The organism is Mycolicibacter kumamotonensis (assembly GCF_002086285.1).
GTDB lineage: Bacteria > Actinomycetota > Actinomycetes > Mycobacteriales > Mycobacteriaceae > Mycobacterium > Mycobacterium kumamotonense.
In genome coordinates this window covers 115,344-171,885 of the sequence record NZ_MVHU01000006.1, presented here as the reverse complement: position 1 = coordinate 171,885, position 56,542 = coordinate 115,344, and the positions used below count along the sequence as shown (strand labels likewise).

At 67.3% G+C, this 56,542-nt stretch carries 52 protein-coding genes and 2 pseudogenes (2 of these 54 only partly in view); 25 read left to right on the top strand and 29 right to left on the bottom strand.

Annotated features, from left to right (window positions below):
* Positions 1-713, top strand: the 3' portion of a protein-coding gene (locus BST28_RS06570) for a TIGR03619 family F420-dependent LLM class oxidoreductase (protein WP_083080373.1). It extends 220 nt beyond the left edge of the window; only the last 713 of its 933 coding nucleotides appear in the window; its start codon lies off the left edge, out of view; it ends in the stop codon at positions 711-713.
* Between the two features lie 10 nt (positions 714-723).
* A complete protein-coding gene (locus BST28_RS06565; protein ID WP_083080371.1) occupies positions 724-1,443 on the top strand; it encodes a hypothetical protein in 720 nt (239 codons plus the stop codon).
* Here the strand turns inward: BST28_RS06565 and BST28_RS06560 are convergent.
* The 6 genes and pseudogenes from BST28_RS06560 to BST28_RS06535 form a co-directional block, all read right to left on the bottom strand.
* Positions 1,418-1,684 (bottom strand): heme-binding protein, encoded by a 267-nt coding sequence (locus BST28_RS06560; protein WP_019736154.1) that lies wholly within the window; start codon positions 1,682-1,684, stop codon positions 1,418-1,420. The two genes, BST28_RS06565 and BST28_RS06560, sit on opposite strands and share 26 nt — an antisense overlap.
* Before the next feature lie 21 nt (positions 1,685-1,705).
* Positions 1,706-3,720 (bottom strand): annotated as a pseudogene (locus tag BST28_RS06555) (RecQ family ATP-dependent DNA helicase).
* A gap of 7 nt (positions 3,721-3,727) precedes the next feature.
* The gene (gene dmpG, locus BST28_RS06550; RefSeq protein ID WP_083080370.1) at positions 3,728-4,756 is read right to left on the bottom strand and encodes a 4-hydroxy-2-oxovalerate aldolase; all 1,029 of its coding nucleotides are present in this window, start codon (positions 4,754-4,756) and stop codon (positions 3,728-3,730) included.
* A complete protein-coding gene (locus BST28_RS06545; RefSeq protein WP_083080368.1) occupies positions 4,753-5,685 on the bottom strand; it encodes an acetaldehyde dehydrogenase (acetylating) in 933 nt (310 codons plus the stop codon). The genes dmpG and BST28_RS06545 overlap by 4 nt, the downstream gene beginning before the upstream one ends.
* An 11-nt stretch (positions 5,686-5,696) precedes the next feature.
* Complete coding sequence (locus tag BST28_RS06540; protein WP_065287632.1) at positions 5,697-6,482, bottom strand: 2-keto-4-pentenoate hydratase; 786 nt, start codon at positions 6,480-6,482, stop codon at positions 5,697-5,699.
* 161 nt (positions 6,483-6,643) lie between these two features.
* Positions 6,644-7,900: a cytochrome P450 gene (locus BST28_RS06535; RefSeq protein ID WP_234808208.1), complete on the bottom strand. Its 1,257-nt coding sequence runs from the start codon at positions 7,898-7,900 to the stop codon at positions 6,644-6,646.
* Positions 7,901-8,163: 263 nt separating this feature from the next.
* Between BST28_RS06535 and kstD the strand changes: the two genes are divergently transcribed.
* Positions 8,164-9,846, top strand: coding sequence for a 3-oxosteroid 1-dehydrogenase (gene kstD, locus BST28_RS06530; protein WP_065289646.1), 1,683 nt, complete (start codon positions 8,164-8,166; stop codon positions 9,844-9,846).
* 2 nt (positions 9,847-9,848) lie between these two features.
* The gene (gene chsH3, locus BST28_RS06525; RefSeq protein ID WP_065289639.1) at positions 9,849-10,709 is read left to right on the top strand and encodes an enoyl-CoA hydratase ChsH3; all 861 of its coding nucleotides are present in this window, start codon (positions 9,849-9,851) and stop codon (positions 10,707-10,709) included.
* Between the two features lie 58 nt (positions 10,710-10,767).
* On the opposite strand, the gene BST28_RS06520 is transcribed toward chsH3, so the two are convergent.
* Complete coding sequence (locus tag BST28_RS06520) at positions 10,768-12,387, bottom strand: PE-PPE domain-containing protein (RefSeq protein ID WP_065289640.1); 1,620 nt, start codon at positions 12,385-12,387, stop codon at positions 10,768-10,770.
* Between the two features lie 107 nt (positions 12,388-12,494).
* Between BST28_RS06520 and BST28_RS06515 the strand changes: the two genes are divergently transcribed.
* Positions 12,495-13,175, top strand: coding sequence for a TetR/AcrR family transcriptional regulator (locus tag BST28_RS06515; protein ID WP_065289641.1), 681 nt, complete (start codon positions 12,495-12,497; stop codon positions 13,173-13,175).
* Here BST28_RS06515 and ltp2 read toward each other — a convergent pair.
* From ltp2 to BST28_RS06485, 7 genes and pseudogenes are all read right to left on the bottom strand, one after another.
* Positions 13,129-14,286 (bottom strand): 17-hydroxy-3-oxo-4-pregnene-20-carboxyl-CoA lyase, encoded by a 1,158-nt coding sequence (gene ltp2 / locus BST28_RS06510; protein ID WP_083080387.1) that lies wholly within the window; start codon positions 14,284-14,286, stop codon positions 13,129-13,131. The two genes, BST28_RS06515 and ltp2, sit on opposite strands and share 47 nt — an antisense overlap.
* Positions 14,286-14,687 (bottom strand): MaoC family dehydratase, encoded by a 402-nt coding sequence (locus tag BST28_RS06505; RefSeq protein ID WP_083080364.1) that lies wholly within the window; start codon positions 14,685-14,687, stop codon positions 14,286-14,288. Before BST28_RS06505 ends, ltp2 begins: the two co-directional genes overlap by 1 nt.
* Positions 14,684-15,658: a bifunctional MaoC family dehydratase N-terminal/OB-fold nucleic acid binding domain-containing protein gene (locus tag BST28_RS06500; protein WP_065289643.1), complete on the bottom strand. Its 975-nt coding sequence runs from the start codon at positions 15,656-15,658 to the stop codon at positions 14,684-14,686. The genes BST28_RS06505 and BST28_RS06500 overlap by 4 nt, the downstream gene beginning before the upstream one ends.
* Before the next feature lie 13 nt (positions 15,659-15,671).
* A complete protein-coding gene (fadE29, locus tag BST28_RS24645) occupies positions 15,672-16,835 on the bottom strand; it encodes an acyl-CoA dehydrogenase FadE29 (RefSeq protein ID WP_029248856.1) in 1,164 nt (387 codons plus the stop codon).
* 93 nt (positions 16,836-16,928) lie between these two features.
* Positions 16,929-17,882: pseudogene (locus BST28_RS24640) on the bottom strand (acyl-CoA dehydrogenase family protein); the annotation flags it as partial.
* A 16-nt stretch (positions 17,883-17,898) separates the two neighbouring features.
* Positions 17,899-19,146: a cytochrome P450 gene (locus BST28_RS06490; protein ID WP_065289645.1), complete on the bottom strand. Its 1,248-nt coding sequence runs from the start codon at positions 19,144-19,146 to the stop codon at positions 17,899-17,901.
* Between the two features lie 33 nt (positions 19,147-19,179).
* Positions 19,180-20,424 (bottom strand): cytochrome P450, encoded by a 1,245-nt coding sequence (locus tag BST28_RS06485; protein WP_083080362.1) that lies wholly within the window; start codon positions 20,422-20,424, stop codon positions 19,180-19,182.
* Between the two features lie 118 nt (positions 20,425-20,542).
* Between BST28_RS06485 and BST28_RS06480 the strand changes: the two genes are divergently transcribed.
* From BST28_RS06480 to BST28_RS06470, 3 genes are all read left to right on the top strand, one after another.
* Positions 20,543-21,694, top strand: a complete 1,152-nt coding sequence (locus tag BST28_RS06480) for a steroid 3-ketoacyl-CoA thiolase (RefSeq protein WP_065287630.1) — start codon at positions 20,543-20,545, stop codon at positions 21,692-21,694.
* A complete protein-coding gene (locus BST28_RS06475) occupies positions 21,694-22,107 on the top strand; it encodes a DUF8021 domain-containing protein (RefSeq protein ID WP_065287629.1) in 414 nt (137 codons plus the stop codon). Before BST28_RS06480 ends, BST28_RS06475 begins: the two co-directional genes overlap by 1 nt.
* 72 nt (positions 22,108-22,179) lie before the next feature.
* Complete coding sequence (locus tag BST28_RS06470) at positions 22,180-22,596, top strand: nitroreductase family deazaflavin-dependent oxidoreductase (RefSeq protein ID WP_165607029.1); 417 nt, start codon at positions 22,180-22,182, stop codon at positions 22,594-22,596.
* Between the two features lie 90 nt (positions 22,597-22,686).
* Here BST28_RS06470 and BST28_RS06465 read toward each other — a convergent pair whose 3' ends face one another.
* Positions 22,687-23,592 carry an SDR family oxidoreductase gene (locus BST28_RS06465; protein WP_065287605.1) on the bottom strand — a complete coding sequence of 302 codons (906 nt, stop codon included), beginning with the start codon at positions 23,590-23,592 and terminating at the stop codon, positions 22,687-22,689.
* Positions 23,593-23,607: 15 nt separating this feature from the next.
* Entirely contained in the window at positions 23,608-24,384 is a 777-nt protein-coding gene (locus BST28_RS06460) for an SDR family oxidoreductase (RefSeq protein WP_029248849.1), read from the bottom strand.
* 76 nt (positions 24,385-24,460) lie between these two features.
* Between BST28_RS06460 and echA20 the strand changes: the two genes are divergently transcribed.
* Genes echA20 through ipdC form a run of 4 tightly spaced genes read left to right on the top strand, consistent with a single transcriptional unit; the run spans position 24,461 to position 27,925 of the window.
* On the top strand, positions 24,461-25,216 hold the full coding sequence (echA20, locus tag BST28_RS06455; protein WP_083080360.1) for a (7aS)-7a-methyl-1,5-dioxo-2,3,5,6,7,7a-hexahydro-1H-indene-carboxyl-CoA hydrolase: 756 nt from the start codon (positions 24,461-24,463) through the stop codon (positions 25,214-25,216).
* Positions 25,213-26,106: a cholesterol ring-cleaving hydrolase subunit IpdA gene (gene ipdA / locus BST28_RS06450; protein WP_083080358.1), complete on the top strand. Its 894-nt coding sequence runs from the start codon at positions 25,213-25,215 to the stop codon at positions 26,104-26,106. The genes echA20 and ipdA overlap by 4 nt, the downstream gene beginning before the upstream one ends.
* Positions 26,103-26,855, top strand: coding sequence for a cholesterol ring-cleaving hydrolase subunit IpdB (ipdB, locus tag BST28_RS06445; protein WP_083080357.1), 753 nt, complete (start codon positions 26,103-26,105; stop codon positions 26,853-26,855). Before ipdA ends, ipdB begins: the two co-directional genes overlap by 4 nt.
* The gene (gene ipdC / locus BST28_RS06440) at positions 26,852-27,925 is read left to right on the top strand and encodes a (3aS,4S,5R,7aS)-5-hydroxy-7a-methyl-1-oxo-octahydro-1H-indene-4-carboxyl-CoA dehydrogenase (RefSeq protein WP_019735385.1); all 1,074 of its coding nucleotides are present in this window, start codon (positions 26,852-26,854) and stop codon (positions 27,923-27,925) included. The genes ipdB and ipdC overlap by 4 nt, the downstream gene beginning before the upstream one ends.
* A 26-nt stretch (positions 27,926-27,951) precedes the next feature.
* On the opposite strand, the gene BST28_RS06435 is transcribed toward ipdC, so the two are convergent.
* Complete coding sequence (locus BST28_RS06435) at positions 27,952-29,226, bottom strand: PucR family transcriptional regulator (protein WP_019735384.1); 1,275 nt, start codon at positions 29,224-29,226, stop codon at positions 27,952-27,954.
* 164 nt (positions 29,227-29,390) lie between these two features.
* Here BST28_RS06435 and BST28_RS06430 point away from each other — a divergent pair, with 164 nt between their 5' ends.
* Together BST28_RS06430 and BST28_RS06425 are read left to right on the top strand one after the other, a co-directional pair.
* Complete coding sequence (locus tag BST28_RS06430; protein ID WP_019735383.1) at positions 29,391-30,854, top strand: class I adenylate-forming enzyme family protein; 1,464 nt, start codon at positions 29,391-29,393, stop codon at positions 30,852-30,854.
* Positions 30,855-30,879: 25 nt separating this feature from the next.
* On the top strand, positions 30,880-32,691 hold the full coding sequence (locus BST28_RS06425; RefSeq protein ID WP_019735382.1) for a DUF3556 domain-containing protein: 1,812 nt from the start codon (positions 30,880-30,882) through the stop codon (positions 32,689-32,691).
* A gap of 72 nt (positions 32,692-32,763) precedes the next feature.
* On the opposite strand, the gene BST28_RS06420 is transcribed toward BST28_RS06425, so the two are convergent.
* Complete coding sequence (locus BST28_RS06420; protein ID WP_019735381.1) at positions 32,764-33,153, bottom strand: VOC family protein; 390 nt, start codon at positions 33,151-33,153, stop codon at positions 32,764-32,766.
* A 19-nt stretch (positions 33,154-33,172) separates the two neighbouring features.
* Positions 33,173-33,859, bottom strand: coding sequence for a DUF899 domain-containing protein (locus tag BST28_RS06415; RefSeq protein WP_029248848.1), 687 nt, complete (start codon positions 33,857-33,859; stop codon positions 33,173-33,175).
* Positions 33,860-33,941: 82 nt separating this feature from the next.
* Here BST28_RS06415 and BST28_RS06410 point away from each other — a divergent pair, with 82 nt between their 5' ends.
* Positions 33,942-34,607 (top strand): TetR/AcrR family transcriptional regulator, encoded by a 666-nt coding sequence (locus BST28_RS06410; RefSeq protein WP_109560655.1) that lies wholly within the window; start codon positions 33,942-33,944, stop codon positions 34,605-34,607.
* 2 nt (positions 34,608-34,609) lie between these two features.
* On the opposite strand, the gene BST28_RS06405 is transcribed toward BST28_RS06410, so the two are convergent.
* The 5 genes from BST28_RS06405 to ipdE1 are packed head-to-tail and all read right to left on the bottom strand — an operon-like array spanning position 34,610 to position 39,004.
* The gene (locus tag BST28_RS06405; protein ID WP_019737376.1) at positions 34,610-35,269 is read right to left on the bottom strand and encodes a TetR/AcrR family transcriptional regulator; all 660 of its coding nucleotides are present in this window, start codon (positions 35,267-35,269) and stop codon (positions 34,610-34,612) included.
* 11 nt (positions 35,270-35,280) lie between these two features.
* Complete coding sequence (gene fadA6 / locus BST28_RS06400; protein ID WP_019737375.1) at positions 35,281-36,465, bottom strand: steroid 3-ketoacyl-CoA thiolase FadA6; 1,185 nt, start codon at positions 36,463-36,465, stop codon at positions 35,281-35,283.
* Position 36,466: 1 nt separating this feature from the next.
* Positions 36,467-37,045, bottom strand: a complete 579-nt coding sequence (gene kstR2, locus BST28_RS06395) for a TetR family transcriptional regulator KstR2 (RefSeq protein ID WP_019737374.1) — start codon at positions 37,043-37,045, stop codon at positions 36,467-36,469.
* Between the two features lie 4 nt (positions 37,046-37,049).
* Positions 37,050-37,844 (bottom strand): (5R,7aS)-5-hydroxy-7a-methyl-1-oxo-2,3,5,6,7,7a-hexahydro-1H-indene-carboxyl-CoA reductase, encoded by a 795-nt coding sequence (ipdF, locus tag BST28_RS06390; RefSeq protein ID WP_019737373.1) that lies wholly within the window; start codon positions 37,842-37,844, stop codon positions 37,050-37,052.
* A gap of 11 nt (positions 37,845-37,855) precedes the next feature.
* Positions 37,856-39,004 (bottom strand): acyl-CoA dehydrogenase IpdE1, encoded by a 1,149-nt coding sequence (gene ipdE1 / locus BST28_RS06385; RefSeq protein WP_019737372.1) that lies wholly within the window; start codon positions 39,002-39,004, stop codon positions 37,856-37,858.
* Positions 39,005-39,168: 164 nt separating this feature from the next.
* Here ipdE1 and fadD3 point away from each other — a divergent pair, with 164 nt between their 5' ends.
* The 8 genes from fadD3 (at position 39,169) to BST28_RS06345 (ending at position 47,722) form a co-directional block, all read left to right on the top strand.
* Complete coding sequence (gene fadD3 / locus BST28_RS06380; RefSeq protein ID WP_083080354.1) at positions 39,169-40,713, top strand: 3-((3aS,4S,7aS)-7a-methyl-1,5-dioxo-octahydro-1H-inden-4-yl)propanoate--CoA ligase FadD3; 1,545 nt, start codon at positions 39,169-39,171, stop codon at positions 40,711-40,713.
* Positions 40,714-41,847, top strand: a complete 1,134-nt coding sequence (locus BST28_RS06375; protein ID WP_019737596.1) for an acyl-CoA dehydrogenase family protein — start codon at positions 40,714-40,716, stop codon at positions 41,845-41,847.
* Entirely contained in the window at positions 41,844-42,824 is a 981-nt protein-coding gene (locus tag BST28_RS06370; RefSeq protein WP_019737597.1) for an acyl-CoA dehydrogenase family protein, read from the top strand. Before BST28_RS06375 ends, BST28_RS06370 begins: the two co-directional genes overlap by 4 nt.
* The gene (ipdE2, locus tag BST28_RS06365) at positions 42,825-43,775 is read left to right on the top strand and encodes an acyl-CoA dehydrogenase IpdE2 (protein ID WP_019737598.1); all 951 of its coding nucleotides are present in this window, start codon (positions 42,825-42,827) and stop codon (positions 43,773-43,775) included.
* A gap of 20 nt (positions 43,776-43,795) precedes the next feature.
* Complete coding sequence (bsh, locus tag BST28_RS06360) at positions 43,796-44,782, top strand: bile salt hydrolase (protein ID WP_019737599.1); 987 nt, start codon at positions 43,796-43,798, stop codon at positions 44,780-44,782.
* Positions 44,783-44,854: 72 nt separating this feature from the next.
* Positions 44,855-46,021, top strand: coding sequence for a pyridoxal phosphate-dependent aminotransferase (locus tag BST28_RS06355; RefSeq protein ID WP_019737600.1), 1,167 nt, complete (start codon positions 44,855-44,857; stop codon positions 46,019-46,021).
* Between the two features lie 44 nt (positions 46,022-46,065).
* Positions 46,066-46,470 (top strand): heme-binding protein, encoded by a 405-nt coding sequence (locus BST28_RS06350; protein ID WP_019737601.1) that lies wholly within the window; start codon positions 46,066-46,068, stop codon positions 46,468-46,470.
* Between the two features lie 7 nt (positions 46,471-46,477).
* A complete protein-coding gene (locus BST28_RS06345) occupies positions 46,478-47,722 on the top strand; it encodes a hypothetical protein (protein ID WP_065287590.1) in 1,245 nt (414 codons plus the stop codon).
* Positions 47,723-47,755: 33 nt separating this feature from the next.
* Here BST28_RS06345 and hsaB read toward each other — a convergent pair whose 3' ends face one another.
* Genes hsaB through hsaA form a run of 3 tightly spaced genes read right to left on the bottom strand, consistent with a single transcriptional unit; the run spans position 47,756 to position 50,486 of the window.
* Positions 47,756-48,313: a 3-hydroxy-9,10-secoandrosta-1,3,5(10)-triene-9,17-dione monooxygenase reductase subunit gene (gene hsaB, locus BST28_RS06340; RefSeq protein ID WP_170306458.1), complete on the bottom strand. Its 558-nt coding sequence runs from the start codon at positions 48,311-48,313 to the stop codon at positions 47,756-47,758.
* 34 nt (positions 48,314-48,347) lie between these two features.
* Entirely contained in the window at positions 48,348-49,250 is a 903-nt protein-coding gene (gene hsaC, locus BST28_RS06335; RefSeq protein WP_019735037.1) for an iron-dependent extradiol dioxygenase HsaC, read from the bottom strand.
* Positions 49,251-49,295: 45 nt separating this feature from the next.
* Positions 49,296-50,486 carry a 3-hydroxy-9,10-secoandrosta-1,3,5(10)-triene-9,17-dione monooxygenase oxygenase subunit gene (hsaA, locus tag BST28_RS06330; RefSeq protein ID WP_083080352.1) on the bottom strand — a complete coding sequence of 397 codons (1,191 nt, stop codon included), beginning with the start codon at positions 50,484-50,486 and terminating at the stop codon, positions 49,296-49,298.
* 148 nt (positions 50,487-50,634) lie between these two features.
* Between hsaA and BST28_RS06325 the strand changes: the two genes are divergently transcribed.
* Both BST28_RS06325 and BST28_RS06320 read left to right on the top strand, forming a co-directional pair.
* Positions 50,635-51,747: a 2Fe-2S iron-sulfur cluster-binding protein gene (locus BST28_RS06325; protein ID WP_083080351.1), complete on the top strand. Its 1,113-nt coding sequence runs from the start codon at positions 50,635-50,637 to the stop codon at positions 51,745-51,747.
* Positions 51,748-51,770: 23 nt separating this feature from the next.
* A complete protein-coding gene (locus BST28_RS06320; protein WP_083080349.1) occupies positions 51,771-52,328 on the top strand; it encodes a hypothetical protein in 558 nt (185 codons plus the stop codon).
* Between the two features lie 333 nt (positions 52,329-52,661).
* Here BST28_RS06320 and treZ read toward each other — a convergent pair whose 3' ends face one another.
* Both treZ and treY read right to left on the bottom strand, forming a co-directional pair.
* On the bottom strand, positions 52,662-54,383 hold the full coding sequence (treZ, locus tag BST28_RS06315; RefSeq protein WP_083080348.1) for a malto-oligosyltrehalose trehalohydrolase: 1,722 nt from the start codon (positions 54,381-54,383) through the stop codon (positions 52,662-52,664).
* A protein-coding gene (gene treY / locus BST28_RS06310) for a malto-oligosyltrehalose synthase (RefSeq protein WP_083080346.1) crosses the window boundary here: on the bottom strand, positions 54,376-56,542 show its 3' portion. The gene runs 131 nt beyond the window's last position; only the last 2,167 of its 2,298 coding nucleotides appear in the window; its start codon lies off the right edge, out of view — the gene reads right to left on this strand; it ends in the stop codon at positions 54,376-54,378. Before treY ends, treZ begins: the two co-directional genes overlap by 8 nt.

Below are 56,542 nucleotides of genomic sequence, written 5' to 3'. Positions count from 1 at the left end.
GCCAGTGGCTGGACCCGCTGATCGTGCTGACCGCGCTGGCCGCAACCACCACTCGCATCCGGCTGGGCACTGCGGTGTTGCTGGCGGCACTGCGCCGGCCGGCGGTGCTGGCCAAGGAGCTGGCCACCCTGGATGTGCTGTCGGGTGGGCGGCTGGATCTCGGCGTGGGCGTCGGCTGGCAGCGCGAGGAGTACGAGGCCGCCGGATTGTCGTTCGAGCGCCGCGGCCGACTCCTGGACCACACCCTGGAGGTGTGTCAGACGCTGTGGACTCAACAGCGCAGCAGCTACACGTCCCCGGAGTTGACCTTCGCCAATATTCACCAGATGCCCAAACCCGTTGCGCCCACTGGGGTTCCGATCTGGGTGAGCGGCACCGTCAACGACGCCGTGGCACGCCGGCTGGCCCGGTTCGGATCGGGCTGGATTCCGTGGGGCCCGGCGATGCGCGACCCGGCCGGCGCCATCGCAGCGATGAAGGACCGCATCGCCGCACTGGGCGGCGATCCGACTGACCTGCAGGTCCTGGGCCACGCCACGACCGCCAAGAACCCGGACGGCTCCCTGAACGTCGACGCCACCGCGGCTTCGGCGCCGGCGCTGATAGCGGCCGGGGTCACCGATGTGCGGGTCACCTGCTCGCTGCCCAAGGACATCGGCCGGGCCACTGATCTGCTTCGCGAACTCGTCGGCGCGTTCCGCACCGCCACCTAAGGAGACATCGATGGAAAAGGTAATGATCGTCGCGCGCACAGCCGATTTCAACGACCAGTGGTGCCAGAATCTGCGCGGTCCGGTCGCGGCGAAGCTTCTCGATCTGGGACTGCCGGGCGTCGTGGTCAACGTGCGCGACGAACCGGTGCGCGACTCCATGATGACCCTGACGACGCTGGATCCGCCGGCCGCGGCCGTCATCAGTCTGTGGACCCAGCAGTACTACGGCGAAGCGACCCGAGCCGCCATCGCCCTGATCGAAGCCGAATCCGATTCGGCGCCGGCATATCTGGTGACCGAATCGACGCCCATGGCACCGCCGGACCTCGGGGACGGCCGTCGTACCCGGGGGCTGGCCAACGTGGCGCTACTGCGCCGGCCGGCTGAGTTGGACGAGGCGACCTGGCTGCACCGCTGGCACATCGACCACACTCAGGTCGCGATCGATACCCAGGCGACCTTCGGCTACACCCAGAACGTGGTGGTCCGTGCGCTCAGCGCCGATGCGCCGCACATCGACGCGATCGTCGAGGAGAACTTCCCCGACGAAGCCGTGTCGGATCCCTACGCCTTCTACGGCGCGGCCGACGAAGCCGATCTGCATGATCGGGTGGGCCGGATGGTCGCCAGTGTCAGCGCATTCGGCGCGCACCTCAATATCGACACGGTGCCCACCAGTCGCTATGTGTTCCGGTCGCCGTTCGTCACACACACTGTTGGGACAGCGTGATCAACGCCTCCCGTACATGCGGGTGCCGTTCGAGGTAGGACAGCGTCGGATTCGGGGCGCCGGGATCCTCCTGCCTGCCCCGTTCGTCCAGCTCCGCCCGGACGTCCGGATGCCGGTTCAGGTACGCGTCGATGGATTCGCCGACGGTCTGGTCGCATTGCGGTGCGGCGTTGGCCACCGGTGTCAGGACGGCGGCCACGCTGAGCAGGCCGACCGCGATCGCTCGAGTGATTCCGCTCATCTTTCGACGGTACGCGCGCTTTCAGTTCACGCTGGCCAGGGCGAACGGCAGCACCTGCGGTGCACCCGCGGCGCGCAACAGCCGGGCGGCCATCGTCAACGTCCACCCCGTGTCGGTCACGTCGTCGACCAGCAACACCGGGCCGATTTCCGCCGGCAGGTCCGCCGGCTCGGTGCATACCGCAAGGTGTCCAGCCGGGTCAGTCGCCCGAGTTCGGCCAGCCGGTCGGCCAGCGAGGCGATCAACACCGGGTGCGTGGACGAGTCCAGGCCCAGCACCGCGGTCGGCCGGGTCTGCCACTGCCAGCCTGCCAGCACACTCACCGCGGCGCGGACCACCTCGTCGGGCACTGGCTGATCCGGCTCGTCGAGTAGCCGCCGCAGCCGGGCGCCCCAGCCCAGATCGGTGAGCCGGCCGATGACGCGGCCCGGCTCCGGCCCGTCGGTGATCCGGCCGGAGACTTCGACGCCGAGCCGCGCCAGGCCCGACGGCCACTGCCGGCGCGGCGTGATCTCGACTCCGGGACGCATCAGCCGCTCACGGGTGGCCGCGGCAGCGGCGGGATCCACTGCCGCATCGAAGCGCGGCCCGGCGCAGTTGTCGCACCGCCCGCAGCGCTCCCCCTCCTGAAGCTCGGGGTCATTGAGCTGGGCACGCAGGAAACTCATCCGGCAGCCGTCGGTGGCCTGGTAGTCCAGCATCGCCTGCTGCTCAGCCCGCCGCAGCTCTTCGAGCTTGCGGTAGCGCTGCTCGTCGTAGGTCCACGGGGCTCCGGTGCCCAGCCATCCGCCCTTGACTCGGCGCACCGCGCCGTCGACGTCGAGGACCTTGAGCACCATCTCCAGTCGCGACCGATTCAGGTCGACGCGCGCTTCGAGCGCCGGTGTGGACAGCGGCTGATCCGGCGACAGTTCGCCGATGACTTTGCGCACCAAAGGTTCCGGGGGGAAGGCCAGCGACGCGAAGTAGCGCCAGATGTCGGCGTCCTCAATACCGGGCAACAGGATCACCTCGGCGCTGGTGGTGGCGCGCCCGGCACGGCCGACCTGCTGGTAGTAGGCGATCGGCGAGGACGGCGCACCCAGGTGGACGACGAACCCCAGGTCGGGCTTGTCGAATCCCATGCCCAGCGCCGAGGTGGCGATCAGCGCTTTGACTCGATTGGCCAGCAGATCGGCCTCGAGCTGCTCACGATCGGCCGAGTCGGTCGAACCGGTGTAGGCGGCCACTGCGAACCCCTGCGCGCGCAGGTCGGCGGCCACATCGTGGGCCTGGGCCACGGTGAGCGTGTAGACGATCCCGGATCCGGGCAGCTGTTCCAGGTGAGTGCCGATCCAGGCGGCCCGAGCAGCGGGGCCACCGGGTTGAACCACCGACATCCGCAACGATTCGCGGTCCAGGCCACCACGCAGCACGAGCGTGTCAGAACCGCCGACTCCGAGCTGGCCGGCGACATCGGCGACCACCCGGTCGTTGGCGGTTGCCGTGGTGGCCAGGACCGGGATGTCGGCGCCGAGCTCAGCGATCAGGGTGCGGATGCGGCGGTAGTCCGGCCGGAAATCGTGGCCCCAGTCGGATACGCAGTGGGCCTCGTCGACCACGACCAGCCCGGCCTTGGCGGCCAGCGCCGGCAACACCTCGTCGCGGAAGTCGGGGTTGTTGAGCCGCTCCGGACTGACCAGCAACACGTCGAGTTCGCCGGCGGTCACCCGGCGTTGCACCTCAGCCCACTCGGTGACGTTCGACGAGTTGATGGTGGCGGCGTGCACCCCGGCGCGTTCGGCGGCGGCGACCTGGTTACGCATCAACGCCAGCAGCGGCGAGACGATCACCGTCGGGCCGTGTCCGCCGGCGCGCAGCAGCTTGGCCGCGATGAAATACACCGCAGACTTGCCCCAGCCGGTCCGCTGCACCACCAGCGCGCGGCGACGCCCGACGACCAGCGCCTCGATCGCGGCCCACTGGTCGTCGCGCAACCGCGCCTGCGGTCCGGCCAGCTGCTCCAGAATCGCCTGGGCCTGCAGCCGCACCGTCATGTGGGGGTTATTTCGCGGCTCGCTCCCGCTGGATCTCCAGGGCGATGTCGATGAGCTGGTCTTCTTGGCCGCCGATCAGTTTGCGCTGACCGGCCCGGTGCAACAACTCGTGGGCCGGCACCCCGTAGCGCTCACCCTGACGCACCGCGTGCTTGAGGAAGCTGGAATACACCCCGGAATAGCCCATGATCAGCGCGTTGCGGTCCAGCACGCACTCGGCCGGCATCACCGGGCGCACCACGTCCTCCGCGGCATCAGCGATGTCGAAGAAATCGATACCGGTCTTGATCCCCACCTTGTCGAACACCCCGATCAACGCCTCAACCGGAGCATTGCCCGCACCGGCACCGAACCGGCGCACCGAACCGTCGATCTGCTTGGCCCCGGCACGCACCGCCTCCAACGAGTTGGCCACACCCAACCCCAAGTTCTCGTGACCGTGAAAACCCACCTGAGCGTCGTCACCGAGTTCGGCGACCAACGCCGCCACCCGATCACGCACACCCTCGAGCACCAGCGCACCAGCCGAATCCACCACATACACGCACTGGCACCCCGCATCAGCCATGATCCGGGCCTGGCCGGCCAGCTTCTCCGGAGACACCGTGTGGGCCATCATCAAAAACCCCACCGTCTCCAACCCCAACTCGCGGGCCAGACCGAAGTGCTGAATGGAGACATCGGCCTCGGTGCAGTGCGTGGCGATCCGGCAGATCTGCCCACCGTTGCCCTGCGCCTCCTTCATGTCCTCCTTGGTGGCCACCCCGGGCAGCATCAAAAACGCGATCCGGGCATCACGCGCGGTCTGCGCCGCCAGCTTGATCAACTCCTGATCGGGAGTCTTGGAGAACCCGTAGTTGAAACTCGACCCGCCCAGCCCGTCACCGTGAGTCACCTCGATCACCGGCACACCGGCGGCATCGATCGCCGCGACGATCGCCGAAACCTCCTCAGGGGTGAACTGGTGACGCTTGTGGTGGCTACCGTCACGCAGCGAGGTGTCGGTGATCCGCACATCGAAGATGTGGTCGCTCATTTCGCTCCTCCAGCACTCACACCGGCCATCTCGCGGGCGATCTCCTCGCCGACCTTGGTAGCCGCAGCGGTCATGATGTCCAAGTTGCCCGCATACGGCGGCAGGTAATCACCGGCGCCCTCGACCTCGACGAACGTGGTCACCACCGCACGCCCCCCGGAGTTCAGCGACGGCTCGTCGAACTGCGGCTCATTGAGCAGCCGATACCCCGGCACATACTCCTGGACCTGAGCAACCACATCGGTGATCGACGCGGTGATCGCCTCCCGATCGGCGTCCTCGGGGATCTGGCAGAAAATGGTGTCCCGCATGATCATCGGCGGATCAGCCGGGTTCAAGATAATGATCGCCTTGCCCTTCTGCGCACCACCGATGGTCTCCACCCCACGCGAGGTGGTCTTGGTGAACTCATCGATATTGGCCCGCGTCCCCGGCCCCGCCGAAACACTGGCCACACTGGCCACGATCTCCGCATACGGAACGCTGCCGCCCTGCTCGGCCACCGCCCGGGTCACCGCATACACGATCGGAATGGTGGCCTGCCCACCACAGGTGATCATGTTGACGTTGGGGGCATCGACGTGCTCATGCAGGTTCGCCGGCGGAATCACCGCCGGCCCCACCGCCGCCGGAGTCAAATCGATCGCCCGGATCCCAGCCGCCTCATACTTGGGCGCATACGCCTTGTGCACATAAGCGCTGGTGGCCTCGAACACGAAATCCGGCAACTCATCCTGAGCCAGCAACCAATCCGCCCCCTCGGCAGAGGTCTCCAAACCCAGCTTGCGCGCCCGCGCCAACCCCTCCGACTCCGGATCAATACCGATCATCCAGCGCGGCTCCAACCACTCCGAACGCAACAGCTTGTACAGCAAATCCGTACTGATATTGCCCGACCCTACAATCGCGACTGAGGCCTTAGCAGCCATGAACGCTCCTCTTACTCGAAAACCAGCCGGACCGAACCCAGCCCGGAGAAATCTGCGACGCAATCGTCGCCCGCGCGTACGTCGATGGCCCGGGTAGCGGTGCCCGGCAGCACGATGTCCCCGGCCTTCAACCGCACCCCGAAACTTTCGACCTTGCGAGCCAACCAGGCCACCGCGGTGACCGGGTTGCCCAGCACCGCGTCACTGCGACCTTGCGCGACCACCTCGCCGTTCTTGGTCAATGAGGCGTCGATGTTCTTGATATCGATGTCATCCGGCTTGACCCGCTGCTTGCCCAGCACGAATCCGGCCGAGGAGGCGTTGTCGGCGATGGTGTCGCAGAGTTTGATCTTCCAGTCGGTGATCCGGCTGTCGATCAATTCGATCGCCGGGGCGAAGGCCTCGGTAGCGGCCAGCACGTGCTCCTCGGTGCAGTCCGCGCCCGGCAGATCCTCGGCCAGAATGAAGGCCACCTCCACCTCGACCCGCGGGTACAGGTACCTCGACGCCTTGACCGGGGTCTCCTCGAACACCTGCATCTCGTTGAGCAGATGCCCGTAGTCGGGCTCGTCGACGCCCATCATCTGCTGCATCGCCTCGCTGGACAGGCCGACCTTGTGCCCGACCACGCGGGCGCCCTCGGCGATCCGCTGGCGGATGTTGATCAGCTGGATCTCGTAGGCGTCGACCACGTCGATGTCGGGATGTGCCGCCGTCAACGGTGCGATCGGGACCCGGCTGCGCTCAGCTTGCGCCAACTCGGCGGCGAGTTCGTCGCGGATCTGGGCGCTAAGCATCTTCGAAAGGTCCCCTCGGGTGTTGTGATGCGGGTGAAACCGAGCCGCTGATCAAAATTCTATAACGTGTTCTAACTTTTGGCTCGGACGGTCCCGGGCGGGCCCGGTAGCGACGGAGGGCCGGCGGCGTGCTCGCCGTCGGCCCCCGCCCACACCGCGCGTTAGGACTTGCCGGTGTAGTCGACCTGCCAGTGCTTGATGCCGTTGAGCCAGCCCGAGCGTAGCCGCTGGGGGCTTTCCAGGGGCTTGAGGTCGGGGATGTGGTCGGCGATGGCGTTGAACATCAGACCGATCGTCATCCGGGCCAGGTGGGTGCCGATGCAGTAGTGCGCACCGGTGCCGCCGAAGCCGACGTGCGGGTTGGGGTCGCGCAGGATGTTGAACTGCTGCGGGTTGTCGAACACCTCGGGGTCGAAGTTGGCGGCGCGGTAGAACATCACCACCCGCTGGCCTTCCTTGATCTTCACCCCGGACAGCTCATAGTCGCGAGTTGCGGTGCGCTGGAACGACGTCACCGGGGTGGCCCAGCGCACGACCTCATCGGCGGTGGTCTCCGGGCGTTGCGACTTGAACAGCTCCCACTGCTCGGGGAATTCGGTGAACGCCATCATGCCCTGGGTGATCGAGTTACGCGTCGTCTCGCTGCCGGCCACCGCCAACAAGATGATGAAGTAGCCCAGCTCGTCGTCGTTGAGCTTCTCGCCGTCGATGTCGGCCTCGATCAGCGTGGTGACGATGTCGTTGCCGGGGTTCTGCCGCTTCTGCTCGGCCAGCTGCAGGCCGTAGGTGATGATCTCCATCGCCGAGGCCGCGGGGTCGTAGTGGGCGTACTCCGGGTCGTCGTAGGACGTCATCTGGTTGGTCCAGTTGAACAACTTGCCGCGGTCTTCCTGCGGCACCCCCATCAGGCCGGCGATCGCCTGCAGCGGCAGCTCGGAGGCCACTTCGACCACGAAGTCGCCGGTGCCCCGGGCCAGCGCCTCCTTGGCGATGGCCTGGGCACGCTGCTCGAGCTGGTCACGCAGCGGCAGGATGTGGCGCGGGGTGAACCCGCGCGAGATGATCCGGCGCTGTCTGGTGTGCCGGGGGGCGTCCTGGTTGAGCATCAGGATGCGCTGCGCGTCGATCGCGTCGCGCGGGATGTCGTCGTTGAACCGCGGAATGGCGGTGTTGACCTCGCTGGAGAAGATGTTGTCCAGCCTCGAGACCTCTTTGACGTCCTCGTGCCGGGTGATCGCCCAGTAGCCGCCGTCGTTGAAACCGCCGACCCCGTCGGGCTGTTCGATCCACTTGATCGGCTCACTCGTGCGCAGCTCGGCCAGCTCCTGGTCCGGAAGCCGTTGGGCGTAGATCTCCGGATCGGTCGGGTCGAACCCGACCGGAAGGTTGAGGGCTGACGAGGTAGTGGGGCTGGCCACGCTGATGACTCCTAACTCAGGGCATGTGAACAGACGATGCATGCTCGTGCCAGTAAAACACGCCTCCGCCGCAGACGAAAGGCGGGAAAGCGTCCTCGCCGGTCGCCAAACTGAAACGCGTTCTACCGTGCCTGTTACTCTATCTGACCTGGCCGGTCCCGGCGAGTTACCCGCAGGGTAGAAAGAAGTCGTCCGGATGAGCGCGGCGCCTGTACGGCCGGCCAACTGGCGCCCGGGTGGGGCAATTCTATAACGTGTTCTACATGCCCGAGCAGGAGTACGACGTCGTCGTGGTCGGAAGCGGCGGCGCCGGGATGGTCGCCGCCCTCACCGCAGCCCACCACGGACTGTCCACCATTGTCATCGAGAAGGCCGCCCATTACGGCGGTTCGACCGCCCGCTCCGGAGGCGGCGTGTGGATCCCCAACAACGAAGTGCTCCAGCGCGCGGGCGTCAAGGACACCGCCGAAGCCGCCCGCACCTACCTGCGCACGATCATCGGTGACGTGGTTCCGGCCGAGAAGATCGACACCTACCTGCAGCGCGGCCCGGAGATGCTGTCATTCGTGCTGAAGCACTCACCACTGAAGATGTGCTGGGTTCCCGGCTACGCCGACTACTACCCCGAGCAGCCGGGCGGTAAGCCCACCGGACGCTCGATCGAGCCGAAGCCGTTCAACGCCCGCAAGCTCGGCGCCGACCTGGCCGGCCTGGAGCCGCCGTACGGCAAGGTGCCGCTGAATGTCGTCGTCATGCAGCAGGACTACGTCCGGCTCAACCAGCTCAAGCGCCACCCCCGCGGTGTGCTGCGCAGCCTCAAGGTCGGCGCCCGCACGATGTGGGCCCAGGCCACCGGCAAGAACCTGGTCGGTATGGGCCGCGCCTTGATCGCACCGCTGCGGATCGGCCTGCGCGATGCCGGCGTTCCGGTCGAGCTGAACACCGCGCTGACCGATCTCTACGTCTCCGACGGCGTGGTCCGCGGCGTCTACGTCCGCGACACCAACGCGCCAGAGGAGAGCGAGCCGCGGCTGATCCGGGCACGCCGCGGGGTCATCCTGGCCAGCGGCGGGTTCGAGCACAACGAGCAGATGCGGGTGAAGTACCAGCGGGCTCCGATCACCACCGAGTGGACCGTCGGAGCGAAGGCCAACACGGGTGAGGGGATCTTGGCCGGAGAGAAACTCGGTGCCGCGCTGGACATCATGGAGGACTCCTGGTGGGGCCCGACGGTCCCGCTGCCGGGTGCACCGTGGTTCGCGCTGTCCGAGCGCAACTCGCCCGGCTCGATCATCGTGAACATGGCCGGCAAGCGGTTCATGAACGAGTCGATGCCCTACGTCGAGGCCTGCCACCACATGTACGGCGGCGAATACGGACAGGGACCCGGCCCCGGCGAGAACATCCCGGCCTGGCTGGTGTTCGACCAGCGCTACCGCAACAACTACATCTTTGCGGGATTGCAGCCGGGACAACGGATTCCGAAGAAGTGGCTGGAGTCCGGCGTGATCGTCTCCGCCGACACCCTGGAGGAGTTGGCGGCCAAGATGGGTGTGCCGGCCGAGGCGTTGGCCGCCACCGTCGAACGGTTCAACGAGTTCGCCCGCACCGGCGTCGACGAGGACTTTCACCGCGGGCAGAGCGCCTACGACCGCTACTACGGCGACCCGACCAACAAGCCCAACCCGAACCTGGGGCCGATCGCCCAGGGCCCGTTCTATGCGGCCAAGATGGTGCCCGGCGACCTGGGCACCAAGGGCGGGATCCGCACCGACGTGCACGGGCGCGCGCTGCGCGACGACAACAGCGTCATCGAGGGTCTCTACGCCGCGGGCAACGTGAGTGCCCCGGTGATGGGCCACACCTACCCCGGGCCCGGCGGCACCATCGGGCCGGCGATGACGTTCGGCTACCTGGCCGCTCTCGATATCGCTGGAAGGACCTAGACATGCCGATCGATCTCGATGTCGCACGGGGCGCGGAGTTCGGCCGGGTCGAATTCTCCTGGACCGCAACCAATGTGCAGCTCTACAACCTGGCGCTGGGCGCCGGGGCGGACCCGATGGACCCGCGCGAGCTGAGCTACGTCGCCGATGGCACCCCGCAGGTGCTGCCGACCTTCGGGTGCGTCGCGGCGTCGTTCAACGATGTCGACCCGCCCAAGGTCAGCTGGCCGGGCGTCGAAATCGACCTGGCCAAGATCCTGCATGCCTCCGAGAAGGTGATCGTGCCGGCGCCGCTGCCGCCGTCCGGCAGCGCGCAGGCCGTCAGCCGGATCGTTGACGTCTGGGACAAGGGCAAGGCCGCCGTCGTCGTGCTCGAGACCACCGTCACCAGCACCGACGGCACGCCGCTGTGGACGCAACAGCGGTCCATCTTCGCCCGCGGCGAGGGCGGCTTCGGCGGTGAGCGCGGGCCGGCCTCGACTACCGAACGTCCCGACCGCGCACCGGATTTCGAGATCGACATCCCGGTTGCACCGCAACAGGCCCTGCTCTACCGGCTCTGCGGCGACCGCAATCCGCTGCATTCGGACCCTGGATTTGCGGCGGCTGCCGGATTCCCGCGGCCGATCCTGCACGGGCTGTGCACCTACGGCATGACCTGCAAGGCGGCGGTGGACACCGCGCTGGGCGGGGACGCGGGCGCGGTGCGTTCCTTCGGCGCGCGGTTCGCCGGGGTGGTGTTCCCGGGCGAGACCCTGCGGGCGCAGCTGTGGAAAGAGGACGACCGGCTGCTGGGCAACGTGGTGGCGCCCTCGCGCGACGATGCCGCTGTGCTGAGCGACGTGGAGCTGGTCTCGGCGTAGCCGGATCTCCGGCTTTCCATCCCGCCCGCGCGGGGCCCCCGACGCTGGCCGAGGCCGGTCAGGGGATATCGGGCAACAGGTTGGCCAGGTCTTCCAGCGCTCCCGGGAACAGGTTCACCAGATTGATCACGTTGAGGCCCACCGCCTCCACGACGGGGGCGACGATGCCGAAACCGATTCCGAGCGGCAGCAATGCCGTCGCAGCGGCCAGCGCCTCGCCGATCCCGCCGAGGAGATTGCCGTCGGCGGCCTGCTGTGCGATGAAGCTGATGGCGACCGAGGGCAGCGTGATGAGCAGTGCGTTGAACGTGTCCGCGATCGGGAGCAGGGTTGCGTAGTCGTTCGACACGTTGGCGATCAGGGCGTTGAAGATGTCAATGGGTGGGGAATCGATCGTCACCCCCGAAATCGATCCCGGCACAGCGTTGTTGAGCAGATTCAACCCCACCTGCACCATCTCGCCCCAGGTCGGCGTGGGGTTACCGACGGTGCCCCCGACAATCCGGTACGCCGTCTCCAGCAGCCCCTGCAGCGCCGGGGTGTCGAGGACCGACGTGGGCTGGTAGGTCGCGGGGTCTTGCAGATCCCTGATGGCATCGGCAATCCCCTGCTGCACGCCGTTGCCCAGTGCGGTGGCGACTTCAGCCCAGTCCAGATTGGTGGGGAACAGGCCGAAAGTGGTTGGCGCACTGGCATCGGTGACCTCGCACCAGGCATCGGTGATACACCCGTAGCCCAGGTTCACCAGTATCGAGGTTGCCGGTTCCAGAAGGTCGTAGAGGGGCATTCCTATCACCGGCAGAAACTGCAGCGGGGCCAGCAGGGGCAGGCTGTCGGCGGGAATCATGTAGTAGTCGGTCAGACTGTCGGCCGCCGCCGGCAGTTGAATCGCATCCTGGATCTGCTCGGCCGTCAGGCCCAGGTACGCGCCATGCGAGAAGCCCATGCCGAGAAAGGCGTTCAGATCGGCGAGGAAGTTGATCGGGTAGCGCGGAAAGTTGGCGAAGCCGTCGTATTCGATCGTGTAGATGTTCGTCGGGTAGAGGTCGGCCGGCGTCGCGCCGCTGAACGTAAGTCCGAAGCTGGGAATGGTGGGGCTGACGCCGTCGATCGGCACATTGAACCGCTCCAGGATGCCCCCGTCGGGATTGGCGGGGTTACCGAGCATGACGAAGTGCACGTAGTCGCTGGGCACCCCTTGTTCGGCGAGCAGCTTCATCGCTTCGGTTTCGACAACGGCGCCCTGGGAGTAGCCGAACACCACGACGGGGTTTGCCGCATCGACCTGTCCGCCGGCGATCTGCTGCGTAATCGCGTTCGCCAGGATCTGCCCGCCCTGGGCGAAGGACTCGTCGGTGGTCAGGTTTTTGACGCCGGTCAGCGGCCACAGCGACTCGGGGGTGACGACGGCCTGCGTGGTCCCGCCGAATCCGCGCGGAGCCAGGTAGTAGGTGTCGGCGGCGTCCACGTAGCCGGCGGGCGGAACGGGCAGGCCGCTGGCGCCCACGATCAACGCGGTTCCGTTGCCGAGCGGAGAGTCCGCGGTGTTACCGCTGGTGAGCAGAACCGCGTGCATCCGCAGGTCCAGCGCCGACGAACCCGCCGGCGGAGCCCCGATCAGACCGGCTCCCGCGATCATGAGACCGGTGGCCAGGTAGCCACCCAACAACCGGATCATCGCGACCTCCTCGCGGGAGCACTTCGGCTACGGATCAGCGCCGAATAGAACGGCACCGTAGCATTGCGGGCCCCGCGAATGCAACGGTGGCGTAAACTTCGGATCCTATGGACTCGACTCGGCAGCGGCGTAAATACGCGCCACGCCTGACGCGGGAGGAGCGCCGCGCGCAGGCGCTCGACGCGGCATTGGAGGTCCTGGGCGGTTGCGCGCTGCACGAGCTGAGCATGGAGGCGGTCGCCGTCGCGGCCGGCGTCGCAAAGCCGGTGCTGTACACGGCATTCAGTACCCGAGCCGAGCTCGTCGAGGCGCTACTCGAACGCGAACGCGAACGCGGCATCGCCGAGGTTCGTGCGGCGATGCCCGACGACCTCAGCACGCTGGGACCGACCGGCGCCTACACCGCGACGATCGGGGCATTCCTGAAGGCCGTGCTGAACAATCCGACCGGCTGGCGGCTGATCCTCACCGTTCCCGACAGCGCGCCCCGCGACTACCGCGACTCACTGCGCAGCGCCCGCTCCGCCGTCCTGCGCCAGTCCGAGGAACTCGCCCGCGCCGCGGCCGCCTTCATGCCGCAGTTGGCCCGCCTGGATCCGGTCCTGCTGGGCCACACCATGCTGTCGTTCGCCGAGATGCTGGGACGGCTGACCGCACGCGACCCGCAGACCTACCCGCGCGAACGCCTCGAAGACTTCGTCGCCACCATGCTGTCGATGGTGGCCGACGAGGCACCGCAACCTAGCCCAGGATCAGACCCGACGTCGGCACCCCGGTCCCAGCGGTGACCAGCACGTGCTCGACGCCATCTACCTGGTTGACCGAGGTGCCGCGCAGCTGGCGCACCCCCTCGGCGATACCGTTCATGCCGTGCACATAGGCCTCGCCGAGCTGACCGCCATGGGTGTTGATCGGCAACCGGCCACCCAGCTCGATGGCACCACCGGCGATGAAGTCCTTGGCCTCGCCCTTACCGCAGAACCCCAACTCCTCCAACTGGATCAGCGTGTAGGGGGTGAAGTGGTCGTAGAGCACCGCCGTCTGGATGTCGGCCGGCGTCAAACCGGACTGCGCCCAGAGTTGCCTGCCCACCAAGCCCATCTCGGGCAGCCCGAGCTCCTCGCGGTAGTAGGAGTACATGGTGAACTGGTCGGCCCCGGAGCCCTGTGCCGCCGCTTCGATGATCGCCGGACGATGCTTGAGGTCGCGGGCCCGCTCGGGTGTGGTGACCACGATTGCCACCCCGCCGTCGGTCTCCTGGCAGCAGTCCAGCAGCCGCAGCGGCTCGGCGATCCACCGTGAGTTCTGGTGATCCTCGATGGTGATCGGCTTGCCGTAGAAGTGCGCCTTCGGGTTGGTCGCTGCGTGCTTGCGGTCGGCTACCGACACCACACCGAAATCTGCACTAGTGGCACCGTATTCGTGCATGTAACGCTGGGCGATCATCGCCACCGACGCCGCCGGGGTGCTCAGACCATGGGGATAGGACCAGCTGTACTCCACGCCGCGGGAATCGGCGTTGACCGTCAGCGCGGTCATCACCTGGCCGAACCGGAACTCCGAGCGCTCGTTGAAGGCCCGGTACGCCACCACCACTTCAGCGACCCCGGTCGCCACCGCCATGGCCGCCTGCTGCACCGTCGCCGCGGCGGCCCCACCGCCGTAACCGATCTGGGAGAAGAACTTCAGCTCACCGATGCCGGTGGCACGCGCGACGGCGGTCTCCAGGTTGGAGTCCATGGTGAAGGTGACCAGACCGTCGACGTCGGCCGGGGCCAGGCCCGCATCGTCGAGGGCGTCGAGCACCGCCTCGGCGGCCAGGCGCAGTTCGCTGCGCCCGGATTCCTTGGAGAAGTCGGTCGCGCCGATTCCGGCGATAGCCGCCTTACCGGACAGCATCATTCCTCCCCGAGGGTGAGAGTAGCGGTGGCGATGACATGGTCGCCAAGACTGTTGTTGCCCAAGACTTTCACGGTGACCAGGCCATCGTCCACGGCGGTCACTTCACCGGAGAAGGTGACGGTGTCGTAGGCGTACCACGGCACGCCCAGTCGCAGTGCGATCGAGCGGATCACCGCGCTGGATCCGGCCCAGTCGGTCAGGTAGCGCTGCACCAGACCGGTGTCGGTGAGGATGTTGACGAAGATGTCCTTGGACCCCTTGGCCTGAGCCTTGTCCCGGTCGTGGTGCACATCCTGGTAATCGCGGGTGGCGATCGCCGTGGAGACGATGAATGTCGGGTCGCCGTAGATCTTCAGCTCGGGCAGTTTGGTGCCCACGTGCACGGTCGGAGCGCTCATGCCCCGCCTCCTTCCACCGGCTCCCACGCGTACAGGCTCCACGCCGGACCGGCGTCGCTGGCGGGAAAGTCGAGATATGTTGCGCAGACCGGCATTCCGATCTTCACCGCGGCGGCGTCGATGCCGCGCAGTTCACCGAGCATCCGCACGCCCTCGTCGAGCTCGACCAACGCGATGACGAACGGGCATGCGCGGCCGGGAACTTTGGGGGCATGGTGCACCACGTAGCTGAACACCGTTCCCCTACCGCTGGAGACGACGTAGTCGGTGGTCTCGGTCTTGTCCTTCCAGATCGCCGGCACCGGCGGATGCTGCAGGCTGCCGTCCGGACGGCGTTGGATACGCAGTTCGTGTGCGGCCACCCCGTCCCAGAAGTACGCCGAATCCCGCGACCACGACGGGCGCATCATCTTGTCGGGGTCGAGATCCTCGGGCACCGCAGCCGGCGCGGAGCCTTGCGCATCCTTGTCCTTCGGCAGGAACTTCAGGATGCGCCAGATCATGTCGGCGACGTTCTCTTCGCCGACCCACCAGCGGATCTTCTGGGTGACGAAGTACCCCTCACCCAGGCCGGTCTGCTTGGGACCCACGATGTCGGTCACTTCGGCGGTGACACTGACCTCTTCGCCGGGCCGCAGGTAGCGGTGGTAGGTCTGCTCACAGTTCGTCGCCACCACCCCGACATAGCCTGCGCCGTCGAACAATTCCATGACCTTGCCGAGCGGGTCGTCGGCGGGGCGCTCCCCACCCAGCCCCATCATCGTCCACACCTGAATCATCGCCGGCGGAGCGACGATCCCCGGATGCCCGGCCGCACGCGCGGCCGCCTCGTCTACATAGATCGGGTTGGCGTCGCCGATCGCGTCGACCCAGTGCCGAATCATCGGCTGGTTCACCGGATCCCGGCCGGTCCGCGGCTTGCTGCGGCCCGACGCCAGTATCTGCTCGATACCGGAGGAAATGTCGCTCATCTGTCTCCTCGACTCATCGTGGCACCCGCGGAACCTTCAGGCCGGAGGCGGCGATCATCTCGCGCATCACCTCGTTGACCCCACCGCCGAACGTGATGACCAGGTTGCGCTTGGTCTGAACATCCAGCCAGCGCAGCAGTTCGGCGGTGGCCGGGTCGGCCGGATTGCCGTAGCAGCCGACGATCTCCTCGGCCAACCGCCCGGCGTACTGAATCCGCTCGGTACCGAAGACCTTGGTGGCCGCGGCATCTGCCACGTCGATGATCTCGCCGGCCGCGGCGACCTGCCAGTTGAGCAGCTCGTTGATCCGGAACATCGCGTGTATCTCGCCGAGGCCCCGCTTGACCGCGTCATGGCTGATGGGGGTCACCCCGTCGCTGCCGGGCTTGGTGGCCCAGGCGTACACCTTGTCGTAGATGGCGCCGAACCGCCCGGCCGGGCCCAGCATCACCCGCTCGTTGTTGAGCTGGGTGGTGATCAGCTTCCAGCCGCCGTTCTCCTCGCCCACCAACATGTCGACGGGCACCCGAACGTCGTTGTAGTAGGTCGCGTTGGTGTGATGCGCGCCGTCGGACAAGATCATCGGAGTCCAGGAGTACCCGGGGTCCTTGGTGTCGACGATCAGAATCGAAATCCCCTTGTGCTTCACCGCAGTCGGGTCGGTGCGCACCGCCAGCCAGATGTAGTCGGCGTCGTGCGCGCCGGTGGTGAACACCTTCTGACCGTTCACGATGTAGTGGTCACCGTCTCGAACCGCGGTGGTGCGCAACGACGCGAGGTCGGTACCGGCTTCGGGTTCGGTGTAACCGATCGCGAAATGCACTTCCCCGGCCAGGATGGCGGGCAGGAACTTCTTCTTCTGCGCCTCGTTGCCATACACCTGCAGGGTCGGGCCGACCGTCTGCAGCGTCACGGCCGGCAGCGGGATGTCCGCGCGCTGCGCCTCATTGACGAAGATCTGCTGCTCGATCGGGCCGAAGCCCAGGCCGCCGAACTCTTTGGGCCACCCGACACCGAGCTTGCCGTCGCGGCCCATCCGGCGGATTACCTCCCGGTAGGCCTGATTGTGCCGGTCGGTCGCCATCGCCTTTTCCTCATCGGGCGTGATCAGGTTGGCGAAGTACTCGCGTAGTTCGGCCTGCAGCTTGCGCTGCTCGGGGGTCAGATCGACGAACATGGTGCCCGCCGCTGTCGGCAGCTGACCCTCCCCCGGCTGCGCTGCGCTCGCGACCGACACCAGGCCGAGGCGGTGCGACCGGCCGCCCAGCAGGCGGTTCAGATCCTTGATCGTGGAGTAGTAGCGGTCCATCGGGTAGTCGACGTCCATACCCATTCCGCCGTGCAGGTGATGGCAGAGTTGCATCACCGGGGGCGCCTGCGAGGTGATCCAGTATCCGAGCACCCCGAGGTCGTCGGTGGCGTCGAGGCCGTTGGCCAGCCGCCACACCACCGACGTCGCCGCCAGCGTGATGGTCCGCGAGACGATGTAGACCTCCGAGAGCTGCGCGGCCACCGTCTGGAAGGTCGACAGCGGCCGGCCGAACTGCTCACGGCTGCCGACATAGTCGGCGGTCAGCCGCAGCGCACCGGCCACCAGCCCGGAGACATAGGCGCCGATCATGGCCAGCGCCAACTGGTTCACCCGGCGCACCGACGCCCCGTCCAGCACGATGTCGACCTCGGCGTCGTCGAAGTCGACCACGTACTCGTCGCTGTGGTTGGCGGTCGGGGTCTTGGTCAGCCGCACCCCGGACGCTTTCGGTGAGATGACGGCGACACCGGAATCGGCGGTGACCACCATCCACTCGGCCTGATCGGCAAAAGGCACACCGACCTTGGTGCCGGACAACCGGTTACCGGCCAGTTTGACCCCGGGCTGTTCGGGCAGGGCGGCGGCCGGCTCGTCCAGCGCAGCGGTCAACACCGCACCCTTGGCCACCCCGGCCAGGTAGCGGTCCTGCTGGGCCTCGGTCGCCAGATCCAGCAGCGGCACCAACCCGAATCCGAGGGTGCACAGTGCGGGGCTGACGGTCCCGTGCCGACCGATCTCGGTGAGCGCGGAGGCCACTTCCGACAGTCCGACACCGTCACCGCCGAGCCGCTCCGGCACCGCGAGCGCTGTCACGCCGCCGGAGACCAGCGCCTCCCAGCTGTTGTCCCGGTCGAGGACCGACGTGACGACGTCGGCGACCGCCTGCTGTTCCGGATCTGGACTGAAGTCCACCCGAATCTCCTTAAATCTAGTGGGCCACCGGGCATTTGCCGGTGTAGTCCATTTGCCAATGCTTGATGCCGTTCAGCCACCCCGACCGCAGCCGTTCCGGCTTGGCCAGCGGCGCGAGGTCCGGCACGTGGTCGGCTACCGCATTGAAGATCAGGTCGATCGTCAACCGGGCCAGGTGGGTGCCGATGCAGTAGTGCGCACCGGTGCCGCCGAAGCCGACGTGCGGGTTCGGGTCCCGCAGGATGTTGAAGCTGAACGGGTCGTCGAACGCGTCCTCGTCGAAGTTGGCCGAACGGTAGAACATCACCACCCGCTGTCCCTTCTTGATCTGCGCTCCGGACAGCTCGTAGTCCTCGAGCGCCGTGCGCTGGAAGCAGATCACCGGTGAGGCCCACCGCACGATCTCGTCGGCGGTGGTGGGCGGGCGCTCCTTCTTGAACAGTTCCCACTGCTCGGGGTGCTCGGAGAAGGCGATCATGCCGTGGGTGATCGAGTTGCGGGTGGTCTCGTTGCCGGCCACCGCTAGCATCACCACGAAGAATCCGAACTCGTCGTCGGAAAGCTTCTCGCCGTCGATGTCCGCGTTGATCAGCGTGGTGACGATGTCTTCGCCGGGGTTCTCCGCCTTGGCGGCGGCCAGTTGCATGGCGTACTGGATCAACTCGACCGACGAGGCCTGCGGGTCGATGTCGGCGTATTCGGGGTCCTCGCTACCGGTCATCTCGTTGGACCACTGGAAGAGTTTGTCCCGGTCTTCCTGCGGCACCCCGAGCAGCCCGGCGATCGCCTGCAGCGGCAGCTCGCAGGAGACCTGTTCGACGAAGTCCCCGGAGCCGGCCTCGGCAGCGGCTTTGACGATCGCCTGCGCACGCTCGTGGAGTTCGTCGCGCAGCCTCCCGATCGCCCGCGGGGTGAAGCCCCGGGAGATGATCCGGCGCAGCCGGGTGTGGTGCGGCGCATCCATGTTCAGCATCACGAACCGCTGAACCTCGATGTTCTCCCGCTGCATGTCGTCGGGAAACCGTGGGATCACACAGTTCTCGTAGCTGGAGAAGACATCGCTGCGCAGCGACACCTCTTTGACGTCGGCAAGCTTGGTGACCGCCCAATAGCCCCCGTCATTGAATCCGCCGCCCTTCCCCGGGGCTTGCTCGATCCAACAGACGGGCGCCGCCTTGCGCAGCAAGGCGAATTCCTCCTCGGGGATGCCCTCGACGATGACGTCGGGGTTGAGGAAGTCGAATCCGGGGGGAAGTGTGGACATGGTGGAACTAGCCTCCAGTGTTGGTTCGGTGGTTCAGGCGGACTTGCCGGTGTAGTCGACGTGCCAGTGCTTGATGCCGTTGAGCCAGCCCGAGCGCAGTCGTTCCGGGGCGGCCAGCGGCTTGAGGTCGGGGATGTGGTCGGCGATGGCGTTGAACATCAGGCCGATCGTCATCCGGGCCAGGTGGGTGCCGATGCAGTAGTGCGCACCGGTGCCGCCGAAGCCGACGTGCGGGTTGGGGTCGCGCAGGATGTTGAACTGCTGCGGGTTGTCGAACACCTCGGGGTCGAAGTTGGCGGCGCGGTAGAACATCACCACCCGCTGGCCTTCCTTGATCTTCACCCCGGACAGCTCATAGTCGCGAGTTGCAGTGCGCTGGAACGACGTCACCGGGGTGGCCCAGCGCACGACCTCATCGGCGGTGGTCTCCGGGCGTTGCGACTTGAACAGCTCCCACTGCTCGGGGAATTCGGTGAACGCCATCATGCCCTGGGTGATCGAGTTACGCGTCGTCTCGCTGCCGGCCACCGCCAACAAGATGATGAAGAACCCCAGCTCGTCGTCGTTGAGCTTCTCGCCGTCGATGTCGGCCTCGATCAGCGTGGTGACGATGTCGTTGCCGGGGTTCTGCCGCTTCTGCTCGGCCAGCTGCAGGCCGTAGGTGATGATCTCCATCGACGACGTCTTCGGGTCGTAGTGGGCGTACTCCGGGTCGTCGTACGAGGTCATCTGGTTGGTCCAGTTGAACAGCTTTCCCCGGTCTTCCTGCGGCACACCCATCAGGCCGGCGATCGCCTGCAGCGGCAGCTCGGAGGCCACTTCGACCACGAAGTCACCGGTGCCCTTGGCGGCAGCCTCCTTGGCAATGCCCTGGGCGCGCTGTTGCAGTTCGTCGTGCAGCGGCAGGATGTGGCGCGGGGTGAACCCGCGCGAGACGATCCGGCGCAGCCGGGTGTGCCGCGGGGCGTCCTGGTTGAGCATCAGCAGCCGCCCGACATCGATGTTCTCCCGTTCGATGTCGTCGTTGTAGCGCGGAATGGCCCCGTTGATCTCGCTCGAGAAGACCTCGTCGAGCCGGGACACCTCTTTGACGTCGTGGTGGCTGGTGATCGCCCAGTAGCCGCCGTCTTTGAATCCACCGCTCTTATCGTCCGGCTGCTCGATCCAGGTGATGGGGGCGGCGGCCCGCACTTCGGCGAACTCCGCATCGGGGAGCCGTTCGGCGTAGATCTCCGGGTCAGTGAAGTCGAACCCCGGAGGCAGTTTGATACTCGACATCGACGGACTCCTAAATGCAACGCGTTCTAGTAGCAGTAAAACATGGCCTCACCATAGACCAAAGGGGTCTTCGCATCGTCGCTTGTCAGACTAATGAAACGTGTTCTAGCCTGGCCCCATGGGTAAACCTGTCATCGTCGAAGCCACTCGCAGCCCCATCGGTAAACGTAACGGCTGGCTGTCCGGCCTGCACGCCACCGAACTTCTCGGCGCGGTCCAGAAGGCACTGATCACCAAGGCCGGGATCGACGCGGGCAGCGTCGAGCAGGTCATCGGCGGCTGTGTCACCCAGTTCGGCGAGCAGGGCAACAACGTCACCCGGCAGTCCTGGCTGGTGGCCGGGCTGCCCGAGCATGTCGGCGCCACCAGCATCGACTGCCAGTGCGGCAGCGCGCAGCAGGCCAACCACCTGATCGCCGGCCTCATCGCCACCGGCGCCATCGACATCGGCATCGCCTGCGGCGTCGAGGCGATGAGCCGCGTACCGCTCGGCGCCAACGGCGGCGGCGCCCGCGCAGCCTCCTGGGACATCGACCTGCCCAACCAGTTCGAGGCCGCCGAACGGATCGCCAAGCGCCGGGGCATCACCCGCGCCGACGTCGACGCGCTCGGGCTGCGGTCTCAGCAGCTGGCCAAGCAGGCTTGGGCCGAGGGCCGATTCGACCGGGAGATCTCCCCGATCGAGGCCCCGGTGATCGACGAGAACAAGCAGCCCACCTCCGAGTGGAACACCGTCAGCCGCGACCAGGGCCTGCGTGACACCACGGCCGAGGGCCTTGCCGCACTCAAGCCCGTCATGGAGGGCGGTATCCACACCGCCGGCACCTCGTCGCAGATTTCCGACGGCGCCGCCGCGGTGCTGTGGATGGACGAAGACAAGGCCAAGGCCCTGGGCCTCAAGCCGCGGGCCCGGATCATCAGCCAGGCCAACGTCGGCGCGGAGACCTACTATCACCTGGACGGCCCGGTGCAGTCCACCGCCAAGGTGCTGGAGAAGGCCGGGATGAAGATCGGCGACATCGACCTGGTCGAGATCAACGAGGCCTTCGCCTCTGTGGTGCTGTCCTGGGCCGCGGTACACAACCCCGACATGGCCCGGGTCAACGTCAACGGCGGGGCGATCGCCCTGGGGCACCCGGTGGGTTCCACCGGCAGCCGGCTGATCACTACCGCGCTGCACGAGCTCGAGCGCACCGACTCCTCGACCGCGCTGATCACCATGTGCGCCGGCGGTGCGTTGTCGACCGGCACCATCATCGAGCGGATCTAGTGGCGGCGGTGTCGGAGCCTGTCTCGAAGCCGGTTTCGAAGGCCGATCGCATCGCGGCGGCCCAGGCCTACATCGACGCGCTGGTCAGCCACGATGCCTCCGCGGTCCGGTTCTCCCCGGACTGCACCCGAATCGAAGTCGGCCTCAAGACCGGATTCTCCGGAAAACACTTGCGCCGCAGCTTGAATCGCGGGCCACAGTTCCGGCTGATCGCAGCCGCCACGCTGCCCGACTACAGCGTCGACGGCGACGAGGTGCGGGCGGTCTACGACATCATCACCAAGCCGTCGCTGTTCGGGCGGCGGGTGTGCGCCCATGTCGACGAGGTGTTCGTCATTCCCGCCGACAGCCCGGACGGGACCGCCGTCATCCACCACATCCGGGCCGGGATCCGTCCGTTCGTGCAACGTTAGGGTGGTGCCGTGGAGACACCAGAGAAGCCGAAGTCACTGGACTCGCCGGTCACCGGCACCATCATCAAGTGGATGTCCCGGGCCAACACCTGGGCCTACAAGGCCACCGGCGGCCGGATCGGCGGCAAGTGGCGGTTGGGTACCAAACATTTCGGAGAGGTCCCCGAAGTCGGCATCCTCACCACCACCGGACGCAAGACCGGTCAGCCCCGTGAGTCTCCGTTGCTGTTCCTGCGGGAGGGCGACCGGGTGGTCCTGGTGGCTTCCCAGGGCGGTCGCGCCACCAACCCGATGTGGTACCTGAATCTGAAAGCCAACCCGCAGGTGTCGTTCCGGATCCGCAACGAGGTCCTGGCGCTGCGCGCCCGGGACGCCAGCCAGTCGGAGCGGGCCGCCTACTGGCCGAAGCTCGACGCGATGTACCCCGACTTCGTCAACTACCGCGCCTGGACCGACCGCGAGATCCCGATCGTCATCTGCGAGCCGTGACAGCGGTGCGGGCAGCCTGAACGCCGAACGTGCAACCAGTGCGAAAAAGTCGCGAAAATCTCGCGCTCAGTACACGTTCGGAGTGAACGCTTACGCGCCGTAGACCGGGACTGGCGGACGGGCCTTGGCCAGCAGGTCGGTGACGACCGGACCCAGCTCGGCGGGGTCCCAACGGGCACCCTTGTCGACCTGCGGCCCGTGCGCCCAGCCCTCGGCGACGCGGATCTTGCCGCCCTCGACCTCGAAGACCTTGCCGGTCACGTCCTTGGACTCCACACTGCCCAGCCACACCACGAGCGGGCTCACATTCTCCGGGGCCATCGCGTCGAAAGCCTGGTCCTGCGTCGCCATCATGTCGGCGAACACGGTCTCGGTCATCCGGGTGCGCGCCGACGGGGCGATCGCGTTGACGGTGACGCCGTAACGGCCCATCTCGGCGGAGGCGACCAGCGTCATCGCAGCGATGCCGGCCTTGGCCGCCGAGTAGTTGGCCTGCCCGACGCTGCCCTGCAGGCCGGCACCGGAGCTGGTGTTGATGATGCGCGCATCCACGGTCTCGCCGGCCTTGGACCGGGCCCGCCAGTACGCGGCGGCGTGCCGCATGGTGGCGAAGTGCCCCTTGAGGTGCACGGCGACCACGGCGTCGAATTCCTCTTCGCTGGTGTTGGCGAACATCCGGTCGCGAACGATTCCGGCGTTGTTGACCAAGACGTCGAGTCCACCGAAGGTGTCCACCGCGGTCTGGATCAGCGCGGCGGCGGCATCCCAGTCGGCCACGTTGGAGCCGTTGGCGACGGCCTCCCCGCCGGCGGCGACGATCTCATCGACCACCGCCTGGGCAGCGCTGCCCCCGCCGGCCGGTGAGCCGTCCAGCCCGACGCCGATGTCGTTGACCACTACCCGGGCGCCCTCGGCGGCGAACGCCAGCGCGTGTGCCCGCCCGATTCCGCCGCCGGCTCCGGTGACGATGACCACGCGGCCGTCGAGAAGTCCCATGTGTGTGTTTCTCCTTTATTTGTTGGCGCTCGAAACGTCGAGGTAGACCGGCGGCTCGCCCCCGCCGTGGGTTTCCAGGCTGGCGCCGCTGATGTAGGACGCGGCATCGGAAGCCAGAAAAGCTGCCGCCCAACCGACATCGGCGGGCTTGGCGAGCCGGCCCAGCGGGACGGTGGCGGAGATGGCGGCGATCGACTCGGCGTCGCCATAGAACAGCTCTGACTGCTCGGTCTCGACCATGCCGACCACCACCGAGTTCACCCGGACCTTGGGCGCCCACTCGACGGCCAGGGTGGCGGTCAGGTTGTCCACGCCGGCCTTGGCGGCGCTGTAGGCCGCGGAGCCCGGCGACGGGCGATGCCCGCTGACGCTGGTGATGTTGATGATCGACCCGCCGCTGTCCTGGGTCTGCATGACGGCGTTGGCGTGCCGGGCGACCTGCAGCGGCGCGATCAGGTTGAGCTCGATGATCTTGCGGCTGAAGTTGGCCGAGGCCTCCGCGGTCAGCGCGTGGGGTGAGCCGCCGGCGTTGTTGACCACCACGTCGAGCCGCCCGTGGCGGTCGACCACGGCGTCGATCAGTCCCTTGACCGCGTCGTCGTCGCGGACGTCGCAGGCGTGGAAGTCATACGGCAGGCCCTCCACCGGCCGCCGGGCGCAGGTCACCACCGTCGCACCCTGATCGGCGAAGACGGCGCTGATGCCCGCGCCGACACCGCGGACCCCGCCGGTCACCAGGACCACCTTGCCGGTCAATCCAAGACAGAGCGCGGCGGGCTTGGGATCAGACATTGTGCTAGCGTACCAAGCAAGTGCTTGCTTAGGTAGCTCAGGTACCCCACGCCCCATACGACAGGGAAGTCCGCCCATGCCGATCACGTCCACCACCGTCGAACCCGGGATCGTCGCGGTCACCGTCGACTACCCCCCGGTCAACGCCATTCCGTCCCGCGGCTGGTTCGAGCTGGGTGAAGTCATCACCGCCGCCGGCAACGACATGGCCACCCACGTCGTGATCCTGCGGGCCGAGGGCCGTGGCTTCAACGCCGGCGTAGACATCAAGGAGATGCAGAACACCGAGGGCTTCACCGCGCTCATTGACGCCAACCGGGGCTGCTTCGCCGCCTTCAAGGCTGTCTACGAGTGCGCGGTGCCGGTGATCGCCGCGGTCAACGGGTTCTGCGTCGGCGGCGGGATCGGCCTGGTCGGCAACGCCGACGTCATCGTGGCCTCCGACGACGCGAAGTTCGGCCTGCCGGAGGTGGAACGCGGCGCCCTGGGTGCGGCCACCCACCTGTCCCGGCTGGTACCGCAGCACATGATGCGCCGGCTCTTCTACACCGCCGCCACCGTCGACGCCGCCACCCTGCACCAGTACGGCTCGGTGCACGAGGTGGTGCCGCGCACCGAGCTCGACGAGGCCGCCCTGCGGGTAGCCCGCGACATCGCCGCCAAAGACACCCGGGTGATCCGGGCCGCCAAAGAAGCGCTCAACCTCATTGACGTGCAGAAGGTCAATTCCAGCTACCGGATGGAGCAGGGCTTCACCTTCGAGCTCAACCTCGCCGGGGTCGCCGACGAGCACCGCGACGCGTTCGCCGGCACCGAGAAGGGGAAGAAGTGACGACCAAGGTAACCACTCTCGACGCGGCCGTCGCCGAGCTGCGCGACGGCATGACCATCGGCATCGGCGGCTGGGGCTCGCGCCGCAAGCCGATGGCGTTCGTGCGCGCGATCCTGCGCACCGACGTCAAGGACCTGACCGTCGTGACCTACGGCGGACCGGATCTGGGGCTGCTGTGCTCGGCGGGCAAGGTGCGCCGGGCCTACTACGGATTCGTCTCGCTGGACTCCCCGCCGTTCTACGACCCCTGGTTCGCGCGTGCCCGCACCACCGGCGCGATCGAGGCCCGCGAGATGGACGAGGGCATGCTGCGGTGCGGCCTGCAAGCCGCCGCCCAGCGACTGCCGTTCCTGCCGATCCGGGCCGGCCTGGGCAGCTCGGTGATCGACTTCTGGGAAGGTGAGCTCAAGACCGTCACCTCGCCGTACCCCGTGGCGGGCGGTGCCGAGACGCTGATCGCGATGCCGGCGCTGAACCTGGACGCCGCGTTCGTGCACATGAACCTCGGCGACGCCCGGGGCAACGCCGCCTACACCGGCATCGACCCGTACTTCGACGACCTGTTCTTGATGTCGGCGCAGCGCCGCTTCCTGTCGGTGGAGAAGATCGTGCCCACCGAAGAGCTGGTCGCCACCACGTCGCCGCAGACCCAGATCATCAACCGGATGATGGTGGACAAGGTGGTGGAAGCACCCGGTGGTGCCCACTTCACCATCGGTGCAGCAGATTACGGCCGCGACGAGAAGTTCCAGCGGCACTACGCCGAAGCCGCCAAGTCCGACGAGGCCTGGGCGGAGTTCACCGCCACCTACCTGTCCGGTAGCGAAGACGACTACCAGGCGGCGGTCAAGGCATTCGGAGCCAACCAGGAATCAGGGGCCCAAGCATGACCGATTCACCCACGCGCGCCGAGATCTGCGCGGTCGCCTGCGCCGAATTGTTCCGCGACGCCGGCGAGATCATGGCCTCACCCATGGCCACGGTGCCCTCGGTGGGCGCGCGCCTGGCCCGCCTCACCTTCTCCCCCGATCTGGTGATCACCGACGGGGAGGCCCGCATCCTGGCCGACACGCCGGCGATCGGCAAGGTCGGGCCGCTGGAAGGGTGGATGCCGTTCAATCGGGTCTTCGAAACACTGTCGTGGGGCCGGCGCCATGTGATCATGGGCGCCAACCAGATCGACCGCTACGGTAACCAGAACCTGTCGGCGTTCGGTCCGCTGCAACATCCCACCCGGCAGATGTTCGGTGTCCGCGGTGCCCCCGGCAACACCATCAACCACACGACCAGCTACTGGGTGGGCGCGCATTCGGCACGGGTGTTCTGCGAGACGGTCGACATCGTCTCGGGCATCGGCTACGACAAGGTCGACCCGGCCAACCCGGCGTTCCGGTTCTTCAACCTGGGCGGGGTGGTGACCAACCTCGGCGTGTTCGACTTCGGCGGCCCGGGCCACCAGATGCGTGCGGTGTCGCTGCACCCCGGTGTCACCGCCGAGGAGGTCGCCGAGAACACCTCGTTCGAGGTGCACGGCCTAGCCGACGCCGCTACGACTCGGTTGCCCGAGGCCGAGGAGCTGCGGCTGATCCGCGAGGTGATCGACCCCAAGTCGCTGCGGGACAAAGAAGTACGGGCATGACGAGCCGCATCAAGACCCCGCTGACCGAGCTGGTCGGCATCGAACACCCGGTGGTACAGACCGGGATGGGCTGGGTGGCCGGCGCCCGACTGGTCTCGGCCACCGCCAACGCCGGCGGGCTGGGCATCCTGGCCTCGGCGACCATGACGATCGACGAGCTGGCCACCGCGATCTCCAAGGTGAAGTCCGCCACCGACAAGCCGTTCGGGGTCAACATCCGCGCCGACGCATCCGACGCCGGCGACCGTGTGGACCTGATGATCCGCGAGGGCGTCAAGGTGGCGTCGTTCGCCCTGGCCCCCAAGGCCGAGCTGATCGCCAAGCTCAAAGAGGCCGGAGCGAAAGTGATCCCGTCGGTCGGTGCGGCCAAGCACGCCAAGAAGGTGGCGTCCTGGGGCGCCGACGCGGTGATCGTGCAGGGCGGCGAGGGCGGCGGGCACACCGGCCCGGTCGCCACCACCTTGTTGTTGCCGTCGGTGCTCGACGCCGTCGCCGGTACCGGAGTGCAGGTGATCGCCGCCGGTGGCTTCTTCGACGGCCGGGGGTTGGCCGCCGCGCTGTCCTACGGAGCGACCGGGGTCGCGATGGGCACCCGGTTCCTGCTGACCAGCGACTCCACCGTTCCGGACGCGGTCAAGCAGCGCTACCTGGCCGCCGACCTGAGCGGCACCGTGGTCTCGACCCGCGTCGACGGCATGCCGCACCGGGTGCTGCGCACCGAGCTGGTCGAGAGGCTTGAAAGCGGTTCGCGAGCACGCGGATTCACCGCCGCCGTGCGCAACGCCGCGAAGTTCAAGAAGATGTCGCAGATGAGCTGGCCGACCATGGTCAAAGACGGGCTGGCGATGCGCCACGGCAAGGAGCTCACCTGGTCGCAGGTGCTGATGGCCGCCAACACCCCGATGCTGCTGAAGGCGGGTCTGGTGGAAGGCAACACCGAGGCCGGTGTGTTGGCCTCGGGCCAGGTGGCCGGCATCCTCGAGGACTTGCCGTCGTGCGCGCAGCTGATCACCTCGATCGTCGACGAGGCGGTCGAGCACCTGCGCGCGGCGTCGGCCTTCATCCAGTAATGACGGCGGCGGTCATTCCGCAGATGTCACACGCCGCGAAGTACCGCGGCGCGCAGCCAATGGCATAACAGCAGAGCGAATTCCACTTCGAGCCGATCGTGGCTGATCGGCCGGCCGCGGCGTTCCTCGGCACGCTGGATGCGGTATTTCACCGAGTTGAAATGCAAGTTCAGCTCCGCGGCAGCCGCCTTGTAGCTCGAACCGGCGCGCAGGAACACCCGCACCGTCTCCCGGAGCCGTTGGTCAGCTTCGGTATCGCAAGCCAGCGGGCCGAGCACGTCGGCGACCCAGACGCGCACCACGTCGAGTTTGTCGGCGAGCAGCGCCGCGGCGGACAGGCCCGAATCGTTATTGGCGAGGATTCGCGGCGCACCCGGCCCGGCCGCGAGAGCAACCGCGTGCGCACCCAGCGCCTGACGGTGCGAACGCCGGAAGCCGTCAACGCCGGGCAGTGGGTCGCCGATCGCGAGTGACGGTGCCTGCTTGTCCGCCTCGGCGAAGCGGCGAGTACGACTCACCGCATCGCGAGCGGAGTTGACCGTGAGCGGGATCCACGCCCAGCCGGTCACCCGGTCCGCGGCGACGAAAAGCGGACGGCCCTGACTTCCCAGGGTCTCGCCGAGGCCACGGACCAGCCGCTCCATACGAACCAGCTCGTCGTCTTGATCGGTCTCGGGACACCAGACCACCACGGCAAGGTGCCAACGGTGTAGCGGATATTCGATTGCGAGGCTCACCGCATCGACGTCGGCGGTCTCGGTATCGAGCAGTTCGCGAACGCGTAGCGCGCGCGTGCTGTTCTGCGTCTCCAGCCAGCGATCCCGCTCGGTCTCGTAGGCGGCGATGACCTGCAGCGAAATCCGATCGATGTACTTGAAGGTGATGTCGGTGAGCTGCCGAAACACTGCGAGGCTTCGTCGTGGGTCCAGGTCGGCCAGCTGAACCTCGTTGAGAACGATGTCCAGCATTGTCTGTTGACCGAGCCGATACGCGCGCGCAAGGGCGTTTGCCGGCACTCCGCGCTGCGCCAACCGCCGCGCATGCTCCAGCGCCGCGGTCGGTGGCTCGACATGCTCGATCGGGATGTTGTGGTGGATCGCCGCGAAAACGGTGTCGATGTTTCGCTCCGCGCTGGCGCGGAGAAGCTCCAGTAGTTGGGTCTCGCCGCGCAGCTCGGCGATCTCTGCCAGCAGGTGCTGCACGACCATGTCGGTCACCTCGTCCAGCCGGCCTTCGAGCCCTGCGATGACCGCCGCCGACTCGGCGACGACCGACGAGTCGTCCCCGCTCCGCTCCACCATCCACAAATCTTATGCGGTTCTGTCGGAGACCTGTGCTCAGAGTGGGCGGCGCGGTTGTTTCCGCGAAACAACTCCGGCGCACCACGCTGTTGCCTGGTAACGGTGTGCGCCGATTCATTCCACCCTAGGTTCAGACGCTGATGACCACAGACCCGGGATCGACCATGCATCTAGCGGCGCTGCCCGACCTCCGCGCCGAGCTATCGCCCGCGGCGCCCGCGGTTGCCGACGATCAAATCGAGCTGAACAACACGCAGTTGCTGGCCGCGGTGCAGCGGGTGGCGAGCACTTTGGCCGGGAACGGGGTGTCGGCGGGCGACGTGGTGGCGCTCATGCTTCCCAACACGGCCGACTTCGTCGTCGCCCTGTTCGCCGCCTGGCGCCTCGGCGCCACCGTCACCCCGGTCAACCCTTCGTTGGTGCCCGACGAAGTCACCCACCAGCTCCAGGACGCGGCAGCCAAGGTGCTCATCGCCGAGCAGCTGCTCGACTACGCTCCGGCGCCGGTGATGTTGACCGCGGGTGAACTGGCCACCGGCGGGCCGGACCTCGACCAGGCGCCGGCCGAATATGCGGACGACGCACTGGCACTGCTGGTCTACACCAGCGGCACCACCGGCCGCCCCAAGGGCGTGATGCTCGACCACGCCAATCTGAATGCCATGTGCCGCATGATGATCGACGCGTTCTTCTTGACCAACGCCGACCGCAGCCTGCTGATCCTGCCACTGTTCCACGTCAACGGCATCGTCGTCAGCACCCTGGCGCCGCTCATCGCCGGCGGCAGCACCGTCATCGCCGGACGGTTCAGCCCGACGACATTCTTCGAACGCCTCGAGCGCAGCCGACCCACCTATTTCTCTGCGGTGCCGACCATTTACACCATGCTGTCCGACCTGCCCCCCGAGGTGCAGCCGGACACATCCTCGCTGCGATTCGCCGTCTGCGGTGCGGCACCGGCCAGTGTCGAACTGCTCGACAGGTTCGAGTCCCGCTACCGGATCCCGATCATCGAGGGGTACGGCCTTTCCGAGGGAACATGCGGCAGCACCGGCAACCCCCTCGGCGGTGTGCGAAAGGCCGGCACCGTCGGAGTTGCGCTGCCCGGCCAACAGATTCGGATCGCCGACGCGGACGGGAACGACGTCCCGGCGGGGCAAACCGGCGAGGTGCTGGTGAAGGGCCCCAACATCATGCGCGGTTATCTCAACCGTCCGGAGGAGACCGCGAAGACCATCGTCGACGGTTGGCTGCACACCGGGGATGTCGGTCGTCTCGACGAGGACGGCTACCTCATCCTGGTCGACCGGGCTAAGGACATGATCATCCGCGGCGGCGAGAACATCTATCCCAAGGAGATCGAGACCGTCGTCTATCAGCTCCCCGAGATCGCCGAAGCTGCCGTGATCGGCCGGGCGAACCCGAAATACGGCGAAGAGCCCGTGCTGTTCGTCTCGTTGAACTCAGGCATGGCTATCAGTACCGACACGATCGGCGAGCACCTTGGCCGCTCGCTTTCGAAATACAAACGGCCGGTGGAGATCACCATTCTCGACACCCTGCCGAAAAATCCGGTCGGCAAGATCGACAAGCCGACGCTACGCAAGCACCACGCCGCAACCGTCTAATCGACGCACCTGAAGGAGCGAAAACATGGGTTTCATCCAGGCGAATCTGCCGCAGGTCAACCCAGACGAGTTTCTGCGGAAGCCCCTGATGGAACGGGTCCACATCCTCGCCCTGAACTGGGTCGACAACGGATTCGGCACGCCCAGGATGGTTCACGTCATCTACCTCACGAAGCTGATTTTCTTCTTCGTTTTGGGCGGCATCACCATTGCGACGGCGACTTCGGGATTGCCGGCGTTCTGGCACGTCGCGCAATGGTGGAACCAACCCATCGTCTACCAAAAAGTGATCCTGTGGGTGGTGCTGCTCGAAGTCATCGGCGTGGCGGGCTCCTGGGGCCCGCTCGCCGGCAAGGTCAAGCCCATGACCGGCGGCATCCTGTTCTGGGCCAGGCCGGGCACCATCCGGCTGCGGCCGTGGAGATGGATGCCATTCACCGACGGTGACCGCCGCACCTGGTTCGATGTGATGGTCTACCTCGGGCTGCTGGTGAGCCTGGCAGTCGCGTTGTCCGCGCCCGGAGTGCACAGCGAGTCACTGTCAGAAGCCCTCCCGGCCAACACTTCCGGGCTCGTTGCGCCGGTGTTGCTGATCGCACCCATCGTCCTGCTGGTGCTCATCGGCCTGCGGGACAAGACGATCTTCCTGGCCGCGCGCGGCGAGCAGTATCTGCCGGCACTGTTCTTCTTCGCTGTGCTGCCGTTCTGGAATTTCACCAACATGATCATCGCGTTGAAACTGTTGATCGTGGTCGTCTGGCTGGGTGCGGGCATTTCGAAGTTCGGCAAGCACTTCTCCAACGTCATTCCGCCGATGATCAGCAACACCCCGCTCGTCCCCTTGAAGCAGCTGCGGCGTGCGCAGTATCGCGACTTCCCGCGGGACCTGCGCCCGTCGCGGATCGCGGACTTCATGGCTCATGCCCTCGGCACCACCGTCGAACTGGCCGCTCCGCTGGTCTTGCTGTTCTCCACGAACATGCGGTTGACGGTGCTGGCCGCATTGCTGATGGTCTGCTTCCACCTCTTCATCATCCTGACGTTCCCGCTGGCCGTGCCGCTGGAATGGAATGTGGTGTTCGGCTACACCACCGTCTTCCTGTTCCTCGGCTTCCCGGCCTGGGACGGCTATGCGGTCACCGAGATGTCCTCGCCGTGGCTGACGTTGGCGATCGTGGCCGGGTTGTGTTTCTTCCCGATCCTGGGCAATCTGCGTCCGGACAAGGTGTCGTTCCTGCCCTCGATGCGTCAATATGCCGGCAACTGGGCGTCGGCGGTGTGGGCATTCGCGCCCGGCGCCGAAGCAAAGCTGGACAAGGTCACCCGCTCGGCGCGCAACCAGGTCGACCAGTTCGTCGACTTCGGTTTCGAGCCGAAGTGGGCCGAGATCATCACGCAGCAGGCAATCGCCTGGCGGTGTATGCACAGCCAGGGCCGTGGCCTGCTCTCGGTGCTGCTGAAGAACCTGCCCGACCTCGACAGCCGGACCGTTCGCGAGGGGGAGTTCGCCTGCAACACCTTGATCGGGTTCAACTTCGGTGACGGGCACCTGCACGACGAAAACATGATCGCCGCCGTGCAACGACAGGCAGGTTTCGAGCCCGGAGAGCTCATCATCGTCTGGGTGGAGTCGCAGGCCAAGGACAGCAGCGTCCAGCACTACAAGGTGATCGACGCCGCACTGGGCGTCACAGAGCGCGGCACCTGGAGGGTCGCCGACGCCGTCGCCGAGCAGCCGTGGCTGCCCAACGGACCGATCCCGATTCAGGTCAGCTGGCCGCTCGCTGCGGCCGCCGACTCCGCCGGCCGATATCGCGAGCACAGCGCGCAACGGTAAGCCGCCCGTCCACACCGCCGTCTAGCCCGGCGTGCTGAGATGGCGTCGAACTCCTCCCGCTCGGCGCGGTGCTCAGACCTCCGCAACCATCAGGGTGTGCCCGGTCGGGTCGCGAAACCAGAACAGAGGCGGCACCGGCGCGCCCATCCGGGACACGTCGTCGACGTCGACGCCGAGTTCCCGCAACGCCGCGTGCGTTGCGCCGATGTCGCTGGTGGTCAACGTGATTCCGGTGACGGTCGGCACCACGTCCCCACCCTCCGGAGGCGGCGGCGCCAGCGCGATACCGGTCGTGCCGCTGGGCGGGTAGACCTCGATCCACCGGTAACCGCCGCCGAACTCTTCATCGGTGCGCTTCTCGAAGCCGAGCGACTCGTAGAACGCAACCGCCTTGTCCTGTTCTGGTGTCGGTATGCACACGAGGCTGATCGTCGTCAGGCCGGTGTTGGTAGCGGACATCATGCTCCTTACTTTGTTGGGATCAATCGGTGCCGTATGCCTGGGCGATCTCCGGGGAGCTCGCCCAGCGGCTGTAGGTGGGGTACTGCGGCCAGCCGTCCGGAGATTCCTGCCATACCTCCTGCCGCCCATGGGGAAGGACGTCGAGCAATCCGAACGTGTGGCTGAGCTGTTCGCAGCCACGACGGTTCGTGTACCAGGTGCGGTACGCCGTATCGCCGTGACGCAGAAAGACATTGAGCGCGAACTGGCCGCCCTCCGGGACGCCGATGTCGGCACCGAACGGGCTTTCGGCGGTGCTGTACCAGTCCATCCGGTTGCCCACCCGCCGCTTGTAGGCGACCGCTTCGTCGATCGGGCCCTGGGTGACGATGACGAACCGCGCGTCGTAGCCGGCCAGAAACTCCAGCCGGGTGAACTGCGAGGTGAACCCGGTACATCCCGGGCACTGCCACTCTTGGCAGGGAACCCACATGTGGTGGTAGACGATCAGCTGCCGCTTACCGTCGAACACATCGACCAATCGCACCGGGCCGTTCTCACCCTCGAGCACATACTCGGGCATGGCGACCATCGGCAGCCGGCGACGTTGCGCAGCGATCGCGTCGAGTTCGCGGGTGGCCGCCTTCTCCCGGACACGAAGGGCGTCCAGCTCACGCCGCCACGTCGATGGATCCACCACGGGCGGCAGTCCCAAAGTCGTCGACACGAACCCTCCCATTGTGATGTGTACGGTGTCTACATTGAGTATGTTGACACCGTACACTTCGACTCGAGGGGGCTGTCAAGAGGTGGCTGGAACAAAGGCCGGTTATCACCACGGCGATCTGTGCGCGGCACTGATCGACGCCGGTTTGCAGCTCACCCGGACCGGCGGCCCGGAGGCACTGACCATCCGGGAGGCGACCCGGCGCGTCGGGGTCTCCCCCAACGCCGCCTACCGGCACTTCGCCGACCGCGAGGCGCTGCTTGGCGCGGTCTCGATAGCGATCCAGGACCGGATGGCCGCACGCATGCTCAAACCGGTGAACCGGCGCGGTTCGGCGCAGACCAGGGCGCGCAATCAGCTGCGCGCAGTCGGTCTGGGCTACATCGAGTTTGCCTTGGACGAGCCGGGGTGGTTCGCCGTGGCGTTCTTCGGCGGTTCAGCGAGGCTCGACGGAGGAGAGGCGAAGCTGGGACCGCCGCATCGGCCGAGCCGTTCTGATCTCACCGCACAGGGCGACGACTGGGTCTCACCACCGTTTCAAGCACTGGTGGACGCGCTGGATGCGATGACGGACGCCGGTGTGCTGCAACCGAAACGGCGTGCCGGTGCGGAGTGGCCCTGTTGGTCCGCGGCACACGGTTTCGCCGAGCTGGCCCTGCACGGACCGCTGCGCGGCACCAGCCGTCACGAACTGGAGTCACTGGCCAGCCGCACGGTCGACGACGTCATCTCCGGGCTGGTGGGCTGACCTCACCGGGCGGACTGGTGGATGCCATTTCCGACGGCGAGCAGGAACGAGGTCAGGTCGCGGGTGAGGTCGTCGATCGACCGCGGCGGATCGGTCTCGTGTAGGAAATCCGCCACGGTCTCGAACAGACCCCCGACGGTGGCGACCGCCATCGCCCGGTAATCGATGTCTTCACCCGGCTTCGCCTTGCTGCGCCAGAACGACTCGACGACGTCGGCGGCCCACCTGCGGTTCTTGCGCCGTTGCGCCTCGACCCGCGGCGAGATACCGGTTGATTCCCGGAACGCCACCACCGCCACCCGGGGATCGTCGACCAGTGCGTGCGCGAACGCGGCGAGCACCCTGCGCACGGTGGCCTCTTCTGGCTCGTCGGGGGCGGCCTTGCCCAGCTCCTCGGCGATCTGCCGCTCGATGCGTTCACCGATCTCGTTCATCAGCGCCAGGTAGCAGTCTTCTTTGCTGTCGAACAGCTCGTAGAACGCCTTGTTACCGACATAGGCGGTCTGGCAGATCTGCTCGATCGAGGTGTTGGCGTAGCCGTCCCGCGCGAAGAGCTCAAACGCCGCGGCCAGAAGCTGTTCGCGACGCTGCGCGCGGCGCTGCTCGGCATCGAGCCCGCGGATCCTACGGCCCGCGGGCGTCGGAGTGCTGATCCCTCCCATGCCGCTGAAGTTTAATCGCCCAGACGCTCGATGATGGTGACGTTTGCCGTACCGCCACCCTCACACATGGTTTGCAATCCGTAGCGGCCCCCGGTTCGCTCCAACTCGTTCAGCATCGTGGTGAACAGTTTGGCGCCGGTAGCCCCTAGCGGATGCCCCAGCGCGATCGCCCCGCCGTTGGGGTTGACCTTGGCCGGATCGATCGGGAACTCCTTCATCCAGGCCTGCACCACCGGGGCAAAGGCCTCGTTGATCTCCACGACGTCGATGTCGTCGATGCTCAGGCCGGTCTTGTCCAGCGCATAGCGGGTGGCCGGGATCGGGCCGGTCAGCATGATCACCGGGTCATCGCCACGGGCGCTGATGTGGTGGATGCGGGCGCGGGGCTTAAGACCGTGCGCCTGCACTGCGCTTTCCGAGGCGAGCAGCACCGCGGCCGACCCGTCGCAGATCTGGCTGGAGACCGCGGCGGTCAGCCGGCCACCCTCGACCAGCGTCTTGAGCCCGGCCATCTTCTCCAGCGTGGTCTCGCGCGGGCACTCGTCGGTGTGGAACGAGGTGCCGTCCACATCGACCGGGATGATCTCGTTGTCGAAGCGACCTTCGGCGATCGCGGTGAACGCACGCTGGTGGCTCTGCAGGGCGAAACGCTCCATGTCTTCGCGGGAGATGTCCCAGCGTTCGGCGATCATCTCGGCGCCGCGGAACTGGGAGACTTCTTCGTCGCCGTAGCGCTTCAGCCACTTCTTCGACTCGTTGGTCGGCGAGGTGAACCCGAACTGCTCGCCGACGACCATCGCCGACGAGATCGGGATCCAGCTCATGTTCTGCACGCCGCCGGCCACGATCAGATCCGCGGTGCGCGACATGATGGCCTGCGCGCCGAAGGAGATCGCCTGCTGGCTGGAACCGCACTGACGGTCGACGGTGACCCCGGGCACCCCTTCGGGGTAGCCGGCCGCCAGCCACGCCAGCCGGCCGATATTGCCGGCCTGGCCGCCGATCGCGTCCACGCAGCCGGTGATCACATCGTCGACAGCGGCCGGGTCGACTCCGACCCGGTCCAGCAGGCCGCTGAACGCCAACGCGCCCAAGTCGATCGGGTGGATACCGGCTAGCGACCCGTTGCGCTTGCCGACGGCGGTGCGAACGGCGTCGATGACATACGCCTGGGAAACGTGCGCGACTTGTGACATATCAACTTCCTTCTTTGGTGATACCACCCAGCACGATGGCGAGGTATTGTCTGCCGACTTCTGCGGCGGTCAGTGGGCCACCGGGTTGGTACCAGCGCACCGATACCCAGGTGGTGTCACGGATGAAGCGATAGACCAGGTCGACGTCGAGGTCGGGCCGGAAACATCCCGCTTCAATGCCCTGCTGCAGCACGTCAAGCCACATCTTACGTTGCTGACGGTTGCGTTCGTCGACGTAGGAGAACCGCTCGTGAGACGAGAGCCGCTTGGCTTCATCCTGGTAGATGACGACTTGGGCGTGCCGACGCTCGATCGCATCGAACGACGCCAGGAACAGGCCCTTGAGGCGCTCCAGCGGATCGGTTTCGTGATCGACGATCTGCTGATAGCGGGCGAACAGCCAGTCCAGAAAGTCCCGCAGCACCTCGTCGACCATCTCCTCCTTGGAGGAGAAATGGTGATACAGACTCCCGGACAGGATCCCCGCGGCGTCGGCGATGTCGCGCACCGTCGTGGCACGCAGGCCGCGCTCGGCGATCATCGCCGCCGCCAGGTTCAGGAGTTCGTCACGGCGCGTCATGGCATCAGGCGCGCTGGCTGGAAACCGAGATGACCTCGCCGGTCAGGTAACTGGAGTAGTCGCTGGCCAAAAACGCGATGGTGGTGGCGATCTCCCACGGTTCGGCGGCCCGGCCGAACGCCTCCTGGTCGGCGAGCCGGTCCAGCAGCTCCGACGAACTGGTCTTCTCCAGGAACTTGTGCCGGGCGATCGACGGCGAGACGGCGTTGATCCGCACCCCGTACTCGACGGCTTCGATCGCACTGCACCGGGTCAGGGCCATGACGCCGGCCTTAGCCGCGGCATAGTGCGACTGCGAATGCTGTGCACGCCAACCCAATACGCTGGCATTGTTGACGATCACCCCGCCGTGGGACACGCCGCGGAAGTAGCGCAGCGCCGCCCGGGTCGCCCGCATCACCGAGTTGAGGGTCACGTTCAGCACGCGGTCCCACTCCTCGTCGGTCATGTCGACGACCGGGGTCTGCCCGCCGAGTCCGGCGTTGTTGACCAACACGTCGAGCCGGCCCATCTTCGCCACGGCCTCGTCGAACAGTGCGTCCACCGCGGCCGTGGAGGTGACGTCGCAGACGACCGCCTCCACCCGGCCCAGCCCGAGGCCGGCCAGTTCGTCGCGGGTCTCACCGAGGCGACGCTCGTGGTAGTCGGAGACCACCACGTCAGCACCTTCGAGCAGCGCACGACGCGCGGTGGTGGAACCGATCCCGGTGCCGGCCGCCGCGGTGACCAGCACCGTCTTGCCCGCCAACAGGCCGTGCCCGGCGATCTCTTCCGGCGCCTTGGACAGATCCGTGGACATATCGGTCGAGCTCATCCCTTCGCCTCCCGGGGTAGGCCGAGAACCCGCTCGGCGATGATGTTGCGCTGGATCTCGTTCGACCCGCCGTAGATGGTGTCGCTGCGGGTGAACAGGTAGAGCCGCTGCCACTCGTCGAACTCGCCGTCGCGCAACACCATCGAGTCGCGCCCGATCACGTCCATCGCCAGCTCGCCTAGGTCGCGATGCCAATTGGCCCACAACAGCTTCGACACGTTGTCCTGACCGGGCTGCTCCACGTCCATGGTGGCCAGCGCATAGGACCGCATCGATCGCAGCCCGACCCAGGATCGGGTCAGCCGCTCGCGGATCAACGGGTCCTCGGCGGCACCGTTGCGGGCCGCGAGCTCAGCCAGCGACGACAGTTCCCGGGCGTACCGGATCTGCTGACCCAGCGTCGAGACGCCACGCTCGAAGGTGAGCGTGCCCATCGCCACCTTCCAGCCGTCACCGGGCTCCCCGACCACCAGGTCGGCATCGGTGACCGCGTCGTCGAAGAACACCTCGTTGAACTCCGAGGTGCCGGTGAGTTGCACGATCGGGCGGATCTCGACGCCGGGCTGGTCCAACGGCACCAGCAGGTAGGACAATCCGTGGTGGCGCTTGGAACCCTTCTCGGTACGGGCCACCACAAAGCACCACTGCGACAGGTGCGCCAGCGAGGTCCACACCTTCTGGCCATTGATCACCCACCGGTCACCGTCGAGGACGGCCGTGGTGGCCACGTTGGCCAGGTCGCTGCCGGCACCCGGTTCGGAGTAGCCCTGGCACCACAGTTCGGTGACGTTGCGGATGCCGGGCAGGAAGCGCTGCTGCTGGGCAGGGGTGCCGAAGGCGATCAGGGTCGGCCCGAGCAGTTCCTCGCCGAGATGGTTGACCTTGTCGGGCGCGTCGGCGCGGGCGTATTCCTCGTAGAACGCCACCCGGTGCGCCACCGACAGGCCACGACCGCCGTGCTCCACCGGCCAGCCCAGGCAGGTCAGCCCGGCGTCGGCGAGGTGGCGGTTCCACGCCATCCGCTCCTCGAACGCCTCATGCTCGCGCCCGGGACCGCCGAGGCCCTTGAGCTTGGCGAACTCCCCTACCAGGTTGTCGGCCAGCCACGCGCGGACCTCGGCCCGGAACTCCTCGACTGCTTGCACCCTAGTAGGCTAACCTACCAAGCACTTGCTCGGCTACGCGCCGTCGAACCCGGCGAGCACCGGTGCTGCACGCCGATGATGCACTGCGGAGCGATCAGGAGAAGCGGCGCTGATGAGCAGCGGCGGCGACGAGGCAGTGTGAAGCGATGAGGAGGAGTGGCGCCATGGGCACTGATCCGCGCACCACGCCCGCGGCGCTGGACCACATCGCGCGGGCACTCCCCGACCATGACGCGCTGGTCGTCGACGACAACCGGTTCACCTACGCCCAGCTGCGCGAAGAGGTGCGCCGCGCCGCCGCCGCGCTGATGGCGCTGGGCGTGGCCCCCGGTGACCGGGTCGCACTGTGGTCGCCCAACACCTGGCACTGGGTGGTCGCCTGCCTGGGCACCCACTATGCCGGGGGCGTGCTGGTGCCGCTGAACACCCGCTACACCGCCTCGGAGGCCACCGACATCCTGGCCCGCAGCCAGGCCAAGGTTCTGCTCGGAATGGGCCGATTCCTCAAAGCCGACCGGCTCGCCGAGCTCGACCGTGGCGAGCTGCCCGCGCTCGAGCACGTCGTCCGGATACCCGTGGAAAAAGGGGACGCCGCGGCAGCGTCATCCTGGGACAAGTTCATCGCCGCCGGTGCGCCGATAACCGACGAAGAGGTCGACGCGCGGGCGGCAGCTGTCGGGCCCGAGGACCTGTCCGACATCCTGTTCACCTCGGGCACCACCGGCCGCAGCAAAGGTGTGCTCTGTGCGCACCGCCAGTCGTTGGCCGGTCCGGCGGCGTGGGCGGAGTGCGGGCAGATGACCGAGCAGGACCGCTACCTGTGCATCAACCCGTTCTTCCACAACTTCGGCTACAAGGCCGGGATCCTGGCCTGCCTGCAGACCGGGGCGACCCTGATCCCGCAGCTGACCTTCGATCCGGCCGCAGCGCTGCGCGCCATCGAGGAGCACCAGATCACCGTGCTGCCCGGGCCGCCGACGATCTATCAGACCCTGCTGGACCACCCCGATCGCGGCCGTTATGACTTGAGTTCGCTGCGGTTCGCGGTCACCGGGGCCGCCACCGTCCCGGTCGTGCTGATCGAGCGGATGCAGACCGAACTCGACATCGACGTCGTGCTCACCGCCTACGGGCTGACCGAGTCCGGCGGGTTCGCCACCATGTGCCGCGCCGACGACGACGCCGTCACCGTCGCCACCACCTGCGGGCGCCCGATCGCCGACTTCGAGCTGCGCATAGACGGTGCGGAATCCGGGGAAGTGCTGCTGCGCAGCGCCAACATCATGCTCGGCTACCTCGACGACGCCGAGGCCACCGCCGCGGCCATCGACGACGACGGCTGGCTGCACACCGGCGACGTCGGCACCGTCGATGGGGCCGGGAACCTGCGGATCACCGACCGGCTCAAGGACATGTACATCTGCGGCGGCTTCAACGTCTATCCCGCCGAGATCGAACAGGTGCTGGCCCGGCTCGACGGCGTTGCCGACGTGGCGGTGATCGGGGTGCCCGACGAACGCCTCGGCGAAGTGGGCCGGGCATTCATCGTGCGCCGGCCCGGTTCGGATATGGACGAGGCGACCGTGATCGGCTATGCCCGTGAACATCTGGCGAATTTCAAGGCACCGCGATCGGTGACGTTCGCCGACTCCCTGCCGCGCAATCCCGGCGGCAAGGTGGTCAAGCATGAATTGAGGGAGTGGGCCTAGATGGACCTGAACTTAGATGCCGAGGTCGAGGAGTTCCGCCTGGAGGTCCGCGACTTCCTGGCGGCGAACAAGGACAAGTTCCCTGTCCTGTCCTACGACACCGCCGAGGGTTTCGAGCAGCACCGCCGCTGGGACAAGGTGCTCTACGACGCCGGCCTGTCGGTGATCGCCTGGCCCAAGAAGTACGGCGGACGGGATGCCAGCCTGCTGCAGTGGGTGGTCTACGAGGAGGAGTACTTCCGCGCCGGCGCACCGGGCCGGGCCAGCGCCAACGGCACCTCCATGCTGGCGCCGACGCTGTTCGCGCACGGCACCGAAGAACAGCTGGGCCGGGTGCTGCCGAAGATGGCTAGCGGCGAGGAGATCTGGGCGCAGGCCTGGTCGGAGCCGGAGTCCGGCAGTGACCTGGCATCGCTGCGCTCGACCGCGACCAAGGTCGAGGGCGGCTGGAAACTCAACGGGCAGAAGATCTGGAGCTCGCGGGCCCCGTTCGGCGAGCGGGGTTTCGGATTGTTCCGCTCCGACCCGGAAGCCCAGCGCCACCACGGGCTGACCTACTTCATGTTCGACCTCAAGGCCGACGGGGTCACGGTGCGGCCCATCGAGCAGCTCGGCGGCGAGACCGGTTTCGGTGAGATCTTCCTCGACGACGTGTTCGTTCCGGACAACGACGTGATCGGTGTGCCGAACGAGGGCTGGCGCGCCGCGATGAGCACGTCGAGCAACGAGCGCGGCATGAGTCTGCGCAGCCCGGCCCGGTTTTTGGTGGGCGCCGAGAAGCTGGTGACGCTGTGGAAGGAGCACGGCAGCGACCCGGCGTTCACCGACCGGGTCGCCGATGCCTGGATCAAGGCGCAGGCCTACCGACTGCAGACCTTCGGCACCGTGACCCGGCTGGCCGCCGGCGGTGAGTTGGGCGCGGAGTCCTCGGTGACCAAGGTGTTCTGGTCTGAGCTGGACGTCGCGCTGCACCAGACCGGCCTGGATATCCGCGGCGCCGACGGCGAGCTGGCCGACGCCTGGACCCACGGCTATCTGTTCGCGCTCGGCGGCCCGATCTACGCCGGCACCAACGAGATTCAGCGCAATATCATCGCCGAGCGGCTGCTGGGCCTGCCCCGGGAGAAGAAGTGAAATTCGATCTAGACCAAGACCAGCGCGACTTCGCGGCCAGCATCGACGCCGCCCTCGGCGCCGCCGACGTGCCTGCCGCGGTGCGCACCTGGGCGCACGGCAACCCCGAGCCGGGCCGGCAGGTGTGGGGCCGGCTCGCCGAGCTCGGAGTCACCGCACTGGCCGTGCCGGAGGAGTTCGACGGCATCGGCGCCCACCCGGTGGATCTGGTGCTGGCCATCGAGGCGCTGGGCCGCTGGTGTGTGCCGGGGCCGGTGGTGGAATCCATTGCGGTGGCACCGGTGCTGCTTTCCGGCGCACCGGATGCCGGTGAACGGCTGGCCGCGCTCGCTGCCGGCGAACTGATCGCCACCGCGGCCCTTCCGCCGCACACCCCGCGCGCCCTGGACGCCGAGGTCGCCGACCTCGTCCTGCTGGCCGAGAACGGCAAGGCCGCCGCCGCACAGGCCGGCACCCGCCACGCCTCGGTGGACCCCAGCCGCGGCGCCTTCGACGTCACCGCAACCGGCCAGTCCTGGGACGCCGACACCGCGCGCGCCTACGAGGTCGGGGCACTGGCCACCGCCGCGCAGCTGATCGGCGCCGGGCAGGCCATGCTCAACACGGCCGTCGACTACGCCAAGCAGCGCACCCAGTTCGGCCGGGTGATCGGCGGCTACCAGGCGATCAAGCACAAGCTGGCCGACGTGCACATCGCTTTGGAGCTGGCCCGCCCGCTGGTGTACGGGGCGGCGATATCGCTGTCTGATTCCGCGGCCGGACCACTTTCTGCCGACACCGCCCGCGACGTCAGCGCCGCCAAGGTGGCCGCGTCCGACGCCGCCCTGCTGGCCGCGCACTCGGCGCTGCAGACCCACGGTGCGATCGGCTTCACCAGTGAATGCGACCTGTCGCTGTGGTTGCTGCGGGTGCAGGCCCTGCGCCCGGCCTGGGGTGATGCGACCGCCCATCGGCGGCGAGTGCTGGAGGCGATCTAGATGGCTGCCCACAACGAAGAACGCGACTTGCTGCGCCAGACCGTCGCCGCGCTGGTCGACAAGCACGCCACCCCCGAAGCCGTCCGCGCCGCGATGGAGTCCGAGCGCGGCTATGACGAGACGCTGTGGCAGCTGCTGTGCGAGCAGGTCGGTGCCGCCGCCCTGGTGGTGCCCGAGGAGCTCGGCGGTGCCGGTGGCCAGTTAGCCGATGCCGCAGTGGTTCTCGAGGAGCTCGGCAAGGCGCTGGTGCCCACGCCGCTGTTGGGTACCGTGCTGGCCGAGCTGGCACTGCTGGCCGCTGAGCAACCCGATGCGCAGGCTTTGGAGCAGTTGGCCGAGGGCGGTGCGATCGGGGCGGTCGTCTTCGACGCCGACTACGCGGTCAACGGGGATATCGCCGACATCGTGATTGGCACCGACGGCAACGAGCTCACCCGCTGGACCACCTTCAGCGCCGAGCCGGTGGCCACCATGGATCCCACCCGGAGGCTGGGCCGCATCACCGCCGAGGGCACCACGCCGATCGGAGCCGACCCCGGCATCGGCGACTACGCGGCGATCCTGTTGGCCGCCGAGCAGATCGCCGCGGCCACCCGCTGCCTGGACCTGACCGTGCAGTACACCAAGGATCGGGTGCAGTTCGGCCGGCCGATCGGCAGCTTCCAGGCACTCAAGCACCGGATGGCCGACCTGTACGTGGCGGTCTCGGCGGCCCGCGCCGTCGTCGACGACGCTCTCGCCGAGCCGTCGCCGACCTCCACCGCTCTCGCCAGAGTCGTTGCCAGCGAGGCATTCTCCAAAGTTGCCGCCGAGGCGGTTCAGCTGCACGGCGGCATCGCAATCACCTGGGAAAGCGACATCCAGCTGTATTTCAAACGGGCGCACGGCAGTTCGCAGCTGCTTGGTCAGCCCGCCGAGCACCTACGCCGGTTACACGCCGAGGTGCTCTGAAGGTCCCGTACGGTAGACGTATGTGCACCCGATTGGTTTACCTGGGGCCGAACGGCAACATCATCACCGGGCGGTCTATGGACTGGAAGTTGGATCTGGCAACCGATCTGTGGGCGTTTCCCCGCGGGATGCAGCGCAGTGGCCAGGCGGGTGCGAACTCGGTCGAGTGGACCTCGCGCTACGGCAGCGTGGTGGCCAGCGGCTACAACGTGTGCTCCACCGACGGCTTGAACGAGGCCGGTCTCTCGGCCAACTTGTTGTGGCTGGCCGAATCCGAGTATCCCCGCTACGACGGTTCCCGGCCGGGGCTATCGGTAGCCGCCTGGGCCCAATACGTGCTCGACAACTTCGCCACCGTGGCTGAAGCCGTCGCCGCCCTGAGCGCCGAACCCTTCGCCGTCGTCACCGACGGGGTGCCGGGCGAGGACCGCCTGGCCACCCTGCATCTGTCGATGTCGGATGCCGAAGGCGACAGTGCGATCGTGGAATACGTTGGCGGCCAACAGGTCATCCACCACGGACGCCAGTACCAGGTGATGACGAACTCGCCGATTTTCGACCAGCAGCTCGCGGTGAACGCCTACTGGGAACAGCTCGGCGGCACCGTCATGCTGCCGGGAACCAACCGCGCCGCGGACCGATTCGCGCGGGCGTCGTTCTACGTCAACGCGATACCGAAATCCGACGACCTGAAGATCGCGCTCGCCTCGGTACTCAGCGTGGTGCGCAACGTGTCGGTCCCATTCGGCATCTCCACACCCGACGAACCGAACATCTCGTCCACTCGCTGGCGCACCGTCGCCCACCACACCCGCAAGCTGTACTGTTTCGAGTCTGCGCTGACCCCCAATGTGTTCTGGGTGGACCTGCAGAAGATCGACTTCAGCGAAGGCGCCCCGACGCGCCGGCTCCCCCTCGGCGACAACGACTCCAACACCTACGCCGGAGAGACATCGGCCCACTTCGAGGTCGCCGAACCCTTCACCTTCCTCGGCATAAGCCCGTGAACACAGGCCAGCACGCGCAGCCCACCGATAATCCGCCCGCTTCCTGTCACGCATCATGACCGAGGAGAGCCCATGACCGATCGCGTCGCGCTGCGCGCCGGAATTCCACCGTTTCACGTCATGGATGTCTGGCTGGCCGCCGCGCAGCGCCAGCGCAGCCACGGCGACCTGGTCAACCTGTCCGCCGGGCAGCCCAGCGTGGGTGCGCCCGAGCCGGTGCGCGCGGCGGCCGCAGCGGCCCTGCAGTCCAACCAGCTCGGCTACACCGTCGCGCTGGGGATCCCGGAGTTGCGTTCGGTGATCGCCGGCTCGTACGCGGATCGGTACGGGTTGGCCGTCGACCCCGACGACGTGGTGGTGACCACCGGTTCGTCGGGCGGCTTCCTGCTGGCATTCCTGGCCTGCTTCGACGTCGGCGACCGGGTGGCGATCGCCAGCCCGGGCTACCCGTGCTACCGCAACATCCTGTCCGCACTGGGCTGCGAGGTGATCGAGATCCCGTGCGGGCCGGAAACCCGCTTCCAGCCCACCGCGGCGGCGCTGGCCGAGATTCCCGGGCCGCTGGCCGGGGTGATCGTCGCCAGCCCGGCCAACCCGACCGGCACCGTCCTGGAGCCGGCGGAACTGGCCGCCATCGCGCAGTGGTGCGACGAGACGGGCGTGCGGCTGATCAGCGACGAGGTCTACCACGGCCTGGTCTATGACGGTGCCCCGCCGACCAGCTGCGCCTGGCAGACCTCCCGCAACGCGGTGGTGGCCAACAGCTTCTCGAAGTACTTCGCGATGACCGGCTGGCGGCTGGGCTGGCTGCTGGTGCCACCGGCGCTGCGGCGCGCGGTGGACTGCCTGACCGGCAACTTCACCATCTGCCCGCCGGTGCTGGCCCAGTACGCGGCGGTCGCCGCATTCACGCCTACGGCGATCGCCGAGGCCGACGGCCACCTGCGCCACTACGCGGCCAACCGGGAGTTGCTGCTCGACGGGCTGCGCGGGATGGGCATCGACCGGTTGGCACCGACCGACGGAGCCTTCTACGTCTACGCCGACCTGGCGGAATACACCGACGACTCCCTGGCCTTCTGCGCCCGATTGCTGGCCGACACCGGTGTCGCCGTGGCGCCGGGCGTCGACTTCGACACCGAGCGCGGCAACACTTTCATCCGGTTGTCGTTCGCCGGCCCGACCGCCGACATCTCCGAAGCCTTGCACCGAATCCGCGGGTGGCTGCCGCTCCGGTAGGTTTACTCACAATCTCGACTTACCTGATCGAAGGGACCACAGCAATGCGCACAACCACGCGAGGCTCGCTGAACCGCCTGGTTCTCGCCGCGGCGGCCGTCGGCATCATCGGTGCGGTGGCCGCCTCCGCATCGGGGACCACCGCACCGGCCGATGCCGCACCGGCACCCTGCACGGCCGCCGGGCTGGCCAACACCGCCAGCGGAGTGCTGAACCAGGCCGGTGGATTCCTCAACGACCACCCGGAGGCCAACGACGTCCTGACCTCCGCGGCCACCATGCCCCCGGACCAGGCCAGGTCCTCGGTGCAGGGTTACTTCGTCGGCCACCTCGACCAGCTGTCGACGCTGCAGAACATTGCCCAGCCGCTCACCGACCTGAAGAACCAGTGCGGGATCACGGTCTCCCCGACCCAGCTGGCCACCCTGCTGGAGACCGTCAGCAAGTAGGTCCGCGATGGGCCTGGCGATCAGCGACCACGAACGGGCCGCGCTGGCGCAGGCGGCCGGCTTCGGCCTGTTCGCCGCGATCACCGGACGCCGGTCCCGGCGCTTCCCGGTCGGCGGCGCCATCCCGGCCGGCGCCCTGGCCTATACCAGCCGCCGGCCGGTGCAGCCGCTCTCCGAGGTCGAGCGGGCGCTGCTGCTGTCGCTAATGGCCGGGGTCACCGGCTGGCACGACGGCATCGCGCACCACCCCGGATACGCCCCCGCGCTGCCCAACTACCCCGGCAGCGCCACCGGCCGGACGATGCCGTCGGCGGCCGGCTTCCACACCAGCCAGGTGTTCTTCACCGATGACACCGGCTGCTACCTGTTGCCCACCCGGGATCAACAACCGCAGCATTTCGGCACCATCGAGGATTGGATCACCCACACCGCCGATTCCTATGTGCAGCTGTCGGATTCGCGCTTGGAGCTGCCCCGCGAGGAGCCCTACATGGAGGGCCACAACACCTGGATCGGCAATCACCCGGGCAGCCTGCTGGCCTTCGCCGCGGCCGACCTCGCCGAGCACCTGATGGAGAACCTGTGGTTCTTCGCGGCCAACGGCTACCGCATCACCGACGACATCAACGGCCGCGACCTCCCGGGCCTGCAGGGGTTTTCCCAGCTGGCGCACGCCGATGACCCGATCCCGCTGTCGTTCGTCGAGCAGTACACCCTGACCGAGGCCAGCGCGGAGCTGTCCATCGCCGCACACAACGGGGCGCTGGGCTTGCAGGCGATGGGCCTGGGCGGCTGGATCTTCGACGGGTTGGACCGGCTGTCGGTGCTGGACGGGTTCGGCTTCGTCGCCGACACCGACCCGCGCTGGCCGTTGGCGAACGCGACCGGGCTGCCCGGCCACTTCGAGACGCTCAGCCCACCGCACGTGGCCTCGGTGGCCGACGGCGTGGCCAAGCTGGTGGCCCGCAAGTTCGGTCCCGGCGGCCCGTCGCACCCCGAGACGGCCGGCCCGTGGACGCAGACGCCCCGGGTTCGGGCTTCGTCGCTGCCACCGGATGGCATCGCCGAACTGGTCACGCTGCAGGCGTCCTACATCTACGACACGTTCGGCAAGCTGCCCGGCACCGTTCCGACCGTGCACGTGTTGATGTACTTGCAGGCCCAGCACCTCGACACCGACTTCTACGACGAGTTCTACGGCCCGGGGGCGTATCTGCGCACCCACGCCGAGCACCAGCAGATCTGGCACTGAGTCGGCGGTCTTCGCATCCGCCGTGACGAAGGACTACAGCCAGGTGTCGTCGGTGGTGGCGGTGAGGAACGCCTCCAGGTCGTCGCGCCATTGCGCGGGTGTGGTCTTCTCCGGCTCGATGCCGGTGTAGTCGCCGCGGTAGAACAACAGCGGCCGCGGCTTCACCTCGGGCACATCGGACAGGGACTGGACCGCCCCGAACACCACGAAGTGATCGCCGCCGTCGTGCACCGAGGCCACCGTGCAGTCGATGTGGGCCAGCGACCGGGCCAGGACCGGCGAGCCCAGCGGAGAGGGCTCCCAGTCCACCCCGGCGAACTTGTCCGGTTCGCGGGAGCCGAAGCGGGCACAGACGTCCTTCTGCTCTTCGGCCAGGATGTTGACACAGAACTTTCCGCTGGCCTCGATGGCCTGCCAGGACCGCGACATCTTGGTCGGGCAGAACAGCACCAACGGTGGGTCCAGCGACAACGCGGCGAACGATTGGCAGGCGAACCCGATCGGCGCACCGTCGTGCACGGTGGTGATGATCGTGATCCCCGTACAGAACTGGCCGAGTACGTTGCGGAACGCGCGCGGGTCGATGGGCAGGTCGTCTGCTGCCGATTGGGAGCTCACTGCCCTACTACTTCTCTATGCCCACCGTGAAGTCATGCCCCCACAGGCTGACCGCGGTGCTCTCCCGGGCCACCCAGTCGTCATCGTCGACTTCCAGTCCCTCGCAACCGAATTCGACCTGGAAACCGCTGGGCGACTTCATGTAGAACGAGAGCATCTTGTCGTTGACGTGCCGGCCCAGGGTCGCGGCCATCGGCACCTTGCGGCGGTAGGCCCGGTCCAGGCAGAGCCCGACATCGTCGGCCTCGCCCACCTCGACCATCAGGTGCACGATGCCGGTCGGGGTGGGCATCGGCAGGAACGCCAGGCTGTGGTGGCGCGGGTTGCAGCCGAAGAACCGCAGCCACGCCGGGTCGCCGTCGGCCGGGCGGCCCACCATCTGCGGGGGGAGCCGCATCGAGTCACGCAGCTTGAAGCCGAGCACGTCGCGGTAGAAGTGCAGCGCCTCGTCGTCGTCCTTGGTCGACAGCACCACGTGGCCCAGACCCTGTTCCTCGGTGACGAACCGGTGCCCGTAGGGGCTCACCACCCGGCGGTGCTGTAACGCCACCCCGTGGAATACCTCCAGGGTGTTGCCGGACGGGTCGGCGAAGGTGATCATCTCGACGACGCGCCGCTCGGCGAGATCGGCGGCGTCGGCCTCCTTGTACGGTGTGCCCTCGACCTCCAGGCGCTGCCGAATCTCCTGCAAGCCCTCGGCGTTGGCGCATTCCCAGCCCGAGGACAGCAGCCGGTCGGTGTCGCCGGGCACGACCACCAGCCGGGCCGGGAAGTCGTCCATCCGCAGGTACAGCGCACCCTCGGTAGCGCCCTCGCCCTCGACCATGCCGAGAACCTTGCACCCGAACTCCCGCCAGGCCGCCATGTCGGTGGCCTGTATCCGCAGATACCCCAGTGATCGGATACTCATCGCGATACCTCCCGCAAGCTTGTCAATGTCTCGGGCCGAGCCCGATCAGACCATTGTGTCGCCGGGCGGCAACCCGAATTCGTGGTTACCGAAGATCATGTATGCCCGCTCCGGGTCGTTGGCCGCGTGCACCCGACCCGCGTGCGCGTCACGCCAGAACCGCTGCACCGGCGCGTCGTTGGACAGCGCGGTAGCGCCGGCCGCCTCGAACAGCCGGTCGATCGAGGCGATCGCCCGGCCGGTGGCACGCACCTGGTCGCGGCGCGCGCGGGCCCGCAGCTCGAACGGGATCTCCTTACCGGCCGCCAGCAGGGCGTATTCGTCGGCGACGTTGCCGATCAGCTGCCGCCAGCCGGCGTCGATGTCACTGGCCGCCTCGGCGATCCGGACCTTGGCGAACGGGTCGTCCTTGGCCTTCTCCCCGGCGAACGCCGCCCGGACTCGCTTGCCCTGGTGCTCGACGTGCGCCGCGTAGGCGCCGTAGGCCATGCCCATGATCGGGGCCGAGATCGTCGTCGGGTGCATGGTGCCCCACGGCATCTTGTAGACCGGCGCGGCGTTGGTGGCGTAGCCACCAGCGGTCTGGTCGTTCATCGCCTTGTAGGACAGGAAGCGGTGCCGCGGGACGAAGACGTCCTTGACCACGACGGTGTTGCTGCCGGTGCCGCGCAGGCCGACCACGTGCCAGACGTCGTCGATGGTGTACTCGGTGCGCGGAATCAGGAAGCTGCCGAAGTCCACCGGCTTGCCGTCCTTGATCACCGGACCGCCCAGGAACGCCCAGGTGGCGTGGTCACAGCCCGACGACCAGTTCCAGGAGCCGTTGACGATGTAGCCGTCGGCGTTCTCGGTCACCACACCGGCGCCCATCGGGGCGTAGGAGGACGACACTCGCACGTCGGTGTCCTCGCCCCACACCTCGACCTGGGCCTGCTGGTCGAACAGTGCCAGGTGCCAGTTGTGCACGCCGATGATCGAAGCCACCCACCCGGTGGACCCGCACGCGCTGGCGATCCGGCGGACCGCCTCGTAGAAGACCGCGGGGTCGCATTGCATGCCGCCCCACTGCTCGGGCTGCAACAGCTTGAAGAAGCCGATCTCCTCGAGCGCCTTGATGTTGGCGTCGGGAATCTTGCGCAGGTCCTCGGTCTCCTGGGCGCGCTCGCGCAACTGCGGAAGAAGGTCGTCGATGGCTGCAAGCACCGACTGCGCGTCACGCTGTTGAATGGACGTCACTAGATTGCCTCCCAGGAGTGAGCAGGTAAGCGGCCCGGTTTTTCAACCAGCCTAGAGTGAGATTAGAACACGTTCCGATTTGTGTCGAGCGGGGTGTTCCTGCGGCTGGTAGCGATACCAGACCGGTTTTCTGTAACCTGTTCTAGTTATGACCGACGATGAGGGGCGGGCTGTGGCGGCGACCATTCCGGACGAACCACTGGGTAGTCACGTCCTGGAATTGCAGATCGCGCAAGTCATCGCCGAGACCGACGATGCCTGCTCGCTGGTGTTCGGGGTTCCCGATGGGCCCGACGATCCGGAGATCCCCGCGCAGCGGCTGAAGTACTCACCGGGCCAGTTCCTGACGCTGCGGATCCCCAGCGACCGCACCGGCTCCGTGGCCCGCTGCTACTCGCTGTGCAGTTCCCCGTTCACCGACGACTCGCTGACCGTGACCGTCAAACGGACCGCGGACGGCTACGCGTCGAACTGGCTGTGCGACCACGCCAAGCCCGGGATGCGGATCCACGTGCTGGCGCCGTCGGGCACCTTCGTGCCCAAGTCGCTGGACACCGACTTCCTGCTGCTGGCCGCCGGCAGCGGAATCACGCCGATGATGGCGATCTGCAAATCGGCGCTGTCGCAAGGCAACGGCAAGGTGACGCTGGTCTACGCCAATCGCGACGAGCGATCGGTGATCTTCGGCACCGCGCTGCGCGAACTGGCCGCCAAGTACCCCGATCGGCTGACCGTCGTGCACTGGCTGGAGTCGCTGCAGGGCTTGCCGAGCGCCGCGGCGCTGGCCCAGCTGAGCGCCCCCTTCACCGACCGACAGGCCTTCATCTGCGGCCCGGGCCCGTTCATGCAGGCTTCGCGGGACGCCCTGGAGGCGTTGAACGTCCCGGCCGAGCAGGTTCATCTCGAGGTGTTCAAGTCGCTGGACAGCGACCCGTTCGCGGCGGTCAAGATCACCGAGGCGCCGGAAGGTGCGCAGGAGACCGCGCCGGCCACCGTCGCGGTCGAGTTGGACGGCGAGACCCACACCGTTGAGTGGCCCCGCCACGTCAAGCTGCTGGACCTGCTGCTCGACAAGGGTCTCGATGCCCCGTTCTCCTGCCGGGAGGGGCACTGCGGCGCCTGCGCCTGCGTTTTGAAGAACGGCAAGGTCACCATGGAGGTCAACGACGTGCTGGAGCCTCAGGACCTCGCCGAGGGCCTGATCCTGGCCTGCCAGGCCCACCCCGAGACGGATTCGGTGGAAGTAACCTACGACGAGTGACCCCGGGTCTAGGTTGGTGCGACATGAAGCGGTTCCTGATGATGCCGGCGGCGTTGACGCTGTTGGCCGCGCTGGTCCCGCCCGCGGTCTCCGCGGCGGCCAGTGACACCAAGACCACGTTGTTCCCGGTCAACGACGTCGACCAGCTGCAGACTCACAGCTGGGTCGACTGCGCTGCACCGCCCCTGTGTCGGTTCACCGTCGGGGTGCGCCTGCAGACCCCGGAGGGATTGGTCGGCTTCCCGCCCGACCTGTGGGCCCGCCAAAGCACCGAGATCCGCTCGTCGAAGCGGACCGCCTATCTCGACGTGCACACCGACGGCGGCGAGGGCTGGTTCAAGGACCGCGGCGGGCCGGGAACGAAGGTGTTCAAGGACGGCACCGGCGCGGTGATCCAATCGATGTACTACGGCGAGGGCCCACCGGAGAAGTACCAGACCAACGGCAGCATCGATGTTTTGGAGTACTCCACCGGCCAGCCCAAGACCGACGCCAACGTGATCGTCTGCACCCACGTGCAGGTGGTCTACAGCGGGGTCAATCTGACCACGCCGTCCACCTGCGCCCAGACGGTCTTCTAGCCGGGTTTACGCGGGTTCGCCCGGGGCTACCCGCCGAACGTGTACACCGTGCGGGATTTTCGCGCTGGTTGCACGCTCGCCGAGAAACCGACGATCGGAGGCGCGAGATGACGGCCGGCGATGACTTCAAAGTAGGGGACGCCGTCTACTTCAACTACCGGTCCGCGAAGCAACCTCGAAGGCCGCATCGTGGGCGTGGCGAAGCAGGCGAAGACCTCGGCCACCACCAGAAGTGATGCCGTTCAAGAAGCACACCCACCCGGGTGAGAATGTTCCGATCCACCGCACCGGAGCCCATCTACGGCACCGCAGCACCTGAGGCTGGACGGGCAGTCACGCCGTCTGCAGCACCACCAGCGAATGCCCCGGCAGCTGTACGGCACCATCCTCGAACCTCGGCGATCCCCAGGCCAGCATCAGCTCGCCGTGTACCGGCACGGTCACTGCGGCCTGTGCCAGATTGCAGACCAGCAGCAGGCCGCCGCGGCGCATGGTGATCCATCGGTTGTCCTCGTCGTAGTCGACCCCGAGGTGACTCAGCCAGGGATCGGCCAGATCCGCTGCGTCACGCAGCCTGATCAGCGCTTGGTAGAACCCGAGCAGCCGGCGATGGCCCTGGTCGTGGACCTCGTCCCAGTCCAGCTTCGATCGCTGGAAGGTTGCCGGGTCCTGCGGGTCCGGAATCTCGTCGGCGTCCCAGCCGTGCTCGGCGAACTCGGCCTTGCGGCCTTCGGCGGTAGCGCGTGCCACCTGGGGGTCCTCATGCGAGGTGAAGAATTGGAATGGGGTCCGCGCACCCCATTCCTCCCCCATGAAAAGCATTGCGGTATACGGCGAGAAAAGCGCGAGTGCGGCTTTGACCGCGAGCTGCCCGGCGGTCAGGTTCTGCGATGGGCGGTCACCGAGCGCCCGGTTGCCGACCTGATCGTGGGTGCAGGTGTAGGCCAACAGCCGGGTAGCCGGAATCAGTGCGGTGGGCAGTGGACGGCCGTGACGCCGCCGTCGAAACGACGAATAGGTGCCCGCGTGGAAAAAGCCCTCCCGCAACGTGGTCGCCAGGGTGGCGATGCTGCCGAAGTCGGCGTAGTAGCCTTGCCGCTCCCCGGAGACCGCGGTGTGAATGGCGTGGTGGATGTCGTCATCCCACTGCGCGGCGATCCCGTAGCCACCGGCCTCGCGGGGGGTGATGGTCCGGGGGTCGTTACGGTCGCTTTCGGCGATCAGCGAGAGCGGACGGCCCAATTGGGCTGCGAGCACGTCGGTTTCAGCGGACAACTCCTCGAGAATGTGGATCGCCGTGGTGTCGACCAGCGCATGCACGGCATCGAGTCGCAGCCCGTCGGCGTGGAAGACCCGCATCCAGCGCAGCGCGCAGTCGACGATGTAGCGGCGCACCTCGTCGGAGTCGGCACCGTCGATGTTGACGGCGTTGCCCCAGGGGTTTCGTGCCTCGGTCAGGTAGGGCCCGAACCGCGGCAGGTAATTCCCGGACGGGCCGAGGTGGTTGAACACGGCATCGATCAGCACGCCCAGGCCGCGGCCGTGACAGGCATCGACGAAGCGCACCAATCCATCCGGGCCGCCATAGGGTTCATGTACCGCGTACCACAGCACACCGTCGTATCCCCAGCCGTGCGTGCCGGAAAAGGCGTTGACGGGCATCAGTTCCACGAAGTCGACACCCAGATCGACCAAGTGGTCCAGTTTCTCGATGGCGGAATCGAAGGTGCCCGCCGGTGTGAAGGTGCCGATGTGCAACTCGTAGATCACCGCACCTTCGACGCTTCGCCCCGCCCAGTCGTTATCGGTCCACGTCGCGCCGGTCTCATCCCACAACGCCGATCGTGCGTGCACACCGTCGGGCTGACGGGCCGATCGCGGATCCGGCAGCACCTGCGGATCGTCATCGATCAGATACCCGTAGCGGGCATCGCGGGCTACCTCGAGCGTGGTGCGCCACCAGCCGTCATCCGTACGGATCATCTGGTGGGCCACGCCGTCGACGTCGAGGCCGACGACTGCGGGGGCCGGCGCCCAGACGGCGAAGTCAGTCATCGACACGCTCCAACAGTGCGACCGGCAGCGTCGCGAACAATTCGGCTACCGCCGCCGGCCCACTGTGTTTGCCGCCTGAGAGGACGTCGGCCCAGGTACCGGGCGGCAACGCAACGGCGGTATCGCGCCAGCCGCCCTCGGGCAGGCGCAGTGTCCAGCGGCTCACCGCCACCACCACGTCCTCGCCCCGGCGAAACGCGACGATGTGCTCTGAGGCCGGGCCCGACGCCAGGACGGGGTGATAGCCGCCGCGCAGGAAGGTGTCGGGGCGCGTTCGGCGCATCCGCAGCGCCGCGGCGACCACCCGCATCTTCGGGTGGCGTAGCGACGTGAGCTCCGCGCGCAGCGCCGCGTAGTCGACGGGCCGCCGATTGTCCGGGTCGACCAGACTGTCGTCGCACAGTTCGGTGCCCTGATACACGTCCGGGATGCCGGGAACGGTCAACGCCAAGAGTTTTTGGCCCAGGATGTCGCTTTCGATGTGCGGAACGAGTTCGCCGACCAGTTCGGTCAGCTGTCGCGCAATGGGCCCGTCGAGGATGTCGTCGAGCCAACCGTGCATCTCCGCCTCGAACTCGGTGTCCGGATCGTGCCATGTGGTACGCCGCGCCGCTTCGCGTACAGCCTTCTCGGCATAGGCGTGCAACCGCTCGCGCAGTGCGGTGGTCACTTCGCCGTCGACCGGCCACACACCGAAAATGTTCTGCCACAGGAACAGTCCCGTCGCCAGGTCAGGCGACGGGGCGCTGGCCTCCCACCGGGCGACGAATTCGGCCCACAGGGACGGCACCTGCGACAGCACGCCGATGCGGGCCCGCACATCCTCGCCGCGTTTGGTGTCGTGGGTGGACAGGGTGGTCATCGTGTGCGGCCAGCGTAAAGCCCTGGTAGCTGCCCGCTGATGAAATTCAGCCGGCCCCACCCCGAAACGTCGGGGGTCGCCGCCGACTTCGTTCAGCGACACCAGCCTGGCATCACGGTAGAACATGCAGTCCTCGGTTGCCTTGGCCGTCACCGCCCCGCACAGCTGCTGCAGGCGCACCGCGGATTCCCGGTGGTCGGAGATCGCGGCCGCAACCAGTTGCAGCGGTTCACCGAGCTCCGGTTTCTCCGCTTGGAGTTCGGCCAGCGCAACGGGCAGTGTCGCCGCCAGTCCCGGGTAGTCGCTGCGGTAGACGCCGACCCGGCCGAGCAGCCCCACGATGGCCTCACCCAGCAGCGGATGCTCGACACCGGTGGCGCCGACCACGCAACGGCGCAGCCGGGCCAGCTCGCTGGCCAGCGTCTCGGTCGCGGCGATCTCCTTCTGTTCGGTCAGCAACATCGGCATCGCGCGGTAGTCGACCCCGGCGGTTTCGAACAGCTCGGTCAGGGCGGGCTCACCGTCGGGGTCGATGAACAGCCCGCCGATCTCCCGCAGCACGTCGTAGCCGGTAGAGCCGGCCACCGGAAGGCTCGGTTCGAGCGACTCGTCAACGGCCAGAATCTTTTCGACGACGATCCAGGCGTCGGGTCCCACCAGCGCGCGCAGTCGTTGCAGATACCCGACCGGGTCCGACAGCCCATCCGGGTGATCGACCCGCAGGCCGTCGACGAGGCCGTCCTCGAACCAGCGAGACGGCTCGGCGTGCCAGGCGTCGAACACCGCCTGATCCTCTTGACGCAGCCCGGCCAGTGATGTGATGGAAAAGAACCGGCGGTATCCGCAGCTGCCGTCACGCCACCCGACCAACCGATAGTGCTGGCGGTCGTGGACTTGCGCGCCGCTGCCGGTGCCGGTGCCGGGCGCGACCGGGAACACCAGATCTCCCAGCCGCAGCACCTCGCCGTCGACCACCAGGTCGGCGATGTCGCCGTCAGAGCCCAAGACCGGCAGGATGATTCGGCCGTCACCGAGCTCCCAGTCGATGTCGAAGAACGCGGCGTACTGCGAGGACCGGCCATGCTTCAGGACGTCCCACCACCACCGGTTCTGCTCCGGGCGTGCCACCCCGACGTGGTTGGGCACGATATCGATGATCAGGCCGATCCCGTGCGCGCGCGCCGCCGCTGACAGCCGAGCCAGTCCTTGCGCACCGCCCAATTCGGCCGACACCGTGGTCGGATCCACGACGTCATACCCGTGCGCCGAACCGCGGACCGCCGTCATGACCGGTGAG

What these genes read in the sequence shown, in the direction of transcription:
- BST28_RS06430 (WP_019735383.1), top strand. Translation starts at nt 29,391, where the DNA reads ATGCATCTAGCGGCGCTGCCCGACCTCCGCGCCGAGCTATCGCCCGCG.
- hsaC (WP_019735037.1), bottom strand. Translation starts at nt 49,250, where the DNA reads ATGAGTATCCGATCACTGGGGTATCTGCGGATACAGGCCACCGACATG.
- treZ (WP_083080348.1), bottom strand. Translation starts at nt 54,383, where the DNA reads ATGACTGACTTCGCCGTCTGGGCGCCGGCCCCCGCAGTCGTCGGCCTC.
- BST28_RS06435 (WP_019735384.1), bottom strand. Translation starts at nt 29,226, where the DNA reads ATGGTGGAGCGGAGCGGGGACGACTCGTCGGTCGTCGCCGAGTCGGCG.
- ipdB (WP_083080357.1), top strand. Translation starts at nt 26,103, where the DNA reads ATGACCGATTCACCCACGCGCGCCGAGATCTGCGCGGTCGCCTGCGCC.
- chsH3 (WP_065289639.1), top strand. Translation starts at nt 9,849, where the DNA reads ATGCCGATCGATCTCGATGTCGCACGGGGCGCGGAGTTCGGCCGGGTC.
- BST28_RS06565 (WP_083080371.1), top strand. Translation starts at nt 724, where the DNA reads ATGGAAAAGGTAATGATCGTCGCGCGCACAGCCGATTTCAACGACCAG.
- BST28_RS06500 (WP_065289643.1), bottom strand. Translation starts at nt 15,658, where the DNA reads ATGAGCGACATTTCCTCCGGTATCGAGCAGATACTGGCGTCGGGCCGC.
- BST28_RS06465 (WP_065287605.1), bottom strand. Translation starts at nt 23,592, where the DNA reads ATGGGACTTCTCGACGGCCGCGTGGTCATCGTCACCGGAGCCGGCGGC.
- BST28_RS06320 (WP_083080349.1), top strand. Translation starts at nt 51,771, where the DNA reads ATGAAGCGGTTCCTGATGATGCCGGCGGCGTTGACGCTGTTGGCCGCG.
- BST28_RS06560 (WP_019736154.1), bottom strand. Translation starts at nt 1,684, where the DNA reads ATGAGCGGAATCACTCGAGCGATCGCGGTCGGCCTGCTCAGCGTGGCC.
- BST28_RS06520 (WP_065289640.1), bottom strand. Translation starts at nt 12,387, where the DNA reads ATGATCCGGTTGTTGGGTGGCTACCTGGCCACCGGTCTCATGATCGCG.
- BST28_RS06325 (WP_083080351.1), top strand. Translation starts at nt 50,635, where the DNA reads ATGACCGACGATGAGGGGCGGGCTGTGGCGGCGACCATTCCGGACGAA.
- BST28_RS06355 (WP_019737600.1), top strand. Translation starts at nt 44,855, where the DNA reads ATGACCGATCGCGTCGCGCTGCGCGCCGGAATTCCACCGTTTCACGTC.
- dmpG (WP_083080370.1), bottom strand. Translation starts at nt 4,756, where the DNA reads ATGAGCGACCACATCTTCGATGTGCGGATCACCGACACCTCGCTGCGT.
- ltp2 (WP_083080387.1), bottom strand. Translation starts at nt 14,286, where the DNA reads ATGCTGTCCGGTAAGGCGGCTATCGCCGGAATCGGCGCGACCGACTTC.
- kstD (WP_065289646.1), top strand. Translation starts at nt 8,164, where the DNA reads ATGCCCGAGCAGGAGTACGACGTCGTCGTGGTCGGAAGCGGCGGCGCC.
- BST28_RS06480 (WP_065287630.1), top strand. Translation starts at nt 20,543, where the DNA reads ATGGGTAAACCTGTCATCGTCGAAGCCACTCGCAGCCCCATCGGTAAA.
- BST28_RS06545 (WP_083080368.1), bottom strand. Translation starts at nt 5,685, where the DNA reads ATGGCTGCTAAGGCCTCAGTCGCGATTGTAGGGTCGGGCAATATCAGT.
- BST28_RS06505 (WP_083080364.1), bottom strand. Translation starts at nt 14,687, where the DNA reads ATGAGCGCTCCGACCGTGCACGTGGGCACCAAACTGCCCGAGCTGAAG.
- kstR2 (WP_019737374.1), bottom strand. Translation starts at nt 37,045, where the DNA reads ATGACGCGCCGTGACGAACTCCTGAACCTGGCGGCGGCGATGATCGCC.
- fadA6 (WP_019737375.1), bottom strand. Translation starts at nt 36,465, where the DNA reads ATGTCACAAGTCGCGCACGTTTCCCAGGCGTATGTCATCGACGCCGTT.
- BST28_RS06345 (WP_065287590.1), top strand. Translation starts at nt 46,478, where the DNA reads ATGGGCCTGGCGATCAGCGACCACGAACGGGCCGCGCTGGCGCAGGCG.
- ipdE2 (WP_019737598.1), top strand. Translation starts at nt 42,825, where the DNA reads ATGGCTGCCCACAACGAAGAACGCGACTTGCTGCGCCAGACCGTCGCC.
- BST28_RS06485 (WP_083080362.1), bottom strand. Translation starts at nt 20,424, where the DNA reads ATGTCGAGTATCAAACTGCCTCCGGGGTTCGACTTCACTGACCCGGAG.
- BST28_RS06420 (WP_019735381.1), bottom strand. Translation starts at nt 33,153, where the DNA reads ATGATGTCCGCTACCAACACCGGCCTGACGACGATCAGCCTCGTGTGC.
- fadD3 (WP_083080354.1), top strand. Translation starts at nt 39,169, where the DNA reads ATGGGCACTGATCCGCGCACCACGCCCGCGGCGCTGGACCACATCGCG.
- BST28_RS06375 (WP_019737596.1), top strand. Translation starts at nt 40,714, where the DNA reads ATGGACCTGAACTTAGATGCCGAGGTCGAGGAGTTCCGCCTGGAGGTC.
- BST28_RS06425 (WP_019735382.1), top strand. Translation starts at nt 30,880, where the DNA reads ATGGGTTTCATCCAGGCGAATCTGCCGCAGGTCAACCCAGACGAGTTT.
- echA20 (WP_083080360.1), top strand. Translation starts at nt 24,461, where the DNA reads ATGCCGATCACGTCCACCACCGTCGAACCCGGGATCGTCGCGGTCACC.
- BST28_RS06405 (WP_019737376.1), bottom strand. Translation starts at nt 35,269, where the DNA reads ATGGGAGGGATCAGCACTCCGACGCCCGCGGGCCGTAGGATCCGCGGG.
- ipdC (WP_019735385.1), top strand. Translation starts at nt 26,852, where the DNA reads ATGACGAGCCGCATCAAGACCCCGCTGACCGAGCTGGTCGGCATCGAA.
- BST28_RS06460 (WP_029248849.1), bottom strand. Translation starts at nt 24,384, where the DNA reads ATGTCTGATCCCAAGCCCGCCGCGCTCTGTCTTGGATTGACCGGCAAG.
- fadE29 (WP_029248856.1), bottom strand. Translation starts at nt 16,835, where the DNA reads ATGTTCGTCGATCTGACCCCCGAGCAGCGCAAGCTGCAGGCCGAACTA.
- BST28_RS06470 (WP_165607029.1), top strand. Translation starts at nt 22,180, where the DNA reads ATGTCCCGGGCCAACACCTGGGCCTACAAGGCCACCGGCGGCCGGATC.
- BST28_RS06350 (WP_019737601.1), top strand. Translation starts at nt 46,066, where the DNA reads ATGCGCACAACCACGCGAGGCTCGCTGAACCGCCTGGTTCTCGCCGCG.
- BST28_RS06490 (WP_065289645.1), bottom strand. Translation starts at nt 19,146, where the DNA reads ATGTCCACACTTCCCCCCGGATTCGACTTCCTCAACCCCGACGTCATC.
- bsh (WP_019737599.1), top strand. Translation starts at nt 43,796, where the DNA reads ATGTGCACCCGATTGGTTTACCTGGGGCCGAACGGCAACATCATCACC.
- ipdF (WP_019737373.1), bottom strand. Translation starts at nt 37,844, where the DNA reads ATGTCCACGGATCTGTCCAAGGCGCCGGAAGAGATCGCCGGGCACGGC.
- BST28_RS06515 (WP_065289641.1), top strand. Translation starts at nt 12,495, where the DNA reads ATGGACTCGACTCGGCAGCGGCGTAAATACGCGCCACGCCTGACGCGG.
- BST28_RS06540 (WP_065287632.1), bottom strand. Translation starts at nt 6,482, where the DNA reads ATGCTTAGCGCCCAGATCCGCGACGAACTCGCCGCCGAGTTGGCGCAA.